Here is a 54,559-nt window from a genome sequence, read left to right on the forward strand (position 1 = left end):
CCACAAGCACCCACACGAATTGCTTGATTCAGTTGTTAAAGAGCGGCTGGCTGAGTCTTTCGTCTCAACCGAGGCGCGCATTCTACAGCGCCCCGTGTATCTGTCAAGCGGTTATTTTCAGAAATCTTCAAAGCTTCGCTTCGGAAACCTCAACAACTTCAACCACTTGCGCTTCCGATCTCTCGTTAGCGGGAGGCGAATTCTACAGCGTTACTCGCTGCTGTCAACACCTCTTTTTCACCGCTTTCGACCGAGAAGATCGAACCGCCGATAGAGCCAAACAACACCGCTCTACCTGCTCCTTCCGAGCTTCGATGAACTGAAGCCTCGCACCTTCGAAACCTACTTAACTTATTGAATATCAAGAAGTTTTCCGTTTCGACTGCGCCGGAAGTGGGGCGAATTATAGACTTCCAGAATCTGCCGTCAACCCTTAATTTGATTTTTCTATCTACAGCCCGATAAGACACTTAATTATGCCCGGTATATAGACGGAATCGCTGCATATGCGCAATATACTGCTCAACGCAGCCTCCCCGCCTTATTCTGGACGACACTTCGTAATGACGCTCCCTCCACCTCGCCGCCTGGCCTCCACCCTCTACCCGGTTGCCTTGCTATTGATAGCCATGGCTTCCATTCAAGCAGGAGCCTCCCTCGCCAAAAGCATGTTCCCGGTAGTGGGTGCACAAGGCACGACAACGCTGCGACTCATTTTTGCCAGCCTCATCATGCTGTTAATGCTCCGCCCTTGGCGTGCCAAGCTCACCGGCCAATCCCTGCGCACGGTGATCGTTTACGGCATGGCACTGGGCGGTATGAACTTCCTCTTCTATATGTCGGTTCGCACCGTTCCACTGGGCATTGCCGTAGCGTTGGAGTTTACCGGGCCTCTGGCAGTCGCCATTTACGCCTCGCGCCGGGCGATCGACTTTCTCTGGATTGCCTTGGCAGTGGTTGGCCTGCTGCTGCTCATACCGACCGGCGCGACCAGTGCTGGTATCGATCTGGTTGGTGCCGGCTACGCGCTGGGCGCCGGTTTCTGCTGGGCGTTGTACATCCTGTTCGGTCAGAAAGCCGGAGCGGACAATGGCGTGCAGACTGCCGCACTGGGAGTCATGATCGCGGCTCTGTTTGTCGCGCCTATCGGCATTGTTCACGCCGGCACCGCGTTGCTCACACCAAACCTGATTCCAATTGCCATCGGCGTCGCCATCCTGTCCACAGCCCTGCCCTACACGCTGGAAATGATCGCCTTGACTCGAATGCCTGCCCGCACCTTCGGCACCTTGATGAGCGTCGAACCGGCAATCGCAGCCTTGTCGGGGCTCGTCTTTCTCCAGGAGTACCTGTCCCTGGCCCAGTGGATGGCCATTACCTGCATCATCCTCGCGTCGGTAGGCGCCACGCTGACCATGGCCAGCACCGCAAAGCCTGCTGTCGCGGTAGATTGAATCAGGATTTAACGAAGGCCTGGCATTTGCCGCGCATTTAGGCCATGTTTAGGCCAGTAACCTAATGCCAGACATGGATTTTTTCATACAGGACGTCATGAACGCTTCAAGCAAGAGCGAACACGATCGCACGCAGACATAAGATCCGCGGCGGTTATAAGGACGGGAATGAAACGAATTTTGATACTGATCGCCGTACTTGCAGTAGCGGGCTGTGCGGCAACATCGAAAACTGAAGTCAAACGCGGCAAAAAGGGTCTGCACATCAACTGCTCCGGCCTGTCCTCATCCTGGGACCAGTGCGCTGCCAGTGCCGCCAATGCCTGTGCTCCCAAGGGTTACAAGGTCATTGCCAAGTCCGGCGACGCCGTTGAAGAACCCGGGGATTATCCCTTCGGGCTCAATCCCGCCGGCTATACCAGCCGCAGCATGATCGTCATCTGCAAATAGATCAGCTTAGCCGAGCTCCTGGTCGGCGATTCGACGACTGATTTCCTCATGGCTGGACTTGAGGACATCACGCTGAACCTGCGGCGTGACCAGCATCCGCGCGACAACCAACGCTCCCACGCATTGAGACAGAATGGCCCAGGCCAGGCTGTCGCTTCCCAGTATCCGCGCCCAGCTTTCGTGCAGACGACAGATCCACGTTTGCGCCGCCTCCCTCACCTGGACATCCGATCGTGCGATCTCAGCGCCCAATACCGGTAACGCACACCCCGCCTCGGGCTGCTCGACATGGCTCATGCTCAAGTACTGCTTGAGGCAGCGCTCCAGTTTCATCGAGTCCATGGCGCCATTGCCGCTCAAGCGATCCAGGCTTTGAGCCAATTCCCGCTCAACAATGGCTTTGAAAAGCTCATCCTTGGACGAGAAGTGGCTATAGAACGCACCGCCGCTCAACCCGATCGCTTTCATCAGGCCGTCGACACCGACCGTGGAGAAACCAGATTTCTTGGCGGACACCGCACTGCTGGCGAGCAGTTTCTCGCGGGTTTCCATTTTGTGATTGGCTGAATAACGCATGCCTACCCTCCTCTGATTGCTCACCTTGACGCTAGCCGGATCTTAGCATAACGTCCGTTTAGTTAACGATCGTTTACCCATGAGGCTGACCATGAATAACAAGAAGGTCGTACTGGTTGTTGGCGCGGGCGATGCCACCGGCGGAGCGATTGCCAAACGCTTTGCGCAGGAAGGTTTTGTAGCCTGTGTTACCCGCCGCAGCGCTGACAAACTCCAGCCGCTTGTGGATGGAATCCGCGCCCAAGGCGGCGAAGCCCACGGGTTTGCCTGTGATGCACGCAAAGAGGACGAGGTGATCGCACTCATCGATCAAATCGAGACCCAGATCGGCCCGATCGAAGCCTTTGTATTCAACATCGGCGCCAACGTTCCCTGCAGCATCCTCGAGGAAACCGCACGCAAGTATTTCAAGATTTGGGAAATGGCCTGTTTCTCAGGCTTTCTCAATGCACGGGAAGTGGCCAAGCGCATGGTCAAGCGTCAGCGCGGAACCATCCTGTTTACCGGGGCGACGGCGGGATTGCGCGGCGCTTCGGGGTTCGCTGCATTCGCAGGCGCCAAACATGGCATCCGCGCACTGGCACAAAGCATGGCCCGGGAGCTGGGGCCGTTGAACATTCATGTGGCCCATGTGGTGGTGGACGGCGCCATCGACACCGACTTCATCCGCGATCATTTCCCGGAAAAATATGCCACCAAGGATCAGGACGGCATCCTGAATCCTGAACACATCGCCGACAGCTACTGGTATCTGCACAGCCAACCTCGCGACGCCTGGACCTTCGAGCTGGACCTGCGCCCCTGGAACGAACGCTGGTAAGCCCTCCCCTCACAACAACAAGAGAGCAGATACCATGAGCAGATCAGTGGAGTTTTACTTCGATCTCGGCAGCCCGACCACGTACCTGGCCTATACCCAGTTGCCGGCGCTGTGTGCGCAGACAAACAGCCAGTTGATCTATCGTCCGATGTTATTGGGCGGCGTCTTCAAGGCAACCGGCAACGCATCACCGGCGACAGTGCCCGCCAAGAACCCTTACCTGTTCAAGGATCTGAGTCGATTCGCCAAGCGCTACGGCGTCGCCTTCCAGTTCAATCCATACTTCCCCGTCAACACACTGCTGCTGATGCGCGCGGTGACCGCCATGCAACTGCGCCATCCCGAACGCTTCGAGGCCTTCGTCGATTGCCTGTTCCGCGCCTTCTGGGTGGACGCCCGCAACCTTAATGACCCGGCGACTGTCGCAGCGGTCCTGAACGAAGGCGGTTTCGACGCCGACTATGTGCTGGCCCTGACGAACGACGAGCAGGTCAAGCAAGCACTCAAGAGCGCCACCGAAGACGCCATCGAACGAGGTGTATTTGGCGCCCCGAGCATGTTTGTCGGCGACGAGCTGTTCTTCGGCCAGGATCGGCTGGACTTCGTCCGTGAAGCCCTCGTCTGATCCTCTACCTCAAATCGCCAGTGTCCGGGTATTGAGCCACTGCAGTGCGTCACCGTCCAGCAACGGGCTCAATCGACGCTGAACCTCGGCGTGGTAGGCGTTGAACCAGTCTTTTTCGTCCTGGGTCAGCAGCGAAGGCTCCAGGCATCGGGTGTCGATCGGGCACAGGGTGAGGGTTTCGAACTCGAGGAAGTCGCCGAACTCGCTGCTTCCGGCTTCGCGGTTCAACACCAGGTTCTCGATGCGCACACCCCAGCGGCCGGGACGATAAGTGCCCGGCTCGATCGAGGTGATCATGCCGGCCTGCATCGCCGTTTGCGGCGCGGCAGCGGCTTGATAGGCAATCACCTGTGGGCCTTCGTGGACATTGAGGAAATAGCCGACACCATGGCCGGTGCCGTGGCCGTAATCGACTTGCTCCGCCCAGATCGGTGCACGGGCGATTGCATCCAGCAAGGGCGAAAGAATGCCCCGCGGAAACTTGGCCCGGGACAGGGCAATCACACCCTTGAGCACACGGGTGCAGTCACGTTTCTGCTCGGCGGTGGGTGTTCCGACCGGCACCATGCGGGTGATGTCAGTGGTGCCCCCCAGGTACTGGCCTCCGGAATCGATCAGCAACAGGCCATCACCCTCGATGACGGCATGGGCCTCTTGCGTGGCGTGGTAATGGGGCATCGCGCCGTTGGCGTTAAAGGCGGCGATGGTATTGAAGCTCAGGGAGACGAAATCCGGCCGACGTGTGCGTGCGGCAGTCAGGTGCTCGTCGATGGTCAACTCGGTGATGCGCTCCCGTCCCCAGGCCCCTTCCAGCCAGGCGAAGAATTCACAGAGCGCCGCGCCGTCCTGCTCCATGGCCCGACGGATGTGCTCGGCGTCGGCCAGGCTTTTACGGGATTTGGCGAGCGTCGTTGGATTGAGACCTTCGATCAACTTCACGCCACTGCCCAGGTTATCCAGCAAGCCGACCGTCACCCGCGCCGGGTCGACCTGCAGATTCGCGCCGTCCGGCACTTCGCGCAGCGCGGCGGCGACTTCGCTGTAATCGCGCAGGGTCACGCCGTCCTGCTCCAGAACGGCACGCAACGGCGCGTCAACCTTGTCCAGGGCCACGAACAGCGTTGTTTGCTGCTGGTTGATCAAGGCAAAGGAAACGAACACGGGGTTGAACGACACATCTGCTCCGCGCAGGTTGAACAACCAGGCGATGTCATCCAGCGTGGCGATGAAATGCCAGTCGGCACCACGCTCCTGGAGGGATTCGCGCAACTTGGCGAGTTTTTCGACCCGGCTGATGGTCGCCTGGGGCGGCAAATGGGCGTAGACCGGTTGATCCGGCAGGCCTGGGCGATCGGTCCAGACCTCCTTGAGCAGGTCGATGTCGGTGCGCAACCGCGCGCCGCGTTCGGCGAGCTTGCCGCCCAGGGTGCGGGCCGATGCCACGGCCATAACCGCACCGTCGACCGCAACCACCCCACCTTCAGGCGTTTGTTCGGCCAGCCAGTCCAGGGGGCCGGGCTGGCCTGGAATCAGCTTGACCAACTCAATACCACTACCCTCCAGCTCCTTGGTGGCCTGCTCCCAATAACGGCTGTCGGCCCAGACGCCGGCGAAACTGCCGGTCACGATCAAGGTCCCCACCGAACCATGGAACCCCGACAACCATTGCCGCCCCTGCCAATAACCCGGCAAGTATTCAGACAGGTGCGGGTCGGCTGATGGCACCAGCAGCGCGTGAATACCCTCTCGGCTCATCAGATGGCGGATTCGGGCCAGGCGCTGGGGAACCAGTCCATGGGGCAAAGGCTCGGTGCTCATTGTTTCTCCTGTTCTTTGATATTGTTGTTCAATGCCGTATCCGGCTTATGGGGTCGTGGCCCAGAACGCCGGCGCAGTCGCACATGCCGCCTTGATCAGCCGCACCGCCTCGTCGATATCCTGCTCGGTGGTAAAGCGCCCCAGGCTCAAGCGAATGGTCCGCCCGGCCGCACGGGCATCATGCCCCAGGGCCAGCAGCACGTGGGACGGGGTGTTGTGGGCCGAATTGCAGGCCGAGGTCGCGGAAAATGCAATCGATGCGCCCAAAGTCGCCGGGTTGAACTCACCTTCGTTGAAGGTCAGGCTCAGCGTGTGGGGAATCCGACGGCTCGCACTGCCGTTTATACGCACGCCAGGCAACGCCAGCAGCGGCTCGAGCAAACGATTGCGCAACCGGGCGATTTTAGCGAGTTCTTCGTCGAATGCCGCGGCTGCCAGTTCGAATGCGGCGCCCATGGCCGCAATCTGGTGGGTCGCCAGGGTTCCGGAGCGCAAACCGCCCTCATGTCCACCGCCATGAATCTGCGCCGATAGCCGTGGCCGGGCACGGTCGCCGACGTAGAGCGCACCGATGCCCTTGGGACCGTAGATTTTATGCGCGGAAAAAGACATCAGGTCCACCGGCCAGCGAGCCAGGTCGATCTGCACCTTACCGGCGCCCTGGGCCGCGTCCACATGGAACAACGCACCGTGCTCGCGAACGACCTCGCCAATGGCGATGATGTCGTTGACGGTGCCCAGCTCGTTGTTCACCAGCATCAGCGAGACCAGGAACGTGTCTTCGCGCAACGCCTCGCGAACCGCTTGCGGGCTGATAAGGCCCTCGGCGTCCGGCGCCAGCCAGGTAACCGCTACACCACTTTCCTCGAGTTGGCGCGCTGTATCGAGAATCGCCTTGTGCTCGATCAGGCTGGTGATGACATGGCCGGCGGAACCACTGCGTGCCTGGGCCACACCCTTGAGGGCCAGGTTGTTGGATTCGGTGGCACCGGAAGTCCAGACGATCTGTTCGGGCTGGGCCCCCACCAATTGCGCCACCTGCTGGCGGGCACGCTCCACCGAGCGCCGGGCCTCCTGGCCGAAGGCATGGGAACTGGACGCCGGGTTGCCGAAGTTGCCGTCAAAACCCAGACACTCGACCATGACCCGGATGACCCGCTCATCCACCGGCGTGGTGGCGGCGTAATCGAAATACAAAGGACGTTTATTCATAGGAAACTCGCAGAGCCTGCTCCGGGATCAGGCGCCCTCGTTGGGTTCGAGACTAGCAATACCTGATCGAAAACCTTAAAAGAAGTCGGACTTCGTTTAAAAGTGCGTAGGAACGCTCCTGAACAGCGAGCTTAGCAGGCATCGCCTCGAAGCTCAGCCCTCAACTGATGCTTTCGAGCAACAAGGGATACATCGAAGCGACCAACAACAGCGCCATGCCCCAGTTGAACACGCGCAGCCAGCGACGATCACGCAACAGGTTGCGCAACAGGCTGCCGCACACCACCCACAGGCTCACGCTTGGCAGGTTGATCAAGGCAAACACCGCCGCAATCACCAGCACATTGAAGAAATAACCCTGGAGTGGCGTGTAGGTACTGATGGCGCCTATTGCCATGATCCAGGCCTTGGGATTGACCCATTGGAACGCCGCTGCGCCCCAATAGCTGATCGGCGTACTGTTCCCCGGCTGGCTTTCCGAAACCGGGCCGGAGTGGGCTATTTTCCACGCCAGGTACAACAGGTACGCCGCGCCGATGTAGCGCAGCGCGGTATAGAGCAGTGGATACGTCTGGAATACCGCGCCCAGGCCAAGGCCCACCGCCAGCACCAGGGAAAAGAAGCCGCAGGTAATACCCAGCATGTGCGGAATGGTGCGGTTGAAACCGAAGTTGACACCCGAGGCCAACAACATGGTGTTGTTAGGGCCTGGCGTGATCGAGGTCACCAGGGCAAACAGGGCGAAGCCCAGCAGCAGGTCAAGCGAAAGGGTCATGTCGGGGCAGTCCATCAGGGGCGGTCAGTCAAGTCATGACCCTACCCCACCTCCTGGCGCAAACCCACGGACAGTGGGCAAAACTTTGAGCGGTACAGTCTCTCAGCTAGACCGGCCAGGCTGTTGCACGACCTGCTCGGCACTCATCTGGCCCTGATCGTCGAACCCCACGTTTTTCTGCGACGAGCCAAGCAGTTCGGCCTTTTTCGCGTGGTATTCCTCGAACGAAAGGCCACGGCGATTCAATGCTTCAAGGGCCAGCTCGCGGGTCTCATCGGCGGTGTAGGGGCGCAGCTCCGGGGATGAGCTGGCGCAGCCGCCCAGAAGGATAGCGGTCAAAAGCAGCAAAACGGCAAAGATACGGTTCATGGCGGGTGTCCGGTGTTCTGGAGTTGGGCGATGAACAAAGGCTACCCGCCGGCCCTGCGCGGCAGAAATCAACCCTCTCGATAGTGGGTATTGCCTGCCTGGATCAGCCGTTGCGCTTAATCGACCAACTGGCAATGCAGCGCGTTATCCAGGCTGCGCTCGATGTTGCGTAGCACCTGAAACGAAGCGAACGTCACGGCTTTGGCACGGTGAGCCTGGATCAGGCGCCAGAAACCCTGCTCGCCATTTTCGACACTTCGAAGTGCCGCCTCGCCTGCCTCGCGGGTCTGCCACTGCAAATAGTTGAGCACGCGGCGACCATCGTCGCTGGCCTGGATACTGGCACTCAGGAACCCCTGGTGGTCCCGGGCCAGGCGCTCGGTCTGTTCCGACAAGGCGGTTACCAGCGCTTGCTGCCATTGAGGCTCGATGTCGAACTCCATCAGTTGAGTAAAACTGCGATTGTTCCTTGGCGATTGCATGAAAGGTCCCCTATGCAGGTCAGGCGAATCTTGCGATTCGAAGGCGTGCAGGGTAAAACCTCTAGTTAACTTGAGGTCAAGCGGTGAATTGAAACGATGGCGCAGATCGATATCCACAAGGCACTCACCGTCGGCCAAGTGGCCGCCCGCAGCGGTGTAACGGTCACCGCCCTGCACTTCTACGAATCCAAAGGGCTGATCAAAAGCACGCGCAACCCGGGTAACCAACGTCGTTACCCACGGGCGGTATTGCGTCGCGTGGCACTGATCAAGGTCGCCCAGCGCCTGGGCATCCCGTTGGCGGAAATCGGCGGGGCGTTGAACAGCCTGCCAGACAACCGCGCCCCGACGGCCGCCGACTGGCAGATTTTGTCGGCGCAGTGGAGCCGGGACCTGGACGAACGCATCAACCAATTGGTGGCGCTGCGTGATCGACTCAACGGTTGCATCGGCTGCGGATGCCTGTCGATGGAAACTTGTCCGCTGCGCAATCAGGGCGACGTACTGGGCCAACGCGGGCCGGGGGCGCATCTGCTGGAATCGCCTTGAAGCGTTCGTCGGCCCCCGCGTCCAGCCAGGGTCGCTGGCCTATAGTGGAGGAGCGCAAATCGACGAAGACTCTCTTCGCCTCCCTATAACAAAAGGAGAAACGTCATGGGCGTCAATGCCATTCCCGAAGGTTTCCATAACATCACGCCCTACCTGGGCATTCAAAAAGCTGCCGAAGCCATCGACTTCTACAAAAAAGCCTTCAATGCCACCGAGGTCATGCGCCTGGCCATGCCCGACGGGGGCATCGGCCATGCAGAGCTGCGGATCAACGGTTATCCGATCATGCTCGGCACGCCTTGCGATCAAGGCCCTTTGAGTAATCCGGACCAATCGCCATCGGTCGGCCTGCATTTATATGTCGAGGACGTGGACAGCGCATTTGCCCAGGCCATTGCCGCCGGCGGCACGGTGATTTCCGAGGTCAAGGACCAGTTCTACGGAGATCGCAGCGGCACCCTGAAGGATCCCTATGGGCATCTGTGGTTCCTCGCGACACACAAGGAAGATCTGAGCCAGGACCAGATCGAGCAACGGGCCAGGGAGATGTTTCAACAGCAAGGCTGACTTGCCCCCGCGCTCACCGGGTCGCGTCCTGTAGGAGCTGTCGAGTGCAACGAGACTGCGATCTTTCCCCTGACACTTGAGTCCCAAGGGGAAAGATCAAAAGACCGCAGCCTTCGGCAGCTCCTACCACGCGAAACATTTTCTTTCATCTTCCCTTTCGGGATTTTGGTCGCTCGTTCGTCTTAATTAGATGCAGCAGGCCGCGTCGGCAAAAGCCACGGTCTGCTTTTTTGGGGTCACGGTGTTGCGAAGCCCGCAATACAGAACCTTTCATCGAATCAAGACGTTCAATCATGTCGAAGAAATCCCGCTCCAAACTCTGGTTCCTGGTCCATAGCTGGCTGGCATTGCCCATCTGGTTCTTCGTGCTCATCGTCTGCGTCACCGGCACCCTGGCGGTGGTCAGCCAGGAGATCGTCTGGCTGGCCAACCCCGACATGCGGGCCAGCAAACCCTCGGACGAGGCCACGCTGCTCAGCTATGACCAGGTGATCGCCGCGATCAAGCAGGCCCAGCCGCAAACCCAGGTGCAAAGCATCATCCGGCCGGACGAGTCGCACTTTGCGTTGGAAGTCGGCGTGACCTACCCCGACGGACGCCCCGACACGGTCTACGTCAACCCGTACAGCGGCGTCATCCAGGGCTCGGCGCCGACATTCAACTTCCAGGCGTTCACCCGCGCCCTGCATGGCTGGTGGCTGGTGCCGTTCACCAATGGCTACAGTTGGGGCTGGTACCTGGTGTCGTTCCTGGGCCTGCCCTTGCTCGCGTCCCTGGTGACCGGGCTGGTGGTCTACAAGCGCTTCTGGAAAGGCTTCTTCCGTCCGACCCTGCGGATTCGCCATGGCGCACGGATTTTCTGGGGTGACTTCCACCGGCTCAGCGGGATCTGGTCGATCTGGTTCATCGCGGTCATCTCTGTCACGGGCACCTGGTTCCTGATCCAGGCCTTGCTGGGCGACAACCAGATCTCCATTTCCAGCGAACCGGTCATCCCGGTGGTGGCCCGTGAAAACGTGCCGTTGTCCGTCGACGGCCAGGCGCCACCGCAGGTGAACCTGGACCGGGCCATCGAAATCGCCCAGCAACGCATCCCGGGACTGGAAGCGAGTTTCATCAGCATGCCCGGCAATGCCTACAGCCATCTGGAAATCGGTGGCCGCGGCTGGTATCCGCTGATGTTCCAGACCGCCACCATCAACCCCTACAACGGCGATGTGGCCGCCTCCCGGTTGCTGTCGGACCGCACGACCCTGGAGTTCGTCACCGAATCCATGCGGCCTTTGCACACTGGGGATTTCGGCGGCCTCTGGATCAAGCTCATCTGGTTTTTCTTCGGTCTGATCCTGAGCATGATGGTCCTCAGCGGGCTGCTGATCTGGACCAAACGCACGGCCCTGGCCACCGCCAATGCCTTCAAGCGTAGCCAGAAACCCACCCGTGGCGCCCGAATAGCGCAGGCACTGCAGCCGTCCGTCCAGCATGAATCGTCGGAGGGCAGCCTGTGACCCCGTCCAATACCGCTTCATCACCGTCACGCCTGAGCCTGTTCTGGCATAAATGGCGTTTCCATCTCAACGTTTTGCTGCTGCTGATCCCCTTGGGGTTCATGCCCAAATACCTCTCAGAAGCCGCCCTGTTCCGCGGTGATGCCGGGCTTGGCGAGCGGGAAGTCGGTGAAGTCCAGGTCGGTCCCTGGAGCCTGCGCCTGGCGGAGTTTCGCAACGAAGCCCCCCGCGTCCAAGGGCCTGCCGGGCCGATGAAGCACTTCAACGCCGCCCTGTGCCAAAGCTGTATCGGCCAGGTCAAGGCCACCTATCTGCGCATCGGCAAACCCCGCAGCCTGCGGGCCGCCGGGGTGATTTTCTTTGGCTCGCCCTATCGCATGGGCGCCTTGTTGCCGGTTCCGCCAAAGACCCAGCCCGATGCCGAACTGTGGATAACCCTCGAAGGTTGGGACGGTTCGATGCATCAGGCCTCCATTCCCCTGAGCCTGGCCTCCCCGGCCACCGTCGCCTGGCTGAAGAACCAAGGAGCCAAACCATGACTCTCCGCGCTTTATCCAAGAGCCTGGCGCTGCTGCTCTGCGCAGGCGCAAGCACCAGCGTCCTGGCCCACAACCCGATGTGCGAGTGCAAGGCCATCGACGCCGAACAGATCCAATGCACCGGGGGCTTTTCCGACGGCAGCGGTGCACCCGGAGTGACCCTGGACGTGATCGGTTATGACGAAACCATCCTCGTCCCGGGCAAGCTCGGCGCCGACTCGAAGCTGACCTTCAAGAAACCAAACGCTGAATTCTACGTGCTCTTCGACGCCGGCCCCGGCCACGTAGTGGAAATCGACCAAGCCGACATCGAGGCCCCATGAGCAACGCCACGACTCAAGTCATCCGCCCTGCCGGCGCGGGCCACGAAACCCTGTACGTGTTGCTGCTATGCCTGTTCATCGTACTGGTGGCCGGCTCCGTAGTGGCCTGGCATGGCAAGGCCGAGGACACGCCTCACCTGGCCTCGAACCAGCTCGACGCCCGCCGCGACCTCAGCGCCGCCGAGCAAGGCATCTATGCCGACCTGCGGGTGACCCTGGATGAAATCCGCTTGCTGCGCGAAGACCAACAAACCCTGCCCGCCCCGCAAACCTTGGCCGAAGAAGGCTTCGCGCCGTTCGCCCAGGATGCCAGTTCCATCAGCCGGGGCGGCCATACCTGGCAACAACTGCGGGACCGGGCCTACTTCGGCGCCAGTGCCAATCCGTCGGTGGCCGGTTCGTTTCTGATGCGCATCGGCGAAGCGTCCGACGCCGCCCCGGACATCTGGCTCAACCGCGGCACTGGCCTGGCGACGCCCACCGCGCTGGACGATGCGGCGTTGTCCGCCGCTGGCTGGCAACAGATCGTCGCGCAATTCGATGCCGGCGTAACCCGCCAGCACCGGCACTGACCCCACGCCCTCATTCGAGAGAAGACCGTTTGCCCATGCCTATTGCCTCCCAACGCCGACCCTTGCTGCGCTTGCTGTTGATCGGCCTGCTGACCTGCCTGCTCACCTCGCCGGTGAACGCCGAAACAGCCAAGCGCCTGCGTATTGGCATCACCTTGCACCCGTATTACAGCTACGTGGCCAACATCGTCGGCGACAAGGCCGAGGTCGTACCGCTGATACCGGCCGGTTTCAACCCCCACGCCTATGAACCACGGGCCGAAGACATCAAGCGCATCAGCGGCCTCGACGTGATCGTGCTCAATGGCGTAGGTCACGACGATTTTGCCGACCGCATGATCGCCGCCAGCGAGACCCCGGACGTGAAGGTGATCGAGGCCAACGAAAACGTGCCCCTGCTGGCCGCCACCGGCACCGCCGCCCGAGGCGCGGGCAAGGTCGTGAACCCGCATACCTTCCTGTCCATCAGCGCCTCCATCGCCCAGGTCAATAACATCGCCCGGGAGCTGGGCAAGCTCGACCCGGACAACGCCAAGGCCTACACCCAGAACGCCCGCGCCTACGGCAAGCGCCTGCGGCAGATGCGCGCCGCGGCCCTGGCGAAGCTGACCCAGGCCCCCAATGCCGAATTGCGGGTCGCCACGGTGCACGCTGCCTACGACTACTTGTTGCGCGAATTCGGCCTGGAAGTGACCGCCGTGGTCGAGCCCGCCCATGGCATCGAACCAAGCCCCAGCCAATTGAAGAAAACCATCGACCAACTGCGAGAGCTGGACGTGAAGGTGATCTTCTCGGAGATGGACTTCCCCTCTACCTACGTCGACACCATCCAACGTGAATCGGGCGTGAAGCTGTACCCGCTCTCGCACATCTCCTACGGCGACTACAGCGCCGAGAAGTACGAAAAGGAAATGGCCGGCAACCTCGACACCGTGGTCCGGGCGATCCAGGAGTCCGGCGCATGAGCATCCAGGAACCCCTCACCCTGCAACACGTCGGGCCCTTGATCGAGTTCGCCGAGGTCAGCCTGAACCTGGGCCGCACCACCATTCTCGACAGCGTGGTCTTTCGGGTGGAGCCCGGCAGCATCCATGCCCTGGTCGGCCCGAATGGCGGCGGCAAGAGCTCGCTGATCAAGACCTTGCTGGGGCAGATGCCGCATCAGGGACGCTTGAGCCTGCAATGGCCAGGCGAACCCGGGGTGATCGGCTACGTACCCCAGGCGCTGGAATTCGACCGGGGCCTGCCCATGACCGTGGACGATTTCATGGCGGCGATGTGTCAGCGGCGGCCGGCGTTTCTCGGCTTGAGCAAGCATTACACCAGCGCCATCGGCCAGGCCCTGGAGCGGGTCGGCATGCAGGACAAGCGCAAGCGGCGCATGGGCGCGCTGTCCGGCGGCGAGCGCCAACGGGTGTTGCTGGCCCAGGGGTTGATACCCTCGCCGCAATTGCTGGTGCTGGATGAGCCGATGTCGGCCCTGGACGAGGCCGGTATCCAGGTGTTCGAACGATTGCTGCAGGACTGGCGCCAGGCCGGGATCACCGTGCTGTGGATCGAACATGACCTGGAAGCCGTCGGGCGCCTGGCCGACCGTGTCACCGGCCTGAATCGCCGCGTGCTGTTCGACGGCCCGCCACGCCAGACCTTGACCCCGGAACGGCTGCTGACGCTGTTTTCCACCCATCCACGCACGAACGGGAGCGCGGCCTGATGAGTTATGAAGCCTTTCGTTTGATGGTCCAGGGCTGGGCCTCGGCCGGTTACCTGCCTGAGGCGCTGGCCTATGGGTTCGTGGTCAATGCGTTGCTGGCCGGACTGTTGATCGGCCCGGTGCTGGGCGGCCTCGGCACGCTGGTGGTGGTCAAGCGCTTCGCGTTTTTCTCCGAGGCGGTGGGCCATGCGGCGCTCACCGGCGTGGCCATCGGCATCCTGCTCGGCGAACCCTACACCGGGCCTTACGGCAGCCTGTTCGGCTACTGCCTGTTGTTCGGCATCCTGCTCAATTACCTGCGCAACCGCACCGGCCTGGCGCCCGATACGCTGATCGGCGTCTTCCTGTCGGTGTCCCTGGCCCTGGGCGCCAGCCTGCTGTTGATCCTGGCGGGCAAGATCAATGTGCACATCCTGGAAAACGTACTGTTCGGCTCGGTGCTGACGGTCAACGGCAATGACCTGCTGGTGCTGGCGGTGGTCGGCTCGCTGGTGATGGCCCTGGCCTTGCCGCTGTACAACCGCATCATGCTCGCCAGCTTCAACCCGCAACTGGCGGCGGTGCGCGGGGTGGCGGTCAAGACCCTGGACTACCTGTTCGTAGTCCTGGTGACGCTAATCACCGTGGCGGCGGTGAAAGTCATCGGTGCCATTCTGGTGGGCGCGTTGCTGGTGATTCCCGCTGCGGCGGCGCGCTTGCTCAGTCAATCGTTGAAAGGCTTTTTCTGGTGTTCAGTGCTGATCGCCACCGTCAGCACTTTGTGCGGGATCCTCGCGCCGATCGTGTTCGACCTGCCGATCCCGTCCGGCGCCGCGATCATCCTGGTGGCCGGCATCGCCTTCGCCCTGAGCGCCATCGCCCGTGGTGTCGTCCCCAGCCTCAAAGGGAATCTTGGATAAATGGTTTTTTCATTGCGACAACTGACCCTGGCCGTCGCGTTGTGCGGCGTGGCCGCCACTTCGTCATTCGCCGGCGAAAAGGTTCGTCTGCTGGCATCGCTGCCAGTCACCTATGGATTGGGCGAAGCGTTGCTCAAGGGCACCGAGGTCAGCTTGGAGCGGGCCGCGCCCGCCAATCTGCCTGGCACCCGCCAGAACGCCTACTTCAGCGGTCGTGGCGCGCCGGAATTGAGCAAACTGGCCAGCGCTGCCGACGGGGTGATCGGCCTGCGCTCGCTATGGCCGGACGATCCGCTGTACCCCATGGCCCGACGCAGCAATATCCGCATCGTCGAAGTCGATGCCGCGCGCCCGGTGGACGGTGCTCTGCCCGGCATCGCCCTCCAACCGGGCAGCACCGACGGCCTTGCGAGCCAGCCATGGATGGCCAGCCACAACCTGGGGCGCATGGCCGACGTGATCGCCGCCGACCTGGTGCGCCTGGCCCCGGCGGACAAACCGAAAATCGACGCCAACCTGGCGGCACTCAAGCAGCGCCTGCTCAAACTCAGCGCCGACAGCGAAAAACGCCTCGCCAGCGCCGATAACCTGAGTGTGGTGAGCCTGAGCGAGCATTTCGGCTACCTGATCAGCGGGCTCAACCTGGACGCCATCAGCACCGATCCCCGGCCCGATGCCGAATGGACAACCGAAACCCTCAAGCAATTGAGTACGACGTTGAAGGACAACGACGTGGCGCTGGTACTCCATCATCGCCAGCCCTCGGATGCGCTGAAGGCAGCCATTGCCGAGGGCGGCAGCCAGTTGCTGGTGCTCAGCCTCGATGCCGACGACCCAGTGGCGGAGCTGGAGAGTAATGCAGGGCTGGTGGTCGCGGCGCTGACGAAGAAGGGCTGATTGCAGAGACGCAATCCCTGTGTGGGAGCGGGCTTGCTCGTGAAGACGGTGTGTCAGTCGCCATAAAAGTTGACTGTATGATCGCATTCGCGAGCAAGCCCGCTCCCACAGGTTTCACTTGAGGCTGGCTGTCAGCCCAAAACATCCCCCGGCACCCGCACAAACCCTTCCATCAACACCCGCGCACTGCGGCTCATGATGGCTTTTTTAACGGTCCATTCGCCGTTGACCACGCTGGCCTCGGCGCCGACGCGCAGGGTGCCGGACGGGTGGCCGAAACGCACGGCGTTGCGTTCGACACCGCCGGCGGCCAGGTTCACCAGGGTGCCGGAAATCGCCGCGGCCGTGCCGATGGCCACCGCTGCGGTGCCCATCATCGCGTGGTGCAGCTTGCCCATGGACAACGCCCGCACCAGCAAGTCGACATCCCCCGCCGCCACGGCTTTTCCGCTGGAGGAAAGGTAATCCGCCGGCGGCGCGACAAACGCCACTTTCGGTGTGTGCTGGCGCTGGGCGGCTTCGTCCAGGTGCTTGATCAAGCCCATGCGCAAGGCACCGTGGGCGCGAATGGTTTCGAACATGGCCAGGGCCTTGGGATCGCTGTTGATCGCCCCCTGCAATTCAGTGCCGGTGTAGCCGACATCGCGGGCATTGATGAAAATCGTCGGGATCCCCGCGTTGATCAGCGTCGCCTTGAAGGTGCCAACACCGGGCACTTCCAAGTCGTCCACCAGGTTGCCGGTGGGAAACATCGAGCCACCACCGCCCTCCTCCTCGGCCGCCGGGTCCATGAATTCCAATTGCACTTCGGCCGCTGGAAAGGTCACCCCGTCGAGTTCGAAGTCACCGGTTTCCTGCACCACGCCCTCGGTGATTGGCACATGGGCGATGATGGTCTTGCCGATGTTGGCCTGCCAGATCCGTACCACGGCCACGCCGTTTTGCGGAATACGGTCAGGCGCCACCAAACCACTGCTGATGGCAAACGACCCCACCGCCGCCGACAGGTTGCCGCAGTTGCCGCTCCAGTCCACGAACGGCTTATCGATGGACAACTGGCCGAACAGGTAATCGACATCGTGGTCGGCCCGGGTGCTCCTGGACAGGATCACGGTCTTGCTGGTGCTGGACGTTGCGCCGCCCATGCCATCGATCTGCTTCTCGTACGGGTCGGGACTGCCGATCACCCGCAGCAGCAGGGCATCCCGGACCGGGCCAGGCACGCGAGCCGCTTCGGGCAGGTCTTGCAAGCTGAAGAACACGCCTTTGCTGGTGCCGCCACGCATGTAGGTCGCGGGGATCTTGATTTGAGGCGAGTGAGCCATGTGCTCTAACTCCTGAAAAAAAGGGTGGCCGGAGAACGGGCCACCCAAGCGATTTAAACGGCCACCGCCGATTCCAGGAAGTCCTGGGCAAAGCGTTGCAGCACGCCCCCGGCTTCGTAGATCGACACTTCTTCGGCGGTATCGAGACGGCAGGTCACCGGCACTTGGATGCGCTCGCCGTTCTTGCGAGTGATCACCAGGGTCAGCGTCGCCCGCGGCGTGCGTTCGCCGATCACGTCATAGACTTCGCTGCCGTCGATGCCCAGGGTCTTGCGATCGGTACCGGGCTTGAACTCCAGCGGCAACACGCCCATGCCCACCAGGTTGGTGCGGTGGATGCGTTCGAAACCTTCGGCGGCGATCGCTTCGACACCGGCCAGGCGCACGCCCTTGGCCGCCCAGTCCCGGGACGAACCCTGGCCGTAGTCGGCACCGGCAATGATGATCAGCGGCTGCTTGCGTTCCATGTAGGTCTCGATGGCCTCCCACATGCGCATGACCTTGCCTTCCGGCTCGACTCGGGCCAGGGAGCCCTGCTTGACCTTGCCGTTTTCCTGGACCATTTCGTTGAACAGTTTCGGGTTGGCGAAGGTGGCGCGCTGCGCGGTCAGGTGGTCGCCGCGGTGGGTCGCGTAGGAGTTGAAGTCCTCTTCCGGCAGGCCCATTTTCGCCAGGTATTCGCCTGCGGCACTGTCCAGCATGATGGCGTTGGACGGCGACAAGTGGTCGGTGGTGATGTTGTCCGGCAGCACCGCCAGCGGGCGCATGCCCTTGAGCGGTCGTGCACCGGCCAGCGCCCCTTCCCAGTACGGCGGACGACGGATGTAGGTGCTTTGGGGGCGCCAGTCGTACAGCGGCGTCACTTTCGGCCCGGTGTCTTCCTGGATGGCGAACATCGGAATGTACACCTGCCGAAACTGCTCCGGTTTCACCGAAGCCTTGACCACCGCGTCGATTTCTTCGTCGCTCGGCCAGATGTCCTTGAGGCGGATCTCGCGACCGTCCACCACGCCCAGCACATCTTTTTCGATGTCGAAACGGATGGTCCCGGCGATGGCATAAGCGACCACCAAAGGTGGCGATGCCAGGAACGCCTGCTTGGCGTACGGATGGATACGCCCGTCGAAGTTGCGGTTGCCCGACAACACGGCGGTGGCATACAGGTCGCGGTCGATGATTTCCTGCTGGATCACCGGGTCCAGCGCGCCCGACATGCCGTTGCAGGTGGTGCAGGCGAATGCCACCACGCCGAAGCCCAGCTTCTCGAGTTCGGACGTCAGGCCGGCCTCATCCAAATACAGCGCCACGGTTTTCGAACCCGGCGCCAGGGACGACTTGACCCACGGCTTGCGGGCCAGGCCCAGTCGGTTGGCGTTGCGCGCCAGCAGGCCGGCGGCGATCACGTTGCGCGGGTTACTGGTGTTGGTGCAACTGGTGATAGCGGCGATGATCACCGCGCCGTCGGGCATTTGCCCGGGCACATCGTCCCACTGGCCGGAAATGCCTTTGGCGGCCAGCTCCGACACTGCGACGCGGGCGTGGGGGTTGCTCGGGCCAGCCATGTTGCGGACTACCGACGACAGGTCGAAGGTCAGGCCACGCTCGTACTGCGCGCCCTTGAGGCTATCGGCCCACAGGCCCACGTGCTTGGCATAGGTTTCCACCAACTGCACCTGGGTGTCTTCGCGTCCGGTGAGCTTCAGGTAGTCGATCGTCTGTTGATCGATATGGAACATCGCCGCTGTGGCGCCGTATTCCGGGGCCATGTTGGAAATGGTCGCACGGTCGCCCAAGGTCAGGGCACTGGCGCCTTCACCGAAAAACTCCAGCCAGGCACCGACGACTTTTTGCTTGCGCAGGAACTCGGTCAGCGCCAACACCATGTCGGTGGCGGTGATGCCCGGCTGCAGCTTGCCGGTCAGCTCGACGCCGATGATTTCCGGCAGGCGCATCCACGAGGCGCGACCGAGCATGACGCTTTCGGCCTCCAGGCCACCGACGCCGATGGCAATCACGCCCAAGGCATCGACGTGGGGGGTATGGCTGTCGGTGCCGACGCAGGTGTCGGGAAAAGCCACGCCGTCACGCTGCTGGATCACCGGCGACATTTTTTCCAGGTTGATCTGGTGCATGATCCCGTTGCCCGGCGGAATCACGTCGACGTTCTTGAAGGCTTTCTTGGTCCAGTTGATGAAGTGAAAGCGGTCTTCGTTGCGGCGGTCTTCAATGGCGCGGTTCTTGGCGAAGGCTTGCGGATCGGAACCACCGCTTTCCACCGCCAGGGAATGGTCGACGATCAGCTGCGTCGGCACCACCGGATTGACCTGCGCCGGGTCGCCACCCTGCAAGGCGATGGCGTCGCGCAGGCCGGCCAGGTCCACCAGCGCGGTCTGGCCGAGGATGTCATGGCACACCACGCGGGCCGGGAACCAAGGGAAATCCAGGTCGCGCTTGCGCTCGATCAGTTGCAGCAGCGACTCGCGCAGCGTGGCCGGGTCGCAGCGACGTACCAGGTTCTCCGCCAGCACGCGGGAGGTGTACGGCAGGCCGTCGTAGGCGCCGGGGCGGATGGCGTCCACGGCCTCGCGAACGTCGAAATAATCCAGCGAAGTGCCAGGCAGCGGTTTGCGAAATTCTGTGTTCATCGTCAGGACTCGGTCACGGTGGTTTCAGAAGGGGCTGGCGCAGCCGCTGAAGTGAACTCGATCAACTGTGGGAGCGGGCTTGCTCGCGAAGGCGGTGCATCAGTCGACATCGATGTTGAATGTCAGTCCGTCTTCGCGAGCAAGCCCGCTCCCACATGGAGGGTCGGTTCCTTCAGTCGCTACGTCAGCGCCCTCCAGCTCAGCGTTGTTCGATTGGCACGAACTTGCGCTGTTCGACGCCGGTGTATTCGGCGCTCGGTCGGATGATGCGGTTGTTGGCGCGTTGTTCGAACACGTGGGCGGCCCAGCCGGTCAGGCGCGAGCAGACGAAGATCGGCGTGAATAGCTTGGTCGGTATGCCCATGAAGTGGTACGCCGAGGCATGGTAGAAATCGGCGTTGGGGAACAGCTTCTTCTGTTCCCACATGGTCTTGTCGATGGCTTCGGACACTGGGAACAGCACGGTATCGCCCACTTCGTCGGCGAGTTTTTTCGACCAGCCCTTAATCACCTCGTTGCGCGGGTCGTTGTCCTTATAGATCGCGTGGCCGAAGCCCATGATCTTGTCCTTGCGCGCGAGCATGCCGAGGGTGCCTTCAATGGCCTCCTGCGGTGAGCTGAAGCGCTCGATCATTTCCATCGCCGCTTCGTTGGCACCGCCATGCAACGGGCCACGCAGCGAGCCGATGGCGGCGGTGATGCAGGAGAACAGGTCCGACAGCGTGGAGGCGCAGACCCGGGCGGTGAAGGTCGAGGCGTTGAATTCGTGCTCGGCGTAGAGGATCAGCGACACGTTCATCACCTTGACGTGCAGCTCGCTCGGCTTCTTGCCGTGCAGCAAGTGCAGGAAGTGGCCGCCGATGGACACTTCGTCGGTCACGCATTCGATGCGCTGGCCTTGGTGGCTGAAGCGATACCAGTAGCACATGATCGCCGGGAACGCGGCCAGCAGGCGATCGGTCTTGTCATGTTGCTGGGAAAATTCCTGCTCGGGTTCCAGGTTGCCCAGGAACGAGCAGCCGGTGCGCATCACGTCCATCGGGTGGGCGTCGGCGGGAATGCGCTCCAACACTTCCTTCAAGGCTTGGGGCAGGTCGCGCAACTGGCGCAGCTTACCGGTATAGGCGTCCAACTGTGCCTGGGTCGGCAGTTCGCCGTACAGCAGCAGGTAGGCCACCTCTTCAAATTGCGCATCTGCCGCCAGTTCGCGAACATCGTAGCCGCGGTAGGTCAGGCCGGCACCCGATTGGCCCACGGTGGACAATGCGGTTTGCCCGGCCACCTGGCCACGGAGCCCGGCGCCACTGAGTACTTTTGCTTCGGCCATTTGCTGTCTCCATTTTCTTGAATTTGTAGGGGAGTCGCGCCTTACTTCTTCGCCGCGAACAACGCATCGAGCTTCTGCTCGAAGGTGTGGTAGTCGATGCGATCGTAAAGCTCCATGCGAGTCTGCATAGTGTCGATGACGTTCTGTTGCGTGCCGTCGCGGCGGATCGCGGTATAGACGTTCTCGGCCGCCTTGTTCATGGCCCGGAAAGCCGACAGCGGGTACAACACCAGGGACACGTCGGCGCCGGCCAGCTGTTCGGTGGTGTACAGCGGGGTCGCGCCGAATTCGGTGATGTTGGCCAGGATCGGCGCTTTCACACGGCTGGCGAACAGCTTGTACATCTCAAGCTCGGTGATGGCTTCGGGGAAAATCATGTCGGCACCGGCCTCGATGCACGCGGCGGCGCGGTCCAGGGCCGACTCCAAGCCTTCCACCGCCAAGGCATCGGTACGGGCCATGATCACGAAACTGTCGTCGGTACGGGCATCGACGGCGGCCTTGATGCGGTCGACCATCTCTTGCTGGGAGACGATTTCCTTGTTCGGACGATGGCCGCAACGCTTGGCGCCGACCTGGTCTTCGATATGAATCGCCGCGGCGCCGAACTTGATCATCGACTTGACCGTACGGGCTACGTTGAACGCCGAGGAACCGAAGCCGGTGTCCACGTCCACCAGCAACGGCAGGTCGCACACATCGGTGATACGCCGTACGTCGGTCAGCACGTCATCCAGGCCGGTGATGCCCAGGTCCGGCACGCCGAGGGAGCCGGCCGCCACGCCGCCGCCCGACAGGTAGATCGCCTTGAAACCGGCGCGCTTGGCCAGCAGCGCGTGGTTGGCGTTGATCGTGCCCACCACTTGCAGCGGATGCTCGCTGGCGACCGCATCGCGGAAACGCTGGCCTGGAGTGCTGTTGCTCATGACTCACCTCGTTCAGTGGCGGCGCTGTCCTGGAAATGACGCGCAATATTGCGTTTGGAGGCGCCGATGTGCCGGCGCATCAATAATTCAGCCAGTTCGCCGTCACGGTCGGCGATGGCGTCGAGAATCCGGTGGTGCTCGGCAAAAGCCTGGCGCGGACGGTTGGGCGTGGTGGAGAACTGGATCCGGTACATGCGCACCAGTTGGTACAGCTCGCCGCACAGCATCTGCGTCAGGGTGCGGTTGCCACTGCCCTGGATAATCCGGTAATGAAAGTCGAAATCGCCTTCCTGCTGGTAATAACCGACACCGGCCTGGAACGCCGCATCGCGCTCGTGGGTTTCCAGCACCCGGCGCAGTTCGTCGATTTCTTCCAGGGTCATGCGTTCGGCCGCCAGACGGCAGGCCATGCCTTCGAGGGATTCACGGATTTCGTAGAGTTCCAGCAGCTCGGCGTGGCTCAGAGACACCACCCGGGCCCCAACGTGAGGAATGCGCACCAGCAGGCGCTGGCCTTCCAGGCGGTGAATGGCCTCGCGCAGCGGCCCGCGGCTGATGCCGTAGGTGCGCGCCAGCTCGGGCTCGGAGATCTTGCTGCCCGGGGCGATCTCCCCCTTGACGATGGCGGCCTGGATACGCCGGAAGACGTTCTCGGACAGGGTCTCCGTGTCGTCTTGGACCATCACCGGGGGTTCGAGCTGATCGAGCATATTGTCGACACCTTGGAAATCAATGTGGCAAAAACTAACCAATAACAGCCTTTACGTCAAAACAAAAATCAACATTGTCGACAATCGTCTAATAAACACCTTGGAGATAACCCCGTTGCATGAAGACTCGTAGCCTCCGGCCAGCGGTGGCGCCAGAAAACCACCGTGCTAGAATGCCGCGGTTATTCGCCGCTCTCCTTTTATAGAGAAAGGCTGCCTAGGGAGCTTGTGCAGTAATGCCAGGGCCTGAACCGATAAACGGAACGCTGCGCACCAGGATCTATGACACTCAAGCCCTTATCTGCCGCTTTCTATTTCATGTGCCTGCCGGGCCTTGCCGTGGCGGGTGAAAAAACCGTGTACGGCCTCAACGAATACGCCGCCTTGCAGGGCATCGACCTGGAGGTCGCCGCCAAGCTCGACACCGGCGCCAAGACCGCCTCCCTCAGCGCCCGGGACATCAAGCGCTTCAAGCGCAATGGCGAATCCTGGGTACGTTTTTACCTGGCCATCGACGCAGCCCACTCGCACCCCATCGAACGTCCGCTGGCCCGGGTCAGCAAAATCAAGCGTCGCGCCGGTGACTACGACCCGGAAGAAGGCAAGAAATACACGGCCCGGCCGGTCATCGAACTGGACATCTGCATGGGCTCGGCCCTGCGCAGCATCGAAGTGAACCTGACCGACCGCAGCGCCTTCCAATACCCGTTGCTGATCGGTTCCGAGGCGCTCAAGCGCTTCGACGCGCTGGTCGACCCCAGTCTTAAATACGCTGCCGGCAAACCCGCCTGCGCCAATGCCGCTCAAACCGCAGAGTAATCCCAATGCGCTCCCTTACCCTCCATCTGAAAATGCTGATCGCCATCCTGGTGGTGCTGGGCCTGTCGGTGACGGCCTATCAGATTTTCGTGCTCGGCATCCCGGTCACCGAAGACGCCACCGACGACTTGTGGAACATCGACGCCAAGGTCGAATTCGTGCCCAACGCCAAGGATCCGGTGAAGATCCAGATGTTCGTGCCACCCCTGAGCCGCGACTACGTGAGCCTCAACGAGAGTTTCATTTCCAATAATTACGGCGTGGCGGTGAACCGGGTCGACGGTAACCGCAAGGTGACGTGGTCAGCCCGTCGCGCCAAGGGCAACCAGACTCTTTATTACCGCCTGGTGCTGACCAAGCGCTACAGCGCCGAGAAAACCAAGGTCAAGGGCCCGACCTTCCGCGACAGCATCGCCGTCGAAGGCCCGGAGAAACTGGCCGCCGAAGCCCTGCTTGCGCCGATCCGCCAGCACTCGGCCGACGTCGAGACGTTCATCAGCGAAGCGATCAAGCGGGTCAACAACCTCAACGACGACAACGTCAAGCTGTTGCTGGCCGGTGATCCTTCCTCGGCCAACAAGGCGCGTATCGTCGAATTGGTGCTGTCCATCGCCCACGTGCCAGTGGAAAAGGTCCACACCATCCGCCTGGTGGCCGACCAGCCGCAGACACCTGAACTGTGGCTGCGCAGCTTCAACGGCACCGACTGGCTCTATTTCAACCCTGACTCCGGCGAACAAGGCCTGCCCACCGACCGCCTGCTGTGGTGGACCGGCGATGAAAACCTGATCACCGTCGATGGCGGCAAGAAAGCCACCGTCACCTTCAGCATGAACAACAGCGAAATGAACGCCATTCGCCTGGCCAAGCTGACGGACGAAAACACCGACGCCAACTTCCTCGAATACTCGCTCTACGGCTTGCCGCTGCAAACCCAGCAAACCTTCATGATCATGGTGATGATCCCGATCGGTGTGCTGGTGATCCTGATACTGCGCAACCTGATCGGCCTGCAAACCCTCGGGACCTTCACCCCGGTGCTGATCGCCCTGGCCTTCCGTGAAACCCAGTTGGGCTTCGGCATCATCCTGTTCACGGTGATCACCACGCTGGGCCTGTCGCTGCGTTCGTACCTGGAGCACCTCAAACTGCAGATGTTACCAAGGCTCTCGGTGGTGCTGACGTTCGTGGTGGTGCTGATCGCCGCCATCAGCCTGTTCAGCCACAAGCTGGGCCTGGAGCGTGGCTTGTCGGTGGCGCTGTTCCCGATGGTGATCCTGACCATGACCATCGAACGCCTGTCCATCACCTGGGAAGAACGCGGCGCCGGCCACGCGATGAAAGTCGCCATCGGCACCTTGTTCGCCGCGTCCCTGGCGCACCTGATCATGAGCGTGCCGGAACTGGTGTACTTCGTGTTCACCTTCCCGGCGATCCTGCTGATCCTGGTGGGCTTCATGTTGGCCATGGGACGTTATCGCGGCTACCGCCTGACCGAGTTGGTGCGGTTCAAGGCCTTCCTCAAGGCAGACTCCTGATGTTCGGCTTCTGGAAGACCTGGAAGGCCCTGGAAGCCCGGGGCATCATGGGCATCAATCGGCGTAACGCCGACTACGTGCTCAAGTACAACAAGCGCAGCCTGTACCCCATCGTCGATGACAAGATCATCACCAAGGAGCGGGCCGTGGCCGCCGGCATCCATGTGCCGGAGCTGTACGGGGTGATCTCCACCGAGAAAGAAATCGACAAGCTCGATGACATCATCGGCGGGCGCACCGACTTCGTGATCAAGCCGGCCCAGGGCGCGGGCGGCGACGGTATCATCGTCATCGCCGACCGCTTCGAAGGCCGCTACCGCACCGTGTCCGGCAAGATCATCAGCCATGAGGAAATCGAGCACCATGTCTCCAGCATCCTCACTGGCCTGTATTCCTTGGGCGGGCACCGTGACCGGGCGCTGATCGAGTACCGCGTGACGCCGGACCAGATCTTCAAGAGCATCAGCTACGAGGGCGTGCCGGACATCCGCATCATCGTGCTGATGGGCTATCCGGTGATGGCCATGCTGCGGCTGCCAACCCGTCAGTCCGGCGGCAAGGCCAACCTGCACCAGGGCGCCATCGGCGTGGGCGTCGACCTCGCCACGGGACTGACCCTGCGCGGCACCTGGCTGAACAACATCATCACCAAACACCCCGACACCACCAACGCGGTGGACGGCGTGCAACTGCCCTACTGGGACGGTTTCATGAAACTGGCCGCCGGTTGCTATGAACTGTGCGGGCTGGGCTACATCGGCGTCGACATGGTGCTGGACCAGGAGAAAGGGCCGTTGATCCTGGAACTGAATGCCCGACCGGGCCTGAACATCCAGATCGCCAACGACTGCGGTCTGACCTTGCGCACCCACGCGGTGGAAGCCCGCCTGGAAGAACTCCAGGCCCGGGGCGTTATCGAAACCGCGGAAGAGCGCGTGGCGTTTGCCCAGGAGTTGTTTGGGCATATTCCGCCGATTGAAGGCTGAGACTGAGGTTGAAGTTTGCTTCTGTGGCGAGGGAGCTTGCTCCCGCTGGGGTGCGAAGCGCCCCTCAAAACCCAACACCGCGGTGCATCAGGTTGACCGCGTTCAACTGCCTGGGGTTGCTGCGCAACCCAGCGGGAGCAAGCTCCCTCGCCACAAGGTGTTCACACCCAAATATCTTCGATAGCCCCCATACTTGCTCATCTCCGACATCCCCCTAGGAGCAAATCCTACAGAGGATTACAATCGCTCCCCCGCCTGAACGGCTGATCCGCCCCGCCCATGCCAACCTGCTCCGTATACCCGCTGCCCTACCGCACCAACCCCGCCGAGTATTTCGCGGCGATCCGTCATGCCCCGGGGAGCGTGCTGCTCGACAGTGGCCGGCCGAGTGCCGAGCGTGGGCGTTACGACCTGCTCAGCGCCTGGCCGCTGGCGCAATTGGCGGTGTTGCCGAACGAGAGCGGCAGCGATTTCCTGCAGCGCTTGCGAATTCAGCTGACGCAACTGGGCGACGCGGCGCTGCCGGCCACGGTGCAATTGCCCTTCGCCGGCGGCCTGATCGGCTACTTGAGTTACGACTTCGGCCGACACCTCGAAACCCTGCCGTCCCACGCCCAGGACGACCTGCAACTGCCCGACGCGCGTTTTGGCGTGTACGACTGGGCTTTGATCAGCGATCACCAGGCGGGCACCAGCCAACTGGTGTTCCATCCCCATTGTGGCGAAGGCGAACGCCAACGCCTGATCGCGTTGTTCAGCCAGCCGACCACCGCAACCGCTCTCCCGTTCAGCCTTGAAGGACCGATGACACCGGACCTCAGTGCCGAAGCCTACCGACAGGCGTTCGAACGTATCCAGGCGTATATCCAGGCCGGCGACTGCTATCAGGTCAACTTTGCCCAACGCTTCCGTGCCCCGTGCGAAGGCGATGCCTGGGTCGCCTATCAGGCGTTGCGGACCGCTTGCCCGACGCCGTTCTCCGGCTTCCAGAGCCTGCCAGAGGGTGGCGCGGTGCTGAGCCTGTCGCCCGAACGCTTTGTCAGGGTCAGCGAAGGCCACGTGGAAACCCGGCCGATCAAGGGCACCCGTCCCCGCGGCACAACGCCCGAGGAAGATGCGGCCCACGCCGCCGAGCTGCTGGCCAGCCCCAAGGACCGGGCGGAAAACCTGATGATCGTCGACCTGCTGCGCAACGACCTGGGCCGCACCTGCCGTATCGGCTCAGTGCGGGTGCCAGAGTTGTTCAGCCTGGAAAGCTACCCGAACGTGCATCACCTGGTCAGCAGCGTGACCGGCGAACTGGCCGACGACAAGGACGCCTTGGACCTGATCGCCGGGAGCTTTCCCGGCGGCTCGATCACCGGCGCGCCGAAGATCCGCGCCATGCAAATCATCGACGAACTCGAACCGACCCGGCGCGGGCTGTATTGCGGCTCGTTGCTGTACCTGGACGTGCGCGGGGAAATGGACAGTTCCATCGCCATCCGCAGCTTGCTGGTCAAGGATGGGCAGGTGTGCTGCTGGGGCGGCGGCGGGATTGTCGCGGATTCGGACTGGGAGGCCGAGTATCAGGAGTCGATTACCAAGGTTTGGGTGTTGCTGGAAACCTTGCAGAACCTTTAGTTACAACACCATCTTCTGTGGGAGCGGGCTTGCTCGCGAACGCGGTGGGTCAGAAATGATGATGTTGACTGACACACTGAATTCGCGAGCAAGCCCGCTCCCACAGGGATAGAGGTTAAAAAGTCAGGTTGCGGTTCGAAGCCTTGAGGAATTCCTGCTTCAACTCGACAAACGTGTGCACCGCCGGGAATTGCGGGAATTCACGGATCACGTTCTCCGGCGCATGGAACAGAATTCCGGCGTCGGCTTCGCCCAGCATCGTGGTGTCGTTATAGGAATCGCCCGCCGCAATCACTCGGTAGTACAGGCTCTTGAAAGCCAGAACCGACTGGCGCTTGGGATCTTTCTGACGCAACTGGTACCCCGTCACCCGCCCGCTGTCATCGGTAATCAAGCGATGGCAGAGCAAAGTTGGGAAGCCCAGCTGGCGCATCAACGGTTGGGAAAATTCGTAGAATGTGTCGGAAAGAATCACCACCTGGAAGCGCTCGCGCAGCCAGTCGACGAATTCGATGGCGCCGTCCAGCGGCTGGAGGGTGGCGATGACTTCCTGGATGTCGGAGAGCTTGAGGCCATGCTCATCAAGGATGCGCAACCGTTGCTTCATCAGCACGTCGTAGTCGGGAATGTCCCGAGTGGTTGCCCTGAGGGATTCAATCCCGGTTTTTTCGGCGAAGGCGATCCAGATCTCCGGGACCAGCACACCTTCCAGGTCGAGACAGGCAATTTCCACAAGACACTCCCATTTTTTCTGATGTTTATCGGTTGAGCGAATAAAAGGCTTGCCGACTCTAGCCATTCGCCAGAGCCCGCGCAACGCACAGGAGCGCGCCAGCCCCGACAGCTTTTGTTACCATCAGCCCCATATAGAGCGCCCAGCGCCACCGACCTGTAGGAAACCGCCCTGATGAGCCCATCGTTCGACGTCGTGGAACTCGCCACGACCTATGCCAACAAGTCCCCCCAGGACATCCTCAAGCTGGCCTTCGCCGAATTCGGCGACGACCTGTGGATATCGTTCAGTGGCGCCGAAGACGTGGTGCTGGTGGACATGGCCTGGAAACTGAACAAGAACGTCAAGGTGTTCAGCCTCGACACCGGTCGCCTGCACCCGGAGACCTATCGCTTCATCGATCAGGTGCGCGAGCACTACAAAATCGACATCGAACTGGTCTCGCCGGACTACACGAAACTTGAACCCTTCGTGAAGGAAAAAGGCCTGTTCAGCTTCTACAAGGACGGTCACGGCGAGTGCTGCGGCATCCGCAAGATCGAACCGCTGCGCCGCAAGTTGACCGATGTCCGCGCCTGGGCCACCGGCCAGCGCCGCGACCAGAGCCCCGGCACCCGCAGCCAGGTGGCCGTGTTGGAAATCGACACGGCGTTTTCCACCCCGGAGCGCACCCTGTACAAGTTCAACCCGCTGTCGCAGATGACCAGCGAAGAAGTCTGGGGTTACATCCGCATGCTCGAACTGCCCTACAACAGCCTGCATGAACGCGGCTTCATCAGCATCGGCTGCGAACCCTGCACCCGCCCGGTGCTGCCGAACCAGCACGAACGCGAAGGTCGCTGGTGGTGGGAAGAAGCCACGCAGAAAGAATGCGGGCTGCACGCTGGGAACATCATCGCCAAATCCAAGACCGTCTAAGCGCCCGCCGCTCTCTGTACACAAAAATGTCACCACAAGTGGCATTTTTGTGTGCACTTATGTCGTTACTGCCCCGAAAAGTTACACCCAATTCCCCGCCCCACCTGGCTTCCTTCCTCCACTGGCGTTCGCCAAAAAATAAATACCTGTTTAAACGGTCAGCTTTAAATCTCGGTATTTCAGCTAGTTATTCAAATACCATAACAAAACGAAATTAGAGCTCCTTTGGATAGATCTACAAGTGGCATAAATCTGGCTTGAGTCGACAAGTGTTTTGTATACAACATTTATAAAACATACACACACTTTAGATCCGCAAGCCTGAAGCGCCCTATCCCGTACAGGCTGCAGATGCCCCGTAACCAATGATGCTCGCCCGCCGCGACGAAGATTTGTCGAGCCCCGCGCTCATGCACAGTCATCGCAGCGCCGAGAATCAGGAGCCTGCCGGAATGCGTACAAGTCTCTCCAATAACATCGCGCTGGATCTGCCCTCCTCCACCACTGCCCTCGATGACAACGCCGCAGCATCCCTGGCCCTGAGCCCGCGGCTGCACAACAAGGACCTGGCGCCCACCAAGGCCGAAGGTCGCCGCTGGGGCCGCTACAGCATCTTTGCCCTGTGGACCAACGACGTGCACAACATCGCCAATTACTCCTTCGCCATCGGCCTCTATGCCCTGGGGCTGGGTGGCTGGCAGATCTTGCTGTCCCTGGGGATAGGCGCGGCACTGGTGTATGGCTTCATGAACCTGTCCGGCTACATGGGTCAGAAAACCGGGGTGCCGTTCCCGGTGATCAGCCGGATCAGCTTCGGGATCCACGGCGCGCAGATTCCTGCGTTGATCAGGGCGGTCATTGCGATTGCCTGGTTCGGGATCCAGACCTACCTGGCGTCGGTGGTGTTCCGCGTGTTGCTGGTGGCGATCCACCCGGGCTTCGCCGACTACGACCGCGACTCGATCCTGGGCCTGTCGAGCCTGGGTTGGGTGTGTTTCGTGGCGATCTGGTTCGTGCAACTGGTGATCCTCGCCTACGGCATGGAGACGGTGCGCCGTTATGAGGGTTTCGCCGGTCCGGTGATCCTGGTGACCGTCGCAGCCCTGGCCGGTTGGATGTACACCCAGGCCGGCGCCACCATTGCCTGGTCGATCCGCGAGCCGCTGACCGGTGGCGAAATGTGGCGCAATATCTTTGCCGGCGGCGCGCTGTGGCTGTCGATCTACGGCACCTTGATCCTCAATTTCTGCGACTTCGCCCGCTCCTCGCCATGCCGCCGAACCATCATCGTCGGCAATTTCTGGGGCCTGCCGGTGAACATCCTGGTGTTTGCCGGGATCACCATCCTGCTCTGCGGTGCGCAGTTCCAGATCAACGGGCAAATCATCGAAAGCCCGACCCAGGTCGTCGCCTCGATCCCCAACACGTTCCTTCTGGTGTTGGGCTGCCTGGCCTTCCTGATCGTCACCGTGGCGGTGAACATCATGGCCAACTTCGTCGCCCCGGCGTTCGTGCTCAGCAACCTGGCGCCCAAGTACCTGACCTTCCGCCGCGCCGGGCTGATCAGCGCCGCCATTGCCGTGCTGATCCTGCCGTGGAACCTCTACAACAGCCCGCTGGTGATCGTGTATTTCCTGTCCGGCCTCGGCGCCCTGCTCGGGCCGCTGTACGGGGTGATCATGGTCGACTACTGGCTGCTGCGAAAAGGCCGCATCAACGTGCCGCAACTGTACAGCGAGGACCCAAACGGTGCGTATTTCTACAGCAAAGGCGTCAACCTGCGTGCGGTGGCGGCGTTCATTCCGGCCGCGCTGATCGCGATTATCCTGGCCTTGGTACCCGGTTTTGACGCCGTTTCACCGTTTTCCTGGCTGATTGGCGCTTCGATTGCAGGGCTGCTGTACCTGATCATCGCCAAGCGCGAACCGTATTACGAGGACGTCAGCGGCGAATCCATCGCTGTGGATAACGTTCATCATTGATCCGTCACGGCCCGACCGGTACGGGCCGCTTACTTTCATGCATCAAGGAGGACAGCTCATGCGAATTCTCGTGGTCAACGTCAACACCACCGAATCCATTACCCAGGCCATCGCCCGCCAGGCCCAGGCCGTGGCTGCGCCGGGCACCGAGATCGTCGGGCTCACGCCGCATTTCGGTGCCGATTCCATCGAGGGCAATTTTGAAAGCTACCTGGCGGCCATTGCGGTGATGGACCGGGTGATGTCCTACGACCAGCCGTTCGACGCGGTGATCCAGGCCGGCTACGGCGAGCATGGCCGCGAAGGTCTGCAAGAACTGCTGAACGTGCCGGTGGTGGATATCACCGATGCCGGCGCCAGTACCGCCATGTTCCTCGGTCACGCGTATTCGGTGGTCACCACCCTGGACCGCACCGTGCCGCTGATCGAAGACCGGCTCAAGCTGTCCGGCCTGTTTGACCGCTGCGCCTCGGTACGGGCCAGCGGCCTGGCGGTACTGGAACTGGAGCAAGACCCGCAACGGGCGGTCGAGGCCATCGTGCGCCAGGCCGAACTGGCGGTCAGCCATGACAAGGCTGAAGTGATTTGCCTGGGCTGCGGCGGCATGGCCGGGCTCGATGAGCAGATCCGCCAACGCACCGGGGTGCCGGTGGTCGATGGCGTGACGGCGGCGGTGACCATTGCCGAGTCGCTGGTACGGCTGGGGTTGTCGACCTCGAAAGTGCGCACCTACGCCACGCCTCGGCCCAAGACCATCATTGGCTGGCCGGGACGGTTTGGGCGGTGAGTTCACAGGTTTGGACCGAGGTGCTCGCGATTGAGGCCAACGCGGTCCAGCGCCCAACTCAAACCGCACTGAACCGCCGCGCCAATCCCTGCTCGGCAAACTGTTCGATGATGAAATCCACGAACACCCGGGTCTTGCCCGGCAGCAACTTATGCTCGGCATAGTAAATGGAGATATTACCGTCATCGACGTACCAGTCCGGCAGCACCCGCTGCAGCGCGCCGGACTCCAGATAGGGCACGGCCACCGGCATGCTCACCAGCCCGATGCCCAGCCCTTGGGCCGCTGCCGCGCAGTCGGCTTCCGAATCGCTCATGGTCATGCGAGTCTTGAGCATGAGCGGGCTGTGTTGCTGGGTTCGGCTGGTCAGTTGCCAGGAACGCACGCGGCCGGTTTGTGGCGAGCGAATCAGGATGCCCTGGTGCTGCGCCAGATCTTCCGGCTCCACCAAGGCAGCGTGACTGTTCAGGTAGTCCGTGGATGCAACCAGCACCCGATGGGCCACAGCCAACTTGCGCGCCACCACGCCCTGGGGCAGCTCGAAACCACCGCCGATGGCGGCATCGAAACCCTGGCCGATCAGGTCTACCTGGCGGTTATCGAAATGCCAATCCGGGTTGATCGCCGGGTAGCGCCGCAAAAACTCTCCTAGCAGTGGCACGACATACAATCGACCGAACGCCGTGCCCATGCTCACCTTCAGCGTTCCCGCCGGTTGCCCGCCGGCGCTGGCCAGGTTGGCGACGGCGTTCTGGATAGTGTTGAAGCTGCTGCCGACTTCCCTCAGGAACAACTGGCCGGCTTCGGTCAGCCTCAGGCTGCGGGTGCTGCGCTGGAACAGGCGCACTCCCATCCGCGCCTCCAGCTTGGCGACGCTTTTACCCACCGCCGCCGGGGTCACGCTCAAACGTCGCGCCGCTTCGGCAAAGCTGCCGACTTCGGCGCTGCGCACAAAGCATTCGATACTGTTGAAGGTCTCCATGGGCCTCACTCTAAACTTTTGGTTTAGACAGACTATAGCAATGACGGTCTACACAGCCCATGACCTCTTCTTGATACTCGCTCCATCACCGCGGCACCTCGCCCCGGCACTTTTTGGAGAACATCATGAGTACCCAAGCACTGAACGGTAAAGTCGCCTTGATCCAGGGCGGTTCTCGCGGCATCGGCGCCGCCATCGTCAAACGCCTTGCCGCAGAAGGCGCCGCCGTGGCCTTCACCTACGTCAGCTCTGGCGCAAAATCCGAAGAACTGCAGAACAGCATCACCGCAGCGGGCGGCAAGGCCTTGGCAATCAAAGCGGACAGCGCCGACGCCGATGCCGTCCGTAACGCCGTCGCCGCCACCGTCGAAGCTTTCGGGCGACTGGACATTCTGGTCAATAACGCGGGCGTGCTGGCCATGGGGCCGCTGGATGAATTCAAACTCGAAGATTTCGACCAGACCCTGGCCGTCAACGTGCGCAGCGTGTTCGTCGCCACCCAGGCGGCAGCGCGGCACATGGTCGAAGGTGGCCGGGTCATCAACATCGGCAGCACCAACGCCGACCGCATGCCCTTCGTCGGCGGCGCGACCTACGCCATGAGCAAATCCGCGCTGGTGGGCCTGACCAAAGGCCTGGCCCGCGACCTCGGCCCACGCGGCATCACCGTCAACAACGTACAGCCCGGCCCAGTGGACACCGACATGAACCCGGCCGACAGCGACTTCGCCTCCAGCCTGTTGTCCCTGATGGCCGTGGGGCGCTACGGCAATGTCGATGAAATCGCCAGTTTCGTTGCCTACCTGGCAGGGCCGGAAGCCGGTTATATCACCGGCGCCAGCCTGACCATCGACGGTGGTTTCGGCGCCTGATCCGAGCCGATCATTGTGGCGAGGAGGCTTGCTCCCGCAGGGCTGCGCAGCAGCCCTTCGCTGTCAGGCCCACTCCAATTCCGGCAAACCGCAAAGGCTTGGCTGGAACATTTTCAAGGAGCGGATGATTCCGTCGGCATGGGCGTATTTTTCGTCCGCCATGGCCGAGTCCGGAATGGCGATGGCGGTCATGCCGGCGGCTTTCGCCGCTGTCACGCCGAACGGCGAATCCTCGAAAACCAGGCAATCGCGCGGCTCGACACCCAGGCGCCGGGCGGCGGTAAGGAAGATATCCGGCGCCGGTTTCGCCGCGCCGACTTCCGGATCATCGGCCGTCACGATGCAATCGAACAACGCGAACCAGTCCCGGTGCAAGGTGGTTTTGAGTTCGAACGTGGCACTCGATGAACTGGTACCCACCGCGATCGGAACGTTGTGGGCTTTGAGATGCCGCACCAGTTCCTCGGCGCCGGGCATACCCAGGGCGTGAGGAAAACGCTCGCGCATCAAGGGCTCGCGGATGACCAGGAATTCCTGGGGGGTGATCGGCAACTCCAGGGCCTGGACGACGTAATTGGCCAGGTCCGTGGCCCCGCGCCCGATGATGTTCTGCTTGACGCTCCAATCGAACGTGCGCCCGTAGCGCTCGGCGATAATGGAGGTGACCTCGGTATAGATCCCCTCGGTGTCCAGCAACAGCCCATCCATGTCGAAAATCACAGCCTTGATCGGGCCAAACTCTTTCAGCGGTGCATTCATCGCATCTGATCCGTTATCAACACAACATTCCAGGGATGGCTCAGGTGCGGCCAGGGTAGCGTGTTCGCCTTAAAGGATTCAGCAGGATAACGAAGGGGGCTTGGAACCGGCAATGGGAAATCTGAGGATGAGCTTCTGTGGCGAGGGAGCTTGCTCCCTCGCCACTAATGTAGGTGGGTGATGGGAGGTTACTGGCCGGAGCCGCCCGACCCCGAACCACTGCCGCCGGAGCTGCCACCGCTGTCACTGGTACCGGTTCCGCCGTTGGTCCCACCGCCCGCATCGGCACCGCCCATCGTGCTGCCGCCACTCATCGAACCGCTGCCAGTGCCAGGGCTGGTGCTGCTGCCACTGGCATCGCCGCCATTCCCGCCGCCTACAGAGCCCGGAGGCAAGGCGTTAGCGCTGGGACCGGAATTGGAGCCGGCTTCCATTTCCGAGGAAGGTGGCATTCCGCCCTTGTCCACGGGGGGCGTGCCGCTCGAAGATTGTGCGAAAGCGGCCAATGAACTGACGGAAAGAATTCCGGCAAGTGTCAGCGCTGTCATATTGGATTTCATCATGGTGAGTCTCCTTTTCAAGATACTTACCTGATGTCTGGCACGCGTGGCGGGGTGATGGTGCCACTGAATCGACAGGCGGGCTCGTCGACTCAGCTCGGCGTGCCAGAGGCGTCGTCACCGGCGATGTCCGGATCATCCGGAGTCGCTTCAACGTCCTCGTCGTCGCTGGGCACCTGCTCGGCGCCCGTCTCATCATCGGGCGGGAGCTGGTCGCGGCTCAACGGGTTGGTGGGCGATGGCAGCGGGTACTCCGGGGTTTCTTCGTCATTGGGAACGGGGGAATCGGCAGTCATAGAATCTCCTGACAGGTGCACGCACCTGTCCTGCAGCTTAAAGTACGCGTGCGTTCAGTTTGAGCGCCTTCACTCGTAGGATTCGTCCTCAAGTTCAGCGTCCTCATCGTCGAGCAAGGGCACCTGGGCATCGTCCATCAGGGAACCGGGGTCTTCGTTGCCCGGGTCGTTGGGGCCCGGATCATTGATGAAGGGCACGCCCGTCGGGCCTTTTTCTTCCTTGCCTTCGGTTTCCGGCGTCATGGCACACCTCGCAATCGCTGATGGATGTATGAATTTGAGGAGGGGGGGCGGCAATCGTTCCGGAGAAATGTTCAGGGGAGCCCTGTTCACGGGAATGGCAAGTCAATAAAAAAACCCGGCACAGAGGCCGGGTCTTTTCATTCAAGCATCCGCTTAACGATGATTTCTCTTGTGCTTATGCTTGTGCTTCTTGCCGCCGGAGTGACCGTCGTTGTCATTGGACAGGTTGCTGCCCAACGCGCCGCCCGCCGCGCCGCCGACGCCAGCGCCGATGGTGGAGCCGGTGGAGCCGCCCAGACGGTTACCGACGATCGAACCACCTGCCGACCCCAGGCCACCGCCGATGGCGGCTTCCGTGCGGCTGCCCTTGCGCGCGCCCACGGCGCTGCCGGCTGCGCCGCCGACACCCGCGCCGATCGCGGCGCCTGTGCTGCCACCCATCTGCTGGCCGACCACGTTGCCCAACACACCGCCCAGACCACCGCCGACTGCAGCGGTACCATCGCCGGCCGCCATCGCGCCCTGGGCAACCACCAACCCCAATACCAAGGTGGACAAAGTCAAACGCATGATAGAAACCTCAAGAATGCCGCATCGGGGAGAAATGGCCAGTGCGCGCGGGCGCGAGTGTACGCCAAACAGCATCAGCCATGACGGTTGGACAACGAAACGGTGGATTATTTTATGACAGGCAAAAAAAAGCCCGCTGGGGAAACGGGCAGGTACTGCTTTCTAACGGATGAGCTGAGAGTACGTACCTGCTTGTGAAAGAAACGTGAAAGAAACCGCCGGTTGAGAAAAGATAAAAAATATTTACGCAAAGACCGGAAAGCTCCCCCCGTAGGAGCTGCCGAAGGCTGCGATCTTTTATCGTTCGCTTTGGATTCAATCGACAGGAGAAAGATCGCAGCCCGGTGGGTGCCTGTCACTTCTTGACCGGAACCCTGGGCAAGAACTTGGCCTTCTCCCCTCGCTGCACTTTGGCCACCTTCGTCCTGATGGACTTGATCGGCTCGTCGCCAAAGTCTGCATGGTAGGTCGACTGACCACACTGCAATCCTTCATTGATCGGATACGCGGCTCCGTGCTCCTCGCTGTACGATGCTCCCATTGCCTTTCCCCTTTCATTGAGGTCCATACCGGCAACAACCGGTTGCCTGACAATATCGACCTTCACGACAATGAGACTAGCCGGTCATCAACAGACTGGTTATTCAACAAGCCTCTTCGCCGACGAGTGGAACTTGCTGTTTCAAAAAGGAAACACTCATTCAGCGCCCAGCATCGTCCGGTTCAAAACCCGGGAAACCTGGTCGGCCGAATAGGGTTTGGACAAGAACTCAAAGCCTTCATGACCACTGTGGGCCAACTCTTCGCTGTAGCCGGAAGTGAGCACCACTGGCAGATCCGGGCGACGCTGGCGCAGTTCCCGGGCCAAGGCGATACCACCGATGCCTGGCATCACCACGTCAGAAAATACCGCGTCGAATGCCATCGCATCCGGCCCGACCATTTCCAGCGCTTCTTCTGCATTGGTCGCCCAAGCGGTTTCGTAGCCCAGGTCCTGGAGAATCTGGTTGGCAAAACGCCCCACCTCCAAGTTGTCTTCCACGATCAACACCCGGCGCTTGCCCTTTTCCAGCACCAGGTGCGTGACCTCTTCCTTGACCGGCTCGTGGTTTTGCTCGGGCGCCACTTCCGGAAGGTACAACGTGAACACCGTGCCCTCGCCCACCACGGTCGAAACATCGACGTTGCCACCGGACTGTTTGGCAAAACCGAACACCTGGGACAACCCCAGCCCCGTGCCCTTGCCCACTTCCTTGGTGGTGAAGAAGGGTTCGAAGATGTGCTCGAGCACTTGCGAATCAATACCGGTACCGGTGTCAGCCAAGGCAATGGCGGCAAAGGACTGCCCGGCCCCGGCATGACCACGGATCGGCGGTATCCCACCGCCGCAACTGAGCCGAAGCCACAGCGTGCCCTGGCCGTTCATGGCATCCCGGGCATTGAGGGCCATGTTGATCAACGCCGTCTCGAACTGGCTCAGGTCCGCGCGGATGTAACAGGGCCGATCGCACAATTCGACGTTAACCTGGATCCGCGCCCCGGTGACGGTTTGCAGCATGTCCCCCAGGCTCTGCACTTGCTTGCCCACATCGATGACTTCTGGCTTCAACGGCTGGCGCCGCGCAAACGCGAGCAACTGGCTGGTCAACTTGGAGGCGCGCTCCACGGTTTCGGACACCGCCGTCATGTAGCGTTGCCGGCGCTCTTCGGACAAGTTGGGCATGCGCAGGAAATCCACTGAAGAACGGATGATCGTCAGCAAGTTGTTGAAATCATGGGCCACGCCGCCGGTGAGCTGGCCGATGGCTTCGAGTTTCTGCGACTGACGCAGTGCCGCTTCGGTCTGTTTCAAGCGCGTGGTGCGTTCCTCGACCCGCTCCTCCAGCGTCGCGTTCAATTCGGCCAGGGCCGCCAAACCTTCGCGCACGGCAGCATCGGCACGGGCGCGCTCGATGTGGGCCCAGGAACGCTCGGTGACTTCCATCAGCAGCGCCAGATCGTTGGATGACCAGACCCGCGGCGTTTTGTCGTGAATGGCCATCAGCGCGGTCAATCGCCCCCCCTTGATCAACGGCACGCAAATGGTGGCCGCGATACCAATGGCTTGAAACGTCGCCGCTTCCTCCGGCGCCAGCTCCTTGAGGTTATCGTTGATCACCAGCGGCTTGCCGGCCCGCAGGTTGGCGACGGCCAGCCGACCAAAATCAGCCAGCTGATAATGCCCGAGAATATGGGGCGACCCCGCCCTGGCCCAATCGCCGCGAATGGTGAAGCCGTCCTCGTCCTCATCCATGTCCGCGTAGGCACAATTGGACAGGTTCAGGTGCGCCGCCAGAATCCGCGTGGTGGTCGCCATGATGGCCTGCGGGTCGGTGGCGTTGGCCACGGCATTGCCAATGGCATCCAGCACGGCCAGCCGTTGGGTCATGAACACCGTGGACGTGGTCTCGGTGACCGTATCCAACATGCCCACCACCGTGCCGAACTGGTCACGGATGGGGCTATAGCAGAACGTGAAATAAGCCTGTTCAGGACCGCCGCCGCGCTCGATGACCAGGGGGAAGTTCTCTATATAAGTGGCTTGCCCATCGAAGGCCGCGCGCACGATCGGCCCGATATCGTTCCAGACCTCCCGCCACACCTCATCGAACCGCCGTCCCAGCGCCTCGGGCTTGCTGCCAAGGATCGGCAGGAACGCATCGTTGTACAACGTGATCAGGTCCGGCCCCCAGACGATAGCCTGGGGAAAATGCGAGGCAAGGCTCAGGGCCACGGTGGTCTTCAGCACATCAGGCCATTGCGAAGGCGGCCCAAGGGGCGTGTCCCCCCAAGGATGGCGCCGAACCCGTTCAGCCATTTCTCCAGAGCTCTGAAGCCAATCTGTCATTGCGTTCGATCCTTCTGAGACGCCAATACCAACGAGGGGGGAAACGCTTGTGACCCCAGGCAGGGCCGTATTATCCCGCGATGGGTGGGAATGCGCGATTGGATTGTGGGAGGCGTCGGGGGGCAAATGGGGGGTGAAGGGCGGAAATCGAGGGTTAGGCTACAGAAATGTCTTACATATCGTTGGGAATGGGCTTGATGTAGGTGAAGAGACTGCCAAGTTGTAAGACATACAGCTCGGATGCTTACGACGATGGCAACGTCCTACATATGATTGGGAAACCCCTTCGCTATCAATCCCTTGCGTATTTTTTGCGGTGACGTCTATAGTTTTGGCGTCGCCCAAATGGTGGCCGGGTTTGGCGACCCGCAGTGGGCAAAACTATCCAGTGGAGCTTACTTATGAATCAATACATGGGCCTTACCAGCAACGCCGACGACCAACCCCTCTACGTCGATACCACCGCCCCGCTACACATCCTGCTCGACTCAGCCGCCTACCGAATCCGTGCCGCCACCCAATTCCTGGAGAACTTGGCGATGCGTGATGAACTGACCATCGATCCCGCGACCTTGCAAGATCTGGCACAGCTTTGCTGCATCCCGCTGCGTGACGGGTGTGACGTGATGGATGTGATTGCACGACGATTGGATGCGGCACCGGCAGGCTCCACGCTATAAGCCTGCCCGCCGACAACCTGTGGCGAGGGAGCTTGCTCCCGCTGGGCTGCGCAGCGACCCCTTTTATGAGCGCTACGCACTCAAGCGGGAGCAAGCTCCCTCGCCACGGGTGCATCGTCGACCTGAACTACTCGACAATCCCGTTATAAACAACCGTCGCACCGCCCTCCTTCTTGACCATGAGCTTGTTCCCTTCCGCCATGGCCTCGACCAATTCAGAACACCCCTCCACTTCACGCTTGCCATCAACACGCTCGGCCTGGGTATCGAAACTGAATACATAGGTGGACGCCGGGCAAGCATTGCCGCCTTCGCCTGTGGAAACCACCAGCACATACTTGCTCGGGCCAAACGTGTAAGCCTTTTCAATCGTCACATAACCGGTGTACTCGGCCTGCTCGACAACGGATTCCATGACGTTCATCACACCCGTCCGCGATTGATAATTCAGCGCAGTTGCCATCGCCTCAGTCTGAGTCGTGAAAGGTCCGGCACGCTCGGTATTGACGGGCAGCGGTTGATAGGCAACGCCCGGCGGCGCGGGAGGTGCGGCTTGAGTCTTGGCGGTGGTTTTTGCAACAGGGCTTCGCTGGAGTTGAGGGCTGTCGCATTGGCCGTTTTTGCAGATGAAATCGCCTTGGCAATCGATGTCTTCCGAGCACGAGTTCGTTTCTTCGAAGGTGCTCTGGTCGGCCTTGGCGTAGCCGACGACGGCCAGTGTCAGGAGGGTGCAGGCGAGCAAACGCTTCATCGGTGAAGTCCTTTTCTTGGATGGTGGTTGGATGATAATTGCAAAACATTCCGGGATTGTCTCTGTCGCCTCCGTTTTCCAGTGTCGGGTGGTCCCACTTTGGTTTACAGACTAGCCTTCCAAATGCCCGCCCAAGGACGAACCATGGCTGACCGCAAACGACTCCACCAAGACGGCTACGCCCTGCTCCGCCGAGCAATCCCGAACGAGTGGCTGGCTGACTTACGCTGCGTGTTCGATGCAGGCGTGCGGCCGTCGGACCAATGGCCAGTGCCCCGTGGCATGGACTGGCGCTATTCGATGCTGGACGATGATTCGAGGATTCAGGCCGTGTGTCGTCTACCCCAGCTACTGGCCGTGGCAGGTGAGTTGATCGGCGAGCAATTCTTCCTCTCCCAAGTGGAAGGCCGCGAGCCCCTTGCCGGTGGCGGCCACCAATCACTGCATCGCGATCTGTCGGCCCAACGACCAGGCGACATCGCCATCGCCCTGGCGTTCTTCGACGATTACGGCGCCGAGAACGGCGCGACACGGGTCGTCCCCGGCAGCCATCGCCCCGAGCCGGATGCGCCACCCTTCGACTTCAATGACGAGTCACGCGCTGTACAGCTTTCAGGCAATGCCGGTGACATCCTGATGTTCGATGTCGACCTGGTGCACGCAGGCAGCCTGAACGTGATCGGCGCACGCCGTCGCTCCATCCTGATCAGCTATTTCGCGGAATCGCTCTACGCGTCACACCTGGAAACCGTGGCGCTGCGCAATATTCGCATGGACACCCGCGACCGATTCGCCCCCTCGGCGTTTACTTTAGAGGACTAGGTTTCTTGATCGATGAAAGTTGTGCGCAACGGTTCGAATCCGAGCTTTAATACCCAAGCTTTTGAGAACCCTATTCAAGGAAGAAACGACATTGAAAACAGCTTTCGGCGCCCTGTTGTTGGCCTGCCTGACAACGACCGCATTGGCTGACGAAGCCCCCATCGGTTTTCAATCTTCCAACCTGCCGGATCCACACAATGGCCGCGCACTGGAGATGGTCGTCTGGTACCCGAGCGCAACCACCGCAGCCCCACAACTGATCGCCGATAATGCGGTGTTTGTCGGCGCGTCCGCCGTGCGTAACGCGCCGCCAACTGCGGGCGAACACCCACTGGTGGTGCTCTCCCATGGCTACAGGGGCAACTGGAGCAACCAGCTTTGGCTGGCCAGCGCCTTGGCCCAGAAGGGTTACATCGTCGCCGCCATCAACCACCCCGGCAGCACCACCCATGACCGCAGCCCCCAAGCAGCGGCGCAGTTATGGCAGCGCCCCGTCGACCTGCGCCGAGCCATCGATGCGGTCACGACTCACCCTGAAAAATTTGGTCGGGTCGCCAATGATCGAATTGCAGCCGTGGGCCATTCCCTCGGCGGCTGGACCGCCCTGGAAATCGCCGGCGCTCGCTTCGATCCAGAGCGCTTCGCCCAAGACTGCAAAGCCCATTCGCAGTTATCCAGTTGCACGGTTTACGAACAGATGAACCCCGCCAGCACCTCAGAAGCAAAGACCGACCTGGCCGCCGACTGGCGCGATAAACGCGTTACTGCGGTGGTGACATTGGACCTCGGCCTTTCGCGAGGCTTGACCGATAAAAGCTTGGCCGCGCTGCCGGTCCCCGCCTTGGTGATCGCTGCCGGTGTACCGTCGCAAGAGCTTCCCCCTGAGTTGGAGTCTGCCAACCTGGCCAAGCGCCTGCCCCCTGCGTCGAGCCGTTACATCGAGATCAGCGATGCGAGCCATTTCAGCTTCATGTCGATGTGTAAGCCTGGGGCGGAGGAAATGCTTGAAGAGGAAGTGCCGGGGGATGGGATCATTTGTCGCGATGGTGATGGTGGTCGTGCTCGGGGGGTGATTCAGCGGCAGGTTGCATCGTTGATTGCAGCGTTTTTGGCGCAGTCATCAGGTTATAAAGAAGGTCGTTTGTAATCGGGTGGTGCTGACTTGAAGCGGTTCGACGGAACGCCGGAACAGCCATTTTTGCGCCCATACAATCTTTGCCCTTTAAAGACCTATACAAAAGAAAAAGAAAGTGTACGATATATCGCCGATGGCCATACGCCATTATTTATTGCTCTGCAATAATACCCCGTGGAAACTCAAAAATTCAGGGATGAGCTTGGAAATTGAATATAAAATACGAGAAACGACTGGTTGCATTTATCGATGTGCTTGGCTTTAAAAATCTTGTCTATGCCTCATCAACAACCTCGATAGATACTTATTATAGCTTCATCCTCTCCAACTTCCACTCCGCAGTGACTAAGCGAAATTTTGATTTCTTACTGATAAGTGATTCGATTGTTATTTACTGCGACGAGTCATCTGAAAATCTCCTTGAGTTGATGAAATTATCAAGCTTACTTCAGTCGGGACTGCTCGCCAAAGGTATTCCTGTTCGAGGAGCAATCTCACATGGCGACCTTTTTGTCGATAAGGCTAACAATATAATTGTTGGCGCAGGTTTGATTAATGCCTACACTCTTGAAGCAGCAGCAAAATACCCCAGGATAATTATTGATCGCTCACTTATCTTGAAGTACTACGGTTCTATGACGGGTGCGCTTGCCGAGTGTGTGGTATCAGGGCTTCCACACTTGTCGAATGTTTCTCATAATGGCGGAGTGGTGGATTATCCATATTTGAATTATGGAAGAATTTTATCTACCTCCATGAGCAATACGCCGTTCGAAGGCGCTCTAAACTTGCTAAAAACCAATTTTTATAAAAATGAGAATACTGAAAAATATGAATGGCTAAGGCACTATCTTATTTGGGCTTTCGACGAGCAGAAAAAGCATCTGGAAGGCAAGCTTGAGCTTAATTATAATGAGCGCTCACGCTTGAGAAGAGTTTCAAAATATATCGAATCCTTTAAATCTCTCTGATCCAGATAGGCGCCTATAAAATATGATTATTAAGCTGTATTCAACTTGGTTAGGGTTTTGCGCCCAACATGGTTTTTAGCTGTTGGATGGCCCCTTCTGGCCTATTCTGTTGAAAAAGTAGACCTCCTGTCTGGCCTGCGACGAAATTGGGTCATCGGCCAGCTGGAGGATTCGCAGCATGATGAGACAATTATCGAGCGGACAAGAGGGGTGGTTTTACTCGTTAAACATTGAAGATTACATCCCAGCCTGTCACCTGCTGCGCAACATTGATCGCTGCCTCGATCTGAGTGATCTGCGCCATTACCTTGCCGATGTCTATAGCCCGATTGATCCTGAATTGACGATTCGCCTGCCGCTCGTGGGTGACTGCTACGGTATTCGCTCCGAACGCAGGTTGTGCGAAGAGGCTCACTTGAACCTGGCGTATCAATGCTTCTGTCGAATCGGCCGACGGCTTCCGGTCGCGGCGGCCAGTCATTGGCCGAGAGCTGTCAGATAGATTGTCTCCATTGATGCCGCGAGCCTGTTTGTCCGACAAGCCTTACCTGTGACTTAAGCAATTGGGTCAACGCGGCAGGGTCGTTGACGAACAGCCCGTTACTTGTGGATAAGTCAGGCAAACCAGTGTCAGTTTATTCTTCGGTTCAAATCCGTGATCAATCATGCAGCGTTGGACTTTGGCAGTGCTTCCAATGCTTGCGACATCTAGATTCGACCCCAGTGGTTTAGCATAGCCGCATGCGTACATTACCGGCAGGGCTTCACTATCATTGGCTACCTGGACTGAGAAATGCAGTGATGCTCCCGCTTTACGCCAGGAGACCTGCATACGTTCATCCCGGCCTGAATTTGGCTTGATTGGGTGAAATGCCTCATCTTCGACAAAAGGCAAAGCTTCGAGCTGGGACAAGCTTAGAGGATGGCCCTGCCTTTCTTCGACGCAGGCTGGCATATTCTTCATTACTTCACAGTATTCAAAACCGTCTTTGCGAATAAAGCCAAGACGCTGCATACACTGAAAGTGAATTATCTGTACATTTATTGGGAAATGCTTCTGTGGTCCTGCTGCAGGATCGCCACATTCTGCCATTGCAGCTTTGACGCCCTCTACAGATGTCGAAACGCGTTTCCATTGTGTGAACGACGCTGGTGGTGGGCAGCCCGTGAGTAAAAGTGTCACTGTAATTAGGGCTGGTATGGTAATGACCTGAGATTTGCTGAACACATTTTGTCCTTAAATTATGTTAGTACCACGCCAATGGTACCCAAATCTTTAGGAGCATCAACGGAGATCTATAATCGCGCCGCATGACTCCGAGGAGTCTACCAAACCGCCGTGCATCCGTTGATCTCCAAGGCTAGCCCTGGCGTTAAGGCTGCGAACGCATTCTCAGCTTCTAGATTCATACTCATCTGGAACTTGACCCTGCAGGGCACTCGCCCCAAAGGGTATTTTCTACAGTCGTGGCGTTTTAGTAGCCGACGGTTCGAGCGTCCGCTTTTGGCCGATTCTGTTGAAAAAAACAGCCATGGTTTGCGCATCAGGAAAGCACGCGTCCCAGATTGAATCTTTACTTTTGGCGGAGGCTTCCGGACTCGAATCTCACCTAGCAGCGTGAAAAAAAGGCATTTTCACCAGTCAATGATCAGGTAGTTTGGGCAGACCGACTTTTTCATGCTCCATTTTTCATAGGCCTCACGGTATGTCTCTTCCCCAATAGTTTCCGACTTAACTATCCTACGCCTCCACCCCAAACGGATTCGCCAAGATGTATCTGCGTTCAAGCGTGTTATGCCTGTGCCTTTTCAGCACCCTGAGCCAGGCCGCTGGCAACTGTTCTGCCCTGGCGGAAGAGATCTCTGGCACCGTGCCTGAGTTTCATCCGTCGGTGCAAGGCAAGGTCATTGGCACCGGACGTCTGCATTTTCACGAAGCGCCGGATGAAGCCTGTGCCAATAAAAAGATTTTCGTAATACCCGGCGACTCTCTCACCGTTTACGCCAGCCTTGAAGACGAATCATGGCTGGAAGTGAACTTCATCGCCAAGAGTGGCGACGACTACACAGGTTGGGTAAAGGCGGACCGGGTCGAGATTGGTGTACCTTACGGAGCGCCATCGGGTGATGCCGACGAGGCGCCAGCGGGTGATGCCCAGTAATTCAAAATGGGTGTGCCGTTTTTCATTTTTGAAGCGCAGGAGAAACAATGACGGACTCGCCAGAAGGGAGCGCTCTGTTTCCGGCCAACCTCGACGTGGCTGATGCCACGGGTTTCGCTGCCTGGGCTCGCGTCTGGGCGGAGCTTGGCGTCGGATGCGCGCCCCAAGAGCCGTACGAAGCACTCATTCGACGCTACGGCGAGCCGCATCGCGCTTACCACACCCTCCAGCATCTACAGGAATGCCTTCAGGTGCGCCGGTTCGTCAACGCGGCCTGCCCGGCCCCCGCCGAAGTCGACCTCGCGCTATGGTTCCATGATGCGATCTACGACCCTCTTCGCAGCGACAACGAGCTGCGCAGTGCCCAATGGTTGGACGACGTGGCACGCGATAGCGGCCTGGGCGATGAAACGCGCCAAAGGCTTTACGAGCTGGTGATGGTGACGCGACACGACGCTGCTCCGGCGTCGGCAGACGAAGCGGTGCTGGTGGACACGGATCTGGCGATCCTTGGGGCAGCGTTCGAGCGGTTCGAGGAATACGACCAACAAATTCGCCGCGAGTACCAGTTTGTGCCGTTGCCTGTGTACCGCCAAAAGCGCCGCCAGGTCCTTGAAGGTTTTCTGACACGGGGGCGCATTTATACGACTGCACCGTACTTCGACGCATTCGAGCAGCAGGCACGGGCCAATCTTGCACGCGCCATCGACCGTCTCGACTGAAGACCGGCGTCATTCGGGACATCGGGTTTCAGCCATCGGATCAGGCTTCAGATCAATGGATCCACAACCCTCGCATTCCACAACTCCCGATACCGCTCCCGCCACCCCGGACTTCCCTTATCCAGCCACTCCAACGTCGCCTCAACACTTTCAGGGCTGATGATGAAGTGATTGATATGCTCCTCGATCCGCTCTTGCGATAGATGCAGCGCGTCCAAATAACCATTGAAAGAGTCAGCCAGCACCACATACTCATCGCCTTGCTGACGGCGCCCGGTCCAGGCCGGTAAGCCCGCCACCATCGCCGCCACGTCCTGGCGCCCTTCGCGCAAATCCAGCAGCAAGATACTCGCGCCGCCGTCGCGCCCGATCGGCAACAATCCCGTCGCGGGGAAGCCGGGCTGCGCCCGCAGTTGCTCCAGTTCGAAGGGGTTGGATTCATACTCTTTGTCCGGGTCCAGCCCGTACAGTGAAAAGCTGAGCAACTCCTCATCGCCATTGGCGAGCGTGGCCAGCACATCGTATTCCACGTAGGCGCCGTTGCAGGTCTTGAGGAACTGGCGATAGTCGTCCGGCAAGCGGGCACCCAGGCTGGCTTCCAGTTGCGCGATGGCAAGGTCGGTGGCGCCTTCACGGGTGTCTTCGAGGATGAGTCCACGATAGTCAGTCATTGATGTCTCGAAAGGGTATTGGATGGGACGCGGTATCAATCGATCTTACAAAAAAGCAACTATTCACTGAGGTTGGTTTTTGGCCGACAGCCCTCCGGCCTCAAACCACACTCGCCCGATGCAGACTGCTCATATGCCCAACGCCCGCCGCCTTCAAACGGCTCACCAGATCCTCCCTAGCCGTTCGCCCCCCTGAACGCACGTATTCCAGCTCCGCCGCGGTGATCAAGACCACCGGCACCAACCTGACCGGGGACAAGGGCATATCATCCAGCTGGGTAGGAAAATCCGGCAGTGGGGCGCCGAGCAGAACGCCCGTGGAGTCGTCATCGGTCACGAAGAGTTTGGGCAGTTGATCGCTCATGTGGTGCGATTGGCTCAGCCCGGGAAGTTCAAGGGATAGCGCCCCGTGCTGGTCGAGTTGGTGGGTGATGCCACCCGCGTCGGCCACCGTTTTGGCGACGTGTTCCACCAGCTCGAATGCCCAGCTGCGCTTGAAAGGGTCGACCTCTCCCACCGGGCCATAAGCGTGCTCGGGGATATCCGCGGTTTCGACGAACAATTCCATCTCGAAGCCGTTGCCCATTCCTTCCGTATCATCGAATGGATCGGACAGGCCTTCGGTGGCGAGAATGATCGCGTCGCCGCGGCGAACCACGCGGTAGGCCTGGCGGGTCGAAGGCCAGTACGGGCCGCCGGAAAAGGTCGGACTGATCAGGTAGGAAAGAACATCCCGCTCGACCGTACCGACAGCGCCCCAATGACGATCCAGGCACGCTGCGCCAGCTTCCCGGACGGCCAGATTGGCTGCTTCAGCCTCGGTCAGGTCGCCAAGCTTGGGGGATTGCGGCGCGGGCTGGTCGTTTTGGGTTGCAGGGTTTTTCGATGAACCGAAGAGCTTCTTGAAGAAATTCATGGGCGTTCCTATCCGAAAATTGCCGTTGATGTAGGCTCAGTCACTACGCCTGGATCGATTTCAAAAGGATGAATATGACGTTGACGGTCGAAAGTTTGGTGAGCATAGCAATGACCAACCCAATCAACGCACAAATCACCGCGCGCTTGCCTTCACTCGGTTTGAATCAATGCATGCTCACCGCTGGCTGCCTGTTCCAAGCCATCTGGAATCATCAGTCGCAGCGGCCACCCGCCTGGGGCGTGAAGGATTACGATGTTTTTTACTTCGACCCCGATCTGTCCTGGGAGGCCGAGGATGAAGTGATCCATGCCGCCCAGCGTCTCTTCCAGGACCTCGACGTCAACATCGAGATCAAGAACCAGGCGCGCGTCCACCTTTGGTACGGTCAGCGGTTTGGCAAGCCCTATCCTCAGCTTCAGTCGGCCAAGGATGGCATTGATCGTTACCTGATAGCGGGTACTTGTATTGGGCTGGATGTTGAAACCGGTGAGGTTTATGCGCCCTATGGGCTGGACGACGTAGAGCAAGGCGTTCTTCGCATGAATCCAAAAAATCCCCAGCCGGACTTGTTCGATGAGAAGGCGAAAAGTTATCAGGCTCGCTGGCCGTGGCTGAGGACAGTGGATGACCTTCGCTGATCGACTCACTCCAGGAGCGAAGCCGACTTGAGCAAATCGTAAAGCCCCTCAGGCACCAGCGGCGTCAGAGCCGTGAAACAGGCACTGGAACACCACGTTGCCCTGAACGATGCGCCGTCGCTTTCAAAGCCTTCCAGCCAGGATTTTTCGTAAAGATCGGCGTCGTCAAATGTTGCATCGTAGACTTGGACGATCTCGTGCCCAGGTTTGCCGGCGTAGGTAAAAATACTTTCCAAGGTGCCAATCAACCGGAGGTCGCTGATTGACTCGCCCAGCTCTTCTTGCACTTCTCGGATGATGGCATCGCGACTTCTTTCGCCGAATTCGATGCCGCCACCAATCGGACGAAAAAGCGTCTGGTTTTTATTGGCATCGTAGAACTGGTTGACCAGTATTTTTCCGTCATGATGAAAAATGCAAAGCACGAGAGGGCGAATGCGTTGTGCCGACACGAATAGAACTCCCTTTTTGATTTAATGATGAACAACGTCCTGCAAAACCCTGTATCAGGGTAAAAACACCTATCGACTCAACCTTGACTCATCGTCCCCGAAAAACTCGCCTCCACCGGCCCGATAAGAAAGACCGCGCCCAGGCCATCCCATTGCACCGTCACGCTGCCGCCATCACATTCAACCTCGACGGTACTGTCCAACAAACCACGACGAATCCCATTGACAACCGCACCACACGAACAGGATCCCGACCCCTGCGCAATACCCGCCCCGCGCTCCCAGATGCGCAACCGAATATGTGTGCGATCAATGATCTGGACGAAATGAACGTTGGCCTTGAGCGGGAACAGCGGGTCGGTTTCGATGGCCGGGCCGATCGTCGCGATATCAATACTAGCCAGGTCATCGACAAAATAAGTGCAGTGGGGATTTCCCATGCTGCAGGCGGCTGGAATGCCAGCAAGTGGCAAGGCAGCGGTGTCCAGTTCCTGCGCCAAGGGAATGTCCGACCAGCCGAAAAGCGGCACGCCCATGTCGACGGAAATGGCGCCGGTTGGGGTACGTTCGCAAGTAAGCAAACCCCGGTTAGTGCGCAGCATTAGCGAAGTCACATTTGCTTCGCGCATGAGCAGGTCCGCCGCACCTCGTGTCGCGCTGCCACAAACGTCCAGCGCGGAGCCATCCGCGTTCCAGAACATCACCCGCGCAGCAGCATCGTCGCAATCGAGCAACACCGCGAGTTGGTTGAAGCCTATGCCCCGGTTTCGATTCCCCATCCGCTGGGCCATGGCACTCGTCATCGCACTGGCCGAATTTCGCGAATCGACAATCACGAAGTCATCGCCATTGGCATGCATCTTATGAAAGCTCAGTTGCATGCAAACGCCCTGCTGGAGATAGAAATGGAATTACCGTCAGGATCTTTGGCGTTGGCAAAAGAGTAACCGTCTGCCCTGTGCGTCGCGCCAAACTTCAGGCCCTGGGCCAGGCACTTTGCCTTGAAACCTTCTACATCCTGGAGATCAAAGACAAGCTTTACGGTGACTTGCCCCGTTTTAACGGCCTTCCCCGCAGGGTGAACCATGAGGACCGCGCCACCGTTTGCAGGGCTCAATTCGGTGACGCGGTCATCGACTTTTCTTTCACTGGTAAAACCGAAGTGACGCTCATAAAAAGTGCAGGTCGCTTGAACGTCCCGGACATACAGCATGATTCGATTGAGTGACGGTTGCATGGGGTCTTCCTTGATCATTGTGAGTGTTGCGCTTGCTCATATGCCTTGGTCATGACCGCCCAGGTCTTGGCGTCGGCGGGAATCAGATGCTCGATACGCAATGAGCTCATGGTGATGTCGAGCGGCATGCCGAAGGTTGTGAACGTTGACATGAACGTCAGCTCCCCCTGGGGAGAGTCGACTCGTGTCAGCAACAGCGGAGGCAGTTCGTTCGCCAGCGCCGCAACGCTGCGTGGGGCCGGCAGGCTCTTCAGAATCTCAGCCAGCGCGGGATTGTTCAAGGCTTCCCGAGATGCCCGTTGCCAGGCCACTACTCTTATTTCCTCGGCGTTGCTCAAACGATCGCCCAAGCCACCGGGTTGCAGCAGTGTCACCAAGAGGTTGAGTCCCTCTGCCGCTTCTCTGGCAAGCCCAACCAGATCGAACAAGACACCCGCGCTGGCATTCGCGGCAAGGATGTCCCATTGAGCATTCAGAACAATCGCCGGAGCGGGGTTATTGGCGTGAAGTACATGATCAATGGCATCACGTACCACTTCCATTGACGACGACGTGAGCGGCGTCGTTTCGTAGCGAGGGGCGTAACCACTGGCCAGGAAGATGTCGTTGCATCGCTCCAAAGGTACATCCAGGGCAGTCAATAAATTATGCAGAGTGCCGGGGCTTGGCTTGGCGCGACCCGTCTCGATGCAACTAAGGTGACGCTGGGAGATTCCTGTGATCAGTGCGCAGTCCAGCTGACTCAGTCCAGCCTGTTGGCGCAAGTGACGCAGTTGCCCCCCGGCCGAGGTTGGCGGCGTCGTTCGGGAAAAAGGTCGATTGGTCATCCGTTGACTCTGGCATTGCGGGTGAGCGGCGTCGATGACCTCTGAGGTCATTGAAACCATGACGGTCAAATCACTAGCCTGCCTCCACTGATCAATGAACTTGTCCAAGGAGGCAAAGTGAAGAAACCTTACATCGCACTTGTCACGCTGCTGCTTTTTTCCGTGTACACGGCGAGTACTTTGTTTCTCGCCGAGCAATCGCTCCTGGCGTTCGGCATCGGGCTCATGTCTCGCCCAGACACCGCACAGGTCGTCATCGACCTTTATCTGCTCGCTTGCATGGCGTGCATCTGGATGTACAAGGACACACGTTCGAAAGGCAAATCGCTCGGATCGCTGCTGCCTTACTTCCTGATCACAGCCATCTTCGTATCAATCGGTCCACTGTTGTACATCGTCGTTAACGGATTTGGACGCCGATCGCCGGTGACGTCTACTCACAGCCATCCACCTTTTTCTTAAACCACGCCTCACGCGTCATCTCCCAGACCTCTTTAAGCAGACGTCCACAGACAAAGTCCCCCTGCTGAGTCGCGATCATGCGCATGCCTTCGCGCTCCGAAACCCTGCGCGAAGCCAGGTTGCCCACCGCCTTGGGCACTCGCATGACCGAACGTCCCAGGGTTTCAAACCAATAGGCGTTGATCGCCTCGCACGCTTCGCGCATGTAGCCGTTCCCCTGCCATTGCGGCGCCAGCCAGAAACCTCGGTTGTTGCCAGGCTGGTCGTACAGGCTGATGCTGCCGATGCTCTGTGGCGGATCGTCGGCAATCCGGATCATCCAGTGCCATTCGCATCCGGCGGCGACAGCGGGGAGCGCATGGTCGCGCACGTATGTCAGCGCGCCGTCATCCGGGTAGGGCCAGGGCACGCGACGGTCCAGGTAACGGACCACTTCCCAGTGTGGGAACAACTGTTGAATCGTCGGAGCATCCGTCAGTTCAAGGGGTGTGAGGATGAGGCGGCGGGTTTGGAATGTGGGGATGGGTTCCAAGGTGAATTCCTTTTCTAACGTTATGGCATCCTGCGAAACGAATGCTGCCCGCGTAGGGCGGAAAAACCAAGTTGCACACTCAACCACGCGAACTCCAATCACATCGTTTCGCGGCCTACACTGGATGCGCTCAGTACCATTGAACCGCATAAGGACATCACCTTGCGACAAATTGCCCTCAGCGACAGAAAACTCCGAGGTATCCCCCGCCGTCTCCGAGCGCTGGAGCGCTGGGCCGCGAAATTTAACGGCAGGTTCTACCCTCACATCCATAAAAGCGAGCGCTACGCGCATTGGAAAATCCCAGTCATCAATTCACTTGTCCAGGGTCCACAAGCACACATCGAAGTGCAGGCCTTCTGTATTCAACAGTTGCTAGAAGCAGCCGCCCATCTTTCCCGTGCGGCGGATCGCAGCCAAGGCTACTACCGTGTCGCCTGCCTGCTGGTTTGGCCCTTTGTTCACCAAAGTGAAGTCACGGTGTTCTACGACCGTGATTACTACTTGAGCTTCCTGGGGCAACACAACACCCTTGCACCGCTGCGCTTGAGCGACCGACTTGCTTTGAATGTGCCCGAATCCTTCATCGAACATGGGCACGATGTAACCCAGAGCGACGATGAAGTCGACGTTCATTGGTGGTGTATCGGGGAACCTGCGTGATAGTGAAGCCCCATTCAAACCTCATCACCGGATTGGCCCTCGCGGTAGTCGCGACACTGAGCTGGGCGTTGAACTTCATTGCGCCCTACGTCACCGGCGACTACACGATCTATGACTTGATGATCGTAAGGTTCCTGATCGCCGGTGCCCTGGGCCTGGGTGTCGTGCTGCTCTATCGGATCCAGTTGCGGCTGCTGCGCCGTAATCAGGTGCTGCTGGCCGCAGGCCTGGGCGTGGTCGGCTACCTCGGCTATAGCGCCTGCATCGCCGCCGGCATCATTTTCGGCGGGCCGGTGCTGACCCCGGCCTTTATTGGCATGGTGCCGGTCTTGCTGGCATTGCTGGGCAACGCCACGGCCAAAACCCTCCAATGGCGCAAACTGGCGATCCCCCTGGTTTTCTTGACGGTGGGTCTTCTACTGTCGAATCTCGGCGCTGTCCATCAACCCGTTGCAAGCGAGGGCTCGTGGGCGATGGGCTTGTTGTTTTCAATCGGTGCCGTGGTCTTGTGGCTCGCATTCAGTTGGTTGAACCAGCACGCCCTGCTGACGCTACCCCCACACGCGTCAGGGGCCTGGACCGGCCTCATGATGGCTGGCGCCGGAGTCGGCACCTTGTGCTTGTTACCGGCGGTACAAGCACTCGATCTGCTCAAACTGCCGAGCCTGGGGTTTAGTATTTCCGTTGCGGGGGGGTTGTATCTCTGGGGTTTCATGATTGCGCTGATGTCATCCGTTGTCGGGGCCTGGGCTTGGAACGCCGCGTCCCGGCGTTTGCCCATGGTGCTTTCCGGGCAATTGATCGCCTTGGAGTCGCTGTTCGCGACGCTACTTGGCTTGTGGTTTCATGATCGGCTGCCGACATTTCTGGAGACGTCAGGTCTTGCGGCTGTGCTTGTCGGGGTGATCATGGCGGTGCGGATCATCCTGACGACTCGGGGGTCGACAACCGGCGCAACCTCTTGATCAGCCGACACTATTTCAACAACATCCTCTGCAATGTGCGCCTCACCCCGTCACACACCCCTGCGCAACCTTCCCGGCAAAACTGTCCACCAGACTCGCCACCACCATCTCCCCCATCCGCGTGCGGGTCTGCAAGGTCGCACTCGCCCGGTGCGGTTGCAGCACCACCTGCTCATTGCCAAACAACGCCTCGGGCACGTGCGGCTCATCGACAAACACATCCAGCGCCGCACCGGCGATCTCCCCGGCGTTCAGCGCCGCCACCAGGTCGGGCTCGTTGACCAGTTTGCCGCGGGCCACATTGATCAGGTAA

Annotated in this window: 62 protein-coding genes and 1 pseudogene (1 of these 63 cut by a window edge); 33 read left to right on the plus strand and 30 right to left on the minus strand. The window is 60.1% G+C overall.

Features of this window, described 5'->3' with window-relative positions:
* Positions 1-563: 563 nt before the first annotated feature.
* Both rhtA and BT125_RS08705 read left to right on the plus strand, forming a co-directional pair.
* Positions 564-1,454, plus strand: coding sequence for a threonine/homoserine exporter RhtA (gene rhtA / locus BT125_RS08700; protein WP_072406131.1), 891 nt, complete (start codon positions 564-566; stop codon positions 1,452-1,454).
* A 168-nt stretch (positions 1,455-1,622) separates the two neighbouring features.
* A complete protein-coding gene (locus BT125_RS08705) occupies positions 1,623-1,904 on the plus strand; it encodes a hypothetical protein (protein ID WP_072406133.1) in 282 nt (93 codons plus the stop codon).
* Positions 1,905-1,910: 6 nt separating this feature from the next.
* On the opposite strand, the gene BT125_RS08710 is transcribed toward BT125_RS08705, so the two are convergent.
* Positions 1,911-2,480: a TetR/AcrR family transcriptional regulator gene (locus BT125_RS08710; protein ID WP_072406135.1), complete on the minus strand. Its 570-nt coding sequence runs from the start codon at positions 2,478-2,480 to the stop codon at positions 1,911-1,913.
* 91 nt (positions 2,481-2,571) lie between these two features.
* Between BT125_RS08710 and BT125_RS08715 the strand changes: the two genes are divergently transcribed.
* On the plus strand, positions 2,572-3,300 hold the full coding sequence (locus BT125_RS08715; protein ID WP_072406137.1) for an SDR family oxidoreductase: 729 nt from the start codon (positions 2,572-2,574) through the stop codon (positions 3,298-3,300).
* Between the two features lie 34 nt (positions 3,301-3,334).
* On the plus strand, positions 3,335-3,925 hold the full coding sequence (locus BT125_RS08720) for a 2-hydroxychromene-2-carboxylate isomerase (protein ID WP_072406140.1): 591 nt from the start codon (positions 3,335-3,337) through the stop codon (positions 3,923-3,925).
* A gap of 9 nt (positions 3,926-3,934) precedes the next feature.
* Here BT125_RS08720 and BT125_RS08725 read toward each other — a convergent pair whose 3' ends face one another.
* The 5 genes from BT125_RS08725 to BT125_RS08745 all read right to left on the minus strand — a co-directional run bounded on the left by BT125_RS08725 (position 3,935) and on the right by BT125_RS08745 (position 8,581).
* Positions 3,935-5,743, minus strand: a complete 1,809-nt coding sequence (locus tag BT125_RS08725) for an aminopeptidase P family protein (RefSeq protein WP_072406142.1) — start codon at positions 5,741-5,743, stop codon at positions 3,935-3,937.
* Positions 5,744-5,788: 45 nt separating this feature from the next.
* Positions 5,789-6,955 (minus strand): cysteine desulfurase family protein, encoded by a 1,167-nt coding sequence (locus tag BT125_RS08730; RefSeq protein WP_072406144.1) that lies wholly within the window; start codon positions 6,953-6,955, stop codon positions 5,789-5,791.
* Between the two features lie 160 nt (positions 6,956-7,115).
* Entirely contained in the window at positions 7,116-7,730 is a 615-nt protein-coding gene (locus BT125_RS08735) for a LysE family translocator (protein ID WP_072406147.1), read from the minus strand.
* 102 nt (positions 7,731-7,832) lie between these two features.
* Positions 7,833-8,099: a hypothetical protein gene (locus BT125_RS08740; protein ID WP_072406149.1), complete on the minus strand. Its 267-nt coding sequence runs from the start codon at positions 8,097-8,099 to the stop codon at positions 7,833-7,835.
* Positions 8,100-8,215: 116 nt separating this feature from the next.
* Complete coding sequence (locus tag BT125_RS08745) at positions 8,216-8,581, minus strand: antibiotic biosynthesis monooxygenase (RefSeq protein ID WP_072406151.1); 366 nt, start codon at positions 8,579-8,581, stop codon at positions 8,216-8,218.
* 96 nt (positions 8,582-8,677) lie between these two features.
* Between BT125_RS08745 and soxR the strand changes: the two genes are divergently transcribed.
* The 10 genes from soxR (at position 8,678) to BT125_RS08795 (ending at position 16,149) form a co-directional block, all read left to right on the plus strand.
* On the plus strand, positions 8,678-9,130 hold the full coding sequence (gene soxR, locus BT125_RS08750) for a redox-sensitive transcriptional activator SoxR (RefSeq protein WP_072406153.1): 453 nt from the start codon (positions 8,678-8,680) through the stop codon (positions 9,128-9,130).
* A 105-nt stretch (positions 9,131-9,235) separates the two neighbouring features.
* Positions 9,236-9,697: a VOC family protein gene (locus BT125_RS08755; protein ID WP_072406155.1), complete on the plus strand. Its 462-nt coding sequence runs from the start codon at positions 9,236-9,238 to the stop codon at positions 9,695-9,697.
* 293 nt (positions 9,698-9,990) lie between these two features.
* Positions 9,991-11,205, plus strand: coding sequence for a PepSY-associated TM helix domain-containing protein (locus BT125_RS08760; protein WP_072406157.1), 1,215 nt, complete (start codon positions 9,991-9,993; stop codon positions 11,203-11,205).
* Complete coding sequence (locus BT125_RS08765; RefSeq protein WP_072406159.1) at positions 11,202-11,744, plus strand: thiamine pyrophosphate-binding protein; 543 nt, start codon at positions 11,202-11,204, stop codon at positions 11,742-11,744. Before BT125_RS08760 ends, BT125_RS08765 begins: the two co-directional genes overlap by 4 nt.
* The gene (locus BT125_RS08770; RefSeq protein ID WP_072406161.1) at positions 11,741-12,067 is read left to right on the plus strand and encodes a hypothetical protein; all 327 of its coding nucleotides are present in this window, start codon (positions 11,741-11,743) and stop codon (positions 12,065-12,067) included. Before BT125_RS08765 ends, BT125_RS08770 begins: the two co-directional genes overlap by 4 nt.
* A complete protein-coding gene (locus BT125_RS08775; RefSeq protein ID WP_072406163.1) occupies positions 12,064-12,639 on the plus strand; it encodes a DUF6162 family protein in 576 nt (191 codons plus the stop codon). The genes BT125_RS08770 and BT125_RS08775 overlap by 4 nt, the downstream gene beginning before the upstream one ends.
* A 35-nt stretch (positions 12,640-12,674) precedes the next feature.
* Positions 12,675-13,604 (plus strand): metal ABC transporter solute-binding protein, Zn/Mn family, encoded by a 930-nt coding sequence (locus BT125_RS08780; protein ID WP_072406165.1) that lies wholly within the window; start codon positions 12,675-12,677, stop codon positions 13,602-13,604.
* Positions 13,601-14,353: a metal ABC transporter ATP-binding protein gene (locus BT125_RS08785; RefSeq protein ID WP_072406167.1), complete on the plus strand. Its 753-nt coding sequence runs from the start codon at positions 13,601-13,603 to the stop codon at positions 14,351-14,353. The genes BT125_RS08780 and BT125_RS08785 overlap by 4 nt, the downstream gene beginning before the upstream one ends.
* Positions 14,353-15,252, plus strand: a complete 900-nt coding sequence (locus BT125_RS08790; RefSeq protein WP_014339414.1) for a metal ABC transporter permease — start codon at positions 14,353-14,355, stop codon at positions 15,250-15,252. The genes BT125_RS08785 and BT125_RS08790 overlap by 1 nt, the downstream gene beginning before the upstream one ends.
* Positions 15,253-16,149, plus strand: coding sequence for a metal ABC transporter substrate-binding protein (locus BT125_RS08795; protein WP_072406169.1), 897 nt, complete (start codon positions 15,253-15,255; stop codon positions 16,147-16,149).
* Between the two features lie 131 nt (positions 16,150-16,280).
* Here the strand turns inward: BT125_RS08795 and prpF are convergent, their stop codons facing one another.
* The 5 genes from prpF to BT125_RS08820 all read right to left on the minus strand — a co-directional run bounded on the left by prpF (position 16,281) and on the right by BT125_RS08820 (position 23,082).
* Entirely contained in the window at positions 16,281-17,474 is a 1,194-nt protein-coding gene (gene prpF, locus BT125_RS08800; protein ID WP_072406171.1) for a 2-methylaconitate cis-trans isomerase PrpF, read from the minus strand.
* A gap of 53 nt (positions 17,475-17,527) precedes the next feature.
* Complete coding sequence (gene acnD / locus BT125_RS08805) at positions 17,528-20,119, minus strand: Fe/S-dependent 2-methylisocitrate dehydratase AcnD (protein ID WP_072406173.1); 2,592 nt, start codon at positions 20,117-20,119, stop codon at positions 17,528-17,530.
* A gap of 199 nt (positions 20,120-20,318) precedes the next feature.
* Positions 20,319-21,446, minus strand: coding sequence for a bifunctional 2-methylcitrate synthase/citrate synthase (prpC, locus tag BT125_RS08810; protein ID WP_072406175.1), 1,128 nt, complete (start codon positions 21,444-21,446; stop codon positions 20,319-20,321).
* A 41-nt stretch (positions 21,447-21,487) separates the two neighbouring features.
* Positions 21,488-22,372, minus strand: a complete 885-nt coding sequence (gene prpB, locus BT125_RS08815; RefSeq protein WP_030137801.1) for a methylisocitrate lyase — start codon at positions 22,370-22,372, stop codon at positions 21,488-21,490.
* Positions 22,369-23,082: a GntR family transcriptional regulator gene (locus BT125_RS08820; protein ID WP_072406178.1), complete on the minus strand. Its 714-nt coding sequence runs from the start codon at positions 23,080-23,082 to the stop codon at positions 22,369-22,371. The genes prpB and BT125_RS08820 overlap by 4 nt, the downstream gene beginning before the upstream one ends.
* A gap of 282 nt (positions 23,083-23,364) precedes the next feature.
* Between BT125_RS08820 and BT125_RS08825 the strand changes: the two genes are divergently transcribed.
* The 4 genes from BT125_RS08825 (at position 23,365) to pabB (ending at position 28,048) form a co-directional block, all read left to right on the plus strand.
* Positions 23,365-23,901: a retropepsin-like aspartic peptidase RloA gene (locus BT125_RS08825; RefSeq protein ID WP_053186065.1), complete on the plus strand. Its 537-nt coding sequence runs from the start codon at positions 23,365-23,367 to the stop codon at positions 23,899-23,901.
* 5 nt (positions 23,902-23,906) lie between these two features.
* Positions 23,907-25,439, plus strand: a complete 1,533-nt coding sequence (locus BT125_RS08830; protein WP_060741350.1) for an osmotic stress tolerance membrane protein RloB — start codon at positions 23,907-23,909, stop codon at positions 25,437-25,439.
* The gene (locus tag BT125_RS08835) at positions 25,439-26,425 is read left to right on the plus strand and encodes an alpha-L-glutamate ligase-like protein (protein WP_072406180.1); all 987 of its coding nucleotides are present in this window, start codon (positions 25,439-25,441) and stop codon (positions 26,423-26,425) included. Before BT125_RS08830 ends, BT125_RS08835 begins: the two co-directional genes overlap by 1 nt.
* A 279-nt stretch (positions 26,426-26,704) precedes the next feature.
* Positions 26,705-28,048: an aminodeoxychorismate synthase component I gene (gene pabB, locus BT125_RS08840; protein ID WP_072406182.1), complete on the plus strand. Its 1,344-nt coding sequence runs from the start codon at positions 26,705-26,707 to the stop codon at positions 28,046-28,048.
* Between the two features lie 115 nt (positions 28,049-28,163).
* Here pabB and thrH read toward each other — a convergent pair whose 3' ends face one another.
* The gene (gene thrH / locus BT125_RS08845; protein WP_072406184.1) at positions 28,164-28,781 is read right to left on the minus strand and encodes a bifunctional phosphoserine phosphatase/homoserine phosphotransferase ThrH; all 618 of its coding nucleotides are present in this window, start codon (positions 28,779-28,781) and stop codon (positions 28,164-28,166) included.
* Positions 28,782-28,955: 174 nt separating this feature from the next.
* Between thrH and BT125_RS08850 the strand changes: the two genes are divergently transcribed.
* The 3 genes from BT125_RS08850 to BT125_RS08860 all read left to right on the plus strand — a co-directional run bounded on the left by BT125_RS08850 (position 28,956) and on the right by BT125_RS08860 (position 32,468).
* Positions 28,956-29,699, plus strand: coding sequence for a phosphoadenylyl-sulfate reductase (locus tag BT125_RS08850; RefSeq protein ID WP_063325000.1), 744 nt, complete (start codon positions 28,956-28,958; stop codon positions 29,697-29,699).
* Positions 29,700-30,151: 452 nt separating this feature from the next.
* A complete protein-coding gene (locus tag BT125_RS08855; RefSeq protein WP_072406186.1) occupies positions 30,152-31,681 on the plus strand; it encodes an NCS1 family nucleobase:cation symporter-1 in 1,530 nt (509 codons plus the stop codon).
* Between the two features lie 58 nt (positions 31,682-31,739).
* On the plus strand, positions 31,740-32,468 hold the full coding sequence (locus tag BT125_RS08860; RefSeq protein ID WP_072406189.1) for an aspartate/glutamate racemase family protein: 729 nt from the start codon (positions 31,740-31,742) through the stop codon (positions 32,466-32,468).
* A 58-nt stretch (positions 32,469-32,526) separates the two neighbouring features.
* Here the strand turns inward: BT125_RS08860 and BT125_RS08865 are convergent, their stop codons facing one another.
* A complete protein-coding gene (locus tag BT125_RS08865) occupies positions 32,527-33,450 on the minus strand; it encodes a LysR family transcriptional regulator (RefSeq protein WP_072406191.1) in 924 nt (307 codons plus the stop codon).
* A 125-nt stretch (positions 33,451-33,575) separates the two neighbouring features.
* Here BT125_RS08865 and BT125_RS08870 point away from each other — a divergent pair, with 125 nt between their 5' ends.
* A complete protein-coding gene (locus tag BT125_RS08870) occupies positions 33,576-34,322 on the plus strand; it encodes a 3-oxoacyl-ACP reductase family protein (protein ID WP_072406193.1) in 747 nt (248 codons plus the stop codon).
* Positions 34,323-34,385: 63 nt separating this feature from the next.
* On the opposite strand, the gene BT125_RS08875 is transcribed toward BT125_RS08870, so the two are convergent.
* The 7 genes from BT125_RS08875 to BT125_RS08900 form a co-directional block, all read right to left on the minus strand.
* Positions 34,386-35,081: an HAD-IA family hydrolase gene (locus BT125_RS08875; RefSeq protein WP_072406195.1), complete on the minus strand. Its 696-nt coding sequence runs from the start codon at positions 35,079-35,081 to the stop codon at positions 34,386-34,388.
* Between the two features lie 188 nt (positions 35,082-35,269).
* A complete protein-coding gene (locus BT125_RS08880; RefSeq protein ID WP_072406197.1) occupies positions 35,270-35,644 on the minus strand; it encodes a hypothetical protein in 375 nt (124 codons plus the stop codon).
* 89 nt (positions 35,645-35,733) lie between these two features.
* Positions 35,734-35,937 carry a hypothetical protein gene (locus tag BT125_RS08885; RefSeq protein WP_072406199.1) on the minus strand — a complete coding sequence of 68 codons (204 nt, stop codon included), beginning with the start codon at positions 35,935-35,937 and terminating at the stop codon, positions 35,734-35,736.
* Between the two features lie 69 nt (positions 35,938-36,006).
* On the minus strand, positions 36,007-36,180 hold the full coding sequence (locus BT125_RS29435; protein WP_170842313.1) for a hypothetical protein: 174 nt from the start codon (positions 36,178-36,180) through the stop codon (positions 36,007-36,009).
* A 153-nt stretch (positions 36,181-36,333) separates the two neighbouring features.
* Positions 36,334-36,750: a glycine zipper domain-containing protein gene (locus tag BT125_RS08890; RefSeq protein WP_072406201.1), complete on the minus strand. Its 417-nt coding sequence runs from the start codon at positions 36,748-36,750 to the stop codon at positions 36,334-36,336.
* Positions 36,751-37,105: 355 nt separating this feature from the next.
* On the minus strand, positions 37,106-37,318 hold the full coding sequence (locus tag BT125_RS08895; RefSeq protein WP_256573743.1) for a hypothetical protein: 213 nt from the start codon (positions 37,316-37,318) through the stop codon (positions 37,106-37,108).
* A gap of 129 nt (positions 37,319-37,447) precedes the next feature.
* Positions 37,448-39,637 (minus strand): GAF domain-containing hybrid sensor histidine kinase/response regulator, encoded by a 2,190-nt coding sequence (locus BT125_RS08900; RefSeq protein WP_072406203.1) that lies wholly within the window; start codon positions 39,635-39,637, stop codon positions 37,448-37,450.
* A gap of 401 nt (positions 39,638-40,038) precedes the next feature.
* Between BT125_RS08900 and BT125_RS08905 the strand changes: the two genes are divergently transcribed.
* Positions 40,039-40,317, plus strand: coding sequence for a hypothetical protein (locus BT125_RS08905; RefSeq protein WP_058544244.1), 279 nt, complete (start codon positions 40,039-40,041; stop codon positions 40,315-40,317).
* 127 nt (positions 40,318-40,444) lie between these two features.
* Here the strand turns inward: BT125_RS08905 and BT125_RS08910 are convergent, their stop codons facing one another.
* Positions 40,445-41,068: a hypothetical protein gene (locus tag BT125_RS08910; protein ID WP_072406205.1), complete on the minus strand. Its 624-nt coding sequence runs from the start codon at positions 41,066-41,068 to the stop codon at positions 40,445-40,447.
* Positions 41,069-41,212: 144 nt separating this feature from the next.
* Here BT125_RS08910 and BT125_RS08915 point away from each other — a divergent pair, with 144 nt between their 5' ends.
* The 4 genes and pseudogenes from BT125_RS08915 to BT125_RS08925 all read left to right on the plus strand — a co-directional run.
* A complete protein-coding gene (locus tag BT125_RS08915) occupies positions 41,213-41,890 on the plus strand; it encodes a phytanoyl-CoA dioxygenase family protein (protein WP_072406207.1) in 678 nt (225 codons plus the stop codon).
* A 91-nt stretch (positions 41,891-41,981) separates the two neighbouring features.
* A complete protein-coding gene (locus BT125_RS08920; protein WP_072406209.1) occupies positions 41,982-43,037 on the plus strand; it encodes an alpha/beta hydrolase family protein in 1,056 nt (351 codons plus the stop codon).
* 197 nt (positions 43,038-43,234) lie between these two features.
* Positions 43,235-43,996 (plus strand): hypothetical protein, encoded by a 762-nt coding sequence (locus BT125_RS28655; RefSeq protein ID WP_139271699.1) that lies wholly within the window; start codon positions 43,235-43,237, stop codon positions 43,994-43,996.
* Between the two features lie 178 nt (positions 43,997-44,174).
* A pseudogene (locus BT125_RS08925) lies at positions 44,175-44,447 on the plus strand (transposase); the annotation flags it as partial.
* A gap of 117 nt (positions 44,448-44,564) precedes the next feature.
* On the opposite strand, the gene BT125_RS08930 reads toward BT125_RS08925, so the two are convergent.
* The gene (locus tag BT125_RS08930; protein ID WP_072406211.1) at positions 44,565-45,224 is read right to left on the minus strand and encodes a hypothetical protein; all 660 of its coding nucleotides are present in this window, start codon (positions 45,222-45,224) and stop codon (positions 44,565-44,567) included.
* Positions 45,225-45,768: 544 nt separating this feature from the next.
* Between BT125_RS08930 and BT125_RS08935 the strand changes: the two genes are divergently transcribed.
* Positions 45,769-46,158 carry a hypothetical protein gene (locus tag BT125_RS08935; protein WP_072406213.1) on the plus strand — a complete coding sequence of 130 codons (390 nt, stop codon included), beginning with the start codon at positions 45,769-45,771 and terminating at the stop codon, positions 46,156-46,158.
* A gap of 47 nt (positions 46,159-46,205) precedes the next feature.
* Entirely contained in the window at positions 46,206-46,880 is a 675-nt protein-coding gene (locus BT125_RS08940) for an HD domain-containing protein (RefSeq protein ID WP_072406215.1), read from the plus strand.
* A gap of 47 nt (positions 46,881-46,927) precedes the next feature.
* Here BT125_RS08940 and BT125_RS08945 read toward each other — a convergent pair whose 3' ends face one another.
* Positions 46,928-47,551: an SMI1/KNR4 family protein gene (locus tag BT125_RS08945; protein WP_072406217.1), complete on the minus strand. Its 624-nt coding sequence runs from the start codon at positions 47,549-47,551 to the stop codon at positions 46,928-46,930.
* Positions 47,552-47,651: 100 nt separating this feature from the next.
* A complete protein-coding gene (locus BT125_RS08950; RefSeq protein ID WP_072406219.1) occupies positions 47,652-48,467 on the minus strand; it encodes a suppressor of fused domain protein in 816 nt (271 codons plus the stop codon).
* Between the two features lie 74 nt (positions 48,468-48,541).
* Between BT125_RS08950 and BT125_RS08955 the strand changes: the two genes are divergently transcribed.
* Complete coding sequence (locus tag BT125_RS08955) at positions 48,542-49,108, plus strand: nucleotidyltransferase family protein (protein ID WP_072406221.1); 567 nt, start codon at positions 48,542-48,544, stop codon at positions 49,106-49,108.
* A gap of 5 nt (positions 49,109-49,113) precedes the next feature.
* Here the strand turns inward: BT125_RS08955 and BT125_RS08960 are convergent, their stop codons facing one another.
* The 4 genes from BT125_RS08960 to BT125_RS08975 all read right to left on the minus strand — a co-directional run bounded on the left by BT125_RS08960 (position 49,114) and on the right by BT125_RS08975 (position 51,624).
* Complete coding sequence (locus BT125_RS08960) at positions 49,114-49,560, minus strand: NUDIX hydrolase (RefSeq protein ID WP_072406223.1); 447 nt, start codon at positions 49,558-49,560, stop codon at positions 49,114-49,116.
* Positions 49,561-49,637: 77 nt separating this feature from the next.
* The gene (gene dapF / locus BT125_RS08965) at positions 49,638-50,441 is read right to left on the minus strand and encodes a diaminopimelate epimerase (protein WP_072406225.1); all 804 of its coding nucleotides are present in this window, start codon (positions 50,439-50,441) and stop codon (positions 49,638-49,640) included.
* Positions 50,432-50,797: a VOC family protein gene (locus BT125_RS08970; protein WP_072406226.1), complete on the minus strand. Its 366-nt coding sequence runs from the start codon at positions 50,795-50,797 to the stop codon at positions 50,432-50,434. The genes dapF and BT125_RS08970 overlap by 10 nt, the downstream gene beginning before the upstream one ends.
* 14 nt (positions 50,798-50,811) lie before the next feature.
* On the minus strand, positions 50,812-51,624 hold the full coding sequence (locus BT125_RS08975; RefSeq protein ID WP_072406591.1) for a helix-turn-helix domain-containing protein: 813 nt from the start codon (positions 51,622-51,624) through the stop codon (positions 50,812-50,814).
* 117 nt (positions 51,625-51,741) lie between these two features.
* Between BT125_RS08975 and BT125_RS08980 the strand changes: the two genes are divergently transcribed.
* Entirely contained in the window at positions 51,742-52,086 is a 345-nt protein-coding gene (locus BT125_RS08980; protein WP_072406228.1) for a DUF2834 domain-containing protein, read from the plus strand.
* Here BT125_RS08980 and BT125_RS08985 read toward each other — a convergent pair.
* Complete coding sequence (locus BT125_RS08985; RefSeq protein WP_072406229.1) at positions 52,058-52,618, minus strand: GNAT family N-acetyltransferase; 561 nt, start codon at positions 52,616-52,618, stop codon at positions 52,058-52,060. The two genes, BT125_RS08980 and BT125_RS08985, sit on opposite strands and share 29 nt — an antisense overlap.
* Positions 52,619-52,780: 162 nt before the next feature.
* Between BT125_RS08985 and BT125_RS08990 the strand changes: the two genes are divergently transcribed.
* Both BT125_RS08990 and BT125_RS08995 read left to right on the plus strand, forming a co-directional pair.
* Positions 52,781-53,281: a DUF3916 domain-containing protein gene (locus BT125_RS08990; protein WP_072406231.1), complete on the plus strand. Its 501-nt coding sequence runs from the start codon at positions 52,781-52,783 to the stop codon at positions 53,279-53,281.
* The gene (locus BT125_RS08995; protein ID WP_139271706.1) at positions 53,281-54,246 is read left to right on the plus strand and encodes a DMT family transporter; all 966 of its coding nucleotides are present in this window, start codon (positions 53,281-53,283) and stop codon (positions 54,244-54,246) included. The genes BT125_RS08990 and BT125_RS08995 overlap by 1 nt, the downstream gene beginning before the upstream one ends.
* A 42-nt stretch (positions 54,247-54,288) precedes the next feature.
* On the opposite strand, the gene BT125_RS09000 is transcribed toward BT125_RS08995, so the two are convergent.
* Positions 54,289-54,559 carry the 3' portion of a 2-hydroxyacid dehydrogenase gene (locus tag BT125_RS09000; protein WP_072406235.1) on the minus strand. It continues 686 nt past the right edge of the window, so 271 of the gene's 957 nt are visible here — the last part of the coding sequence; its start codon lies off the right edge, out of view; it ends in the stop codon at positions 54,289-54,291.

The organism is Pseudomonas sp. NFACC04-2, from assembly GCF_900119265.1.
Classification (GTDB): Bacteria; Pseudomonadota; Gammaproteobacteria; order Pseudomonadales; family Pseudomonadaceae; genus Aquipseudomonas; species Aquipseudomonas fluorescens_AA.

Bases quoted from the DNA above. Each gene is read 5' to 3' on its own strand.
- rhtA (WP_072406131.1), top strand. From the start codon at position 564: ATGACGCTCCCTCCACCTCGCCGCCTGGCCTCCACCCTCTACCCGGTT.
- BT125_RS08705 (WP_072406133.1), top strand. From the start codon at position 1,623: ATGAAACGAATTTTGATACTGATCGCCGTACTTGCAGTAGCGGGCTGT.
- BT125_RS08710 (WP_072406135.1), bottom strand. From the start codon at position 2,480: ATGCGTTATTCAGCCAATCACAAAATGGAAACCCGCGAGAAACTGCTC.
- BT125_RS08715 (WP_072406137.1), top strand. From the start codon at position 2,572: ATGAATAACAAGAAGGTCGTACTGGTTGTTGGCGCGGGCGATGCCACC.
- BT125_RS08720 (WP_072406140.1), top strand. From the start codon at position 3,335: ATGAGCAGATCAGTGGAGTTTTACTTCGATCTCGGCAGCCCGACCACG.
- BT125_RS08725 (WP_072406142.1), bottom strand. From the start codon at position 5,743: ATGAGCACCGAGCCTTTGCCCCATGGACTGGTTCCCCAGCGCCTGGCC.
- BT125_RS08730 (WP_072406144.1), bottom strand. From the start codon at position 6,955: ATGAATAAACGTCCTTTGTATTTCGATTACGCCGCCACCACGCCGGTG.
- BT125_RS08735 (WP_072406147.1), bottom strand. From the start codon at position 7,730: ATGACCCTTTCGCTTGACCTGCTGCTGGGCTTCGCCCTGTTTGCCCTG.
- BT125_RS08740 (WP_072406149.1), bottom strand. From the start codon at position 8,099: ATGAACCGTATCTTTGCCGTTTTGCTGCTTTTGACCGCTATCCTTCTG.
- BT125_RS08745 (WP_072406151.1), bottom strand. From the start codon at position 8,581: ATGCAATCGCCAAGGAACAATCGCAGTTTTACTCAACTGATGGAGTTC.
- soxR (WP_072406153.1), top strand. From the start codon at position 8,678: ATGGCGCAGATCGATATCCACAAGGCACTCACCGTCGGCCAAGTGGCC.
- BT125_RS08755 (WP_072406155.1), top strand. From the start codon at position 9,236: ATGGGCGTCAATGCCATTCCCGAAGGTTTCCATAACATCACGCCCTAC.
- BT125_RS08760 (WP_072406157.1), top strand. From the start codon at position 9,991: ATGTCGAAGAAATCCCGCTCCAAACTCTGGTTCCTGGTCCATAGCTGG.
- BT125_RS08770 (WP_072406161.1), top strand. From the start codon at position 11,741: ATGACTCTCCGCGCTTTATCCAAGAGCCTGGCGCTGCTGCTCTGCGCA.
- BT125_RS08775 (WP_072406163.1), top strand. From the start codon at position 12,064: ATGAGCAACGCCACGACTCAAGTCATCCGCCCTGCCGGCGCGGGCCAC.
- BT125_RS08780 (WP_072406165.1), top strand. From the start codon at position 12,675: ATGCCTATTGCCTCCCAACGCCGACCCTTGCTGCGCTTGCTGTTGATC.
- BT125_RS08785 (WP_072406167.1), top strand. From the start codon at position 13,601: ATGAGCATCCAGGAACCCCTCACCCTGCAACACGTCGGGCCCTTGATC.
- BT125_RS08790 (WP_014339414.1), top strand. From the start codon at position 14,353: ATGAGTTATGAAGCCTTTCGTTTGATGGTCCAGGGCTGGGCCTCGGCC.
- BT125_RS08795 (WP_072406169.1), top strand. From the start codon at position 15,253: ATGGTTTTTTCATTGCGACAACTGACCCTGGCCGTCGCGTTGTGCGGC.
- prpF (WP_072406171.1), bottom strand. From the start codon at position 17,474: ATGGCTCACTCGCCTCAAATCAAGATCCCCGCGACCTACATGCGTGGC.
- acnD (WP_072406173.1), bottom strand. From the start codon at position 20,119: ATGAACACAGAATTTCGCAAACCGCTGCCTGGCACTTCGCTGGATTAT.
- prpC (WP_072406175.1), bottom strand. From the start codon at position 21,446: ATGGCCGAAGCAAAAGTACTCAGTGGCGCCGGGCTCCGTGGCCAGGTG.
- prpB (WP_030137801.1), bottom strand. From the start codon at position 22,372: ATGAGCAACAGCACTCCAGGCCAGCGTTTCCGCGATGCGGTCGCCAGC.
- BT125_RS08820 (WP_072406178.1), bottom strand. From the start codon at position 23,082: ATGCTCGATCAGCTCGAACCCCCGGTGATGGTCCAAGACGACACGGAG.
- BT125_RS08825 (WP_053186065.1), top strand. From the start codon at position 23,365: ATGACACTCAAGCCCTTATCTGCCGCTTTCTATTTCATGTGCCTGCCG.
- BT125_RS08830 (WP_060741350.1), top strand. From the start codon at position 23,907: ATGCGCTCCCTTACCCTCCATCTGAAAATGCTGATCGCCATCCTGGTG.
- BT125_RS08835 (WP_072406180.1), top strand. From the start codon at position 25,439: ATGTTCGGCTTCTGGAAGACCTGGAAGGCCCTGGAAGCCCGGGGCATC.
- pabB (WP_072406182.1), top strand. From the start codon at position 26,705: ATGCCAACCTGCTCCGTATACCCGCTGCCCTACCGCACCAACCCCGCC.
- BT125_RS08850 (WP_063325000.1), top strand. From the start codon at position 28,956: ATGAGCCCATCGTTCGACGTCGTGGAACTCGCCACGACCTATGCCAAC.
- BT125_RS08855 (WP_072406186.1), top strand. From the start codon at position 30,152: ATGCGTACAAGTCTCTCCAATAACATCGCGCTGGATCTGCCCTCCTCC.
- BT125_RS08860 (WP_072406189.1), top strand. From the start codon at position 31,740: ATGCGAATTCTCGTGGTCAACGTCAACACCACCGAATCCATTACCCAG.
- BT125_RS08865 (WP_072406191.1), bottom strand. From the start codon at position 33,450: ATGGAGACCTTCAACAGTATCGAATGCTTTGTGCGCAGCGCCGAAGTC.
- BT125_RS08870 (WP_072406193.1), top strand. From the start codon at position 33,576: ATGAGTACCCAAGCACTGAACGGTAAAGTCGCCTTGATCCAGGGCGGT.
- BT125_RS08875 (WP_072406195.1), bottom strand. From the start codon at position 35,081: ATGAATGCACCGCTGAAAGAGTTTGGCCCGATCAAGGCTGTGATTTTC.
- BT125_RS08880 (WP_072406197.1), bottom strand. From the start codon at position 35,644: ATGATGAAATCCAATATGACAGCGCTGACACTTGCCGGAATTCTTTCC.
- BT125_RS08885 (WP_072406199.1), bottom strand. From the start codon at position 35,937: ATGACTGCCGATTCCCCCGTTCCCAATGACGAAGAAACCCCGGAGTAC.
- BT125_RS29435 (WP_170842313.1), bottom strand. From the start codon at position 36,180: ATGACGCCGGAAACCGAAGGCAAGGAAGAAAAAGGCCCGACGGGCGTG.
- BT125_RS08890 (WP_072406201.1), bottom strand. From the start codon at position 36,750: ATGCGTTTGACTTTGTCCACCTTGGTATTGGGGTTGGTGGTTGCCCAG.
- BT125_RS08895 (WP_256573743.1), bottom strand. From the start codon at position 37,318: ATGGACCTCAATGAAAGGGGAAAGGCAATGGGAGCATCGTACAGCGAG.
- BT125_RS08900 (WP_072406203.1), bottom strand. From the start codon at position 39,637: ATGACAGATTGGCTTCAGAGCTCTGGAGAAATGGCTGAACGGGTTCGG.
- BT125_RS08905 (WP_058544244.1), top strand. From the start codon at position 40,039: ATGAATCAATACATGGGCCTTACCAGCAACGCCGACGACCAACCCCTC.
- BT125_RS08910 (WP_072406205.1), bottom strand. From the start codon at position 41,068: ATGAAGCGTTTGCTCGCCTGCACCCTCCTGACACTGGCCGTCGTCGGC.
- BT125_RS08915 (WP_072406207.1), top strand. From the start codon at position 41,213: ATGGCTGACCGCAAACGACTCCACCAAGACGGCTACGCCCTGCTCCGC.
- BT125_RS08935 (WP_072406213.1), top strand. From the start codon at position 45,769: ATGTATCTGCGTTCAAGCGTGTTATGCCTGTGCCTTTTCAGCACCCTG.
- BT125_RS08940 (WP_072406215.1), top strand. From the start codon at position 46,206: ATGACGGACTCGCCAGAAGGGAGCGCTCTGTTTCCGGCCAACCTCGAC.
- BT125_RS08945 (WP_072406217.1), bottom strand. From the start codon at position 47,551: ATGACTGACTATCGTGGACTCATCCTCGAAGACACCCGTGAAGGCGCC.
- BT125_RS08950 (WP_072406219.1), bottom strand. From the start codon at position 48,467: ATGAATTTCTTCAAGAAGCTCTTCGGTTCATCGAAAAACCCTGCAACC.
- BT125_RS08955 (WP_072406221.1), top strand. From the start codon at position 48,542: ATGACGTTGACGGTCGAAAGTTTGGTGAGCATAGCAATGACCAACCCA.
- dapF (WP_072406225.1), bottom strand. From the start codon at position 50,441: ATGCAACTGAGCTTTCATAAGATGCATGCCAATGGCGATGACTTCGTG.
- BT125_RS08970 (WP_072406226.1), bottom strand. From the start codon at position 50,797: ATGCAACCGTCACTCAATCGAATCATGCTGTATGTCCGGGACGTTCAA.
- BT125_RS08975 (WP_072406591.1), bottom strand. From the start codon at position 51,624: ATGACCAATCGACCTTTTTCCCGAACGACGCCGCCAACCTCGGCCGGG.